Annotated in this window: 46 protein-coding genes and 2 riboswitches (2 of these 48 running past the window's edge); of the genes, 33 read left to right on the top strand and 13 right to left on the bottom strand. The window is 42.2% G+C overall.

From position 1 onward, the window contains the following. The 3 genes from L2740_RS04010 to L2740_RS04000 all read right to left on the bottom strand — a co-directional run. Positions 1-61, bottom strand: partial view of a FecCD family ABC transporter permease gene (locus L2740_RS04010; protein ID WP_248948838.1) — the beginning only. It extends 992 nt beyond the left edge of the window; the window shows 61 of its 1,053 coding nt (coding positions 1-61); the start codon lies at positions 59-61; its stop codon lies off the left edge, out of view. Next, positions 45-953, bottom strand: coding sequence for an ABC transporter ATP-binding protein (locus tag L2740_RS04005; protein ID WP_248949078.1), 909 nt, complete (start codon positions 951-953; stop codon positions 45-47). Before L2740_RS04005 ends, L2740_RS04010 begins: the two co-directional genes overlap by 17 nt. A gap of 171 nt (positions 954-1,124) precedes the next feature. Then, positions 1,125-1,278: riboswitch (cobalamin riboswitch) on the bottom strand. 110 nt (positions 1,279-1,388) lie between these two features. Next, positions 1,389-2,012 carry a histidine phosphatase family protein gene (locus L2740_RS04000; protein ID WP_248948837.1) on the bottom strand — a complete coding sequence of 208 codons (624 nt, stop codon included), beginning with the start codon at positions 2,010-2,012 and terminating at the stop codon, positions 1,389-1,391. Positions 2,013-2,256: 244 nt separating this feature from the next. On the opposite strand from L2740_RS04000, the gene metH reads away from it, so the two are divergent. Continuing rightward, complete coding sequence (gene metH / locus L2740_RS03995) at positions 2,257-6,012, top strand: methionine synthase (protein ID WP_248948836.1); 3,756 nt, start codon at positions 2,257-2,259, stop codon at positions 6,010-6,012. Positions 6,013-6,170: 158 nt separating this feature from the next. On the opposite strand, the gene L2740_RS03990 is transcribed toward metH, so the two are convergent. From L2740_RS03990 to L2740_RS03980, 3 genes are all read right to left on the bottom strand, one after another. Then, complete coding sequence (locus L2740_RS03990) at positions 6,171-6,911, bottom strand: hypothetical protein (RefSeq protein ID WP_248948835.1); 741 nt, start codon at positions 6,909-6,911, stop codon at positions 6,171-6,173. A 239-nt stretch (positions 6,912-7,150) separates the two neighbouring features. Continuing rightward, positions 7,151-7,750 (bottom strand): S-(hydroxymethyl)glutathione synthase, encoded by a 600-nt coding sequence (gene gfa / locus L2740_RS03985; protein ID WP_248948834.1) that lies wholly within the window; start codon positions 7,748-7,750, stop codon positions 7,151-7,153. A gap of 351 nt (positions 7,751-8,101) precedes the next feature. Next, entirely contained in the window at positions 8,102-9,151 is a 1,050-nt protein-coding gene (locus tag L2740_RS03980; RefSeq protein ID WP_248948833.1) for a flavin-containing monooxygenase, read from the bottom strand. Between the two features lie 461 nt (positions 9,152-9,612). On the opposite strand from L2740_RS03980, the gene L2740_RS03975 reads away from it, so the two are divergent. The 5 genes from L2740_RS03975 to L2740_RS03955 all read left to right on the top strand — a co-directional run bounded on the left by L2740_RS03975 (position 9,613) and on the right by L2740_RS03955 (position 13,863). Continuing rightward, the gene (locus L2740_RS03975) at positions 9,613-9,867 is read left to right on the top strand and encodes an HP1242/YdcH family protein (protein WP_248469723.1); all 255 of its coding nucleotides are present in this window, start codon (positions 9,613-9,615) and stop codon (positions 9,865-9,867) included. Positions 9,868-10,125: 258 nt separating this feature from the next. After that, positions 10,126-10,225: riboswitch (purine riboswitch) on the top strand. Between the two features lie 95 nt (positions 10,226-10,320). Then, entirely contained in the window at positions 10,321-11,316 is a 996-nt protein-coding gene (gene add, locus L2740_RS03970) for an adenosine deaminase (RefSeq protein ID WP_248948832.1), read from the top strand. Between the two features lie 403 nt (positions 11,317-11,719). After that, the gene (locus L2740_RS03965; protein WP_248948831.1) at positions 11,720-12,457 is read left to right on the top strand and encodes a basic amino acid ABC transporter substrate-binding protein; all 738 of its coding nucleotides are present in this window, start codon (positions 11,720-11,722) and stop codon (positions 12,455-12,457) included. Between the two features lie 7 nt (positions 12,458-12,464). Next, positions 12,465-13,145: an amino acid ABC transporter permease gene (locus L2740_RS03960; RefSeq protein WP_248948830.1), complete on the top strand. Its 681-nt coding sequence runs from the start codon at positions 12,465-12,467 to the stop codon at positions 13,143-13,145. Further along, entirely contained in the window at positions 13,138-13,863 is a 726-nt protein-coding gene (locus tag L2740_RS03955) for an amino acid ABC transporter ATP-binding protein (RefSeq protein ID WP_248948829.1), read from the top strand. The genes L2740_RS03960 and L2740_RS03955 overlap by 8 nt, the downstream gene beginning before the upstream one ends. A gap of 163 nt (positions 13,864-14,026) precedes the next feature. Here the strand turns inward: L2740_RS03955 and L2740_RS03950 are convergent, their stop codons facing one another. Next, positions 14,027-15,049 (bottom strand): SEL1-like repeat protein, encoded by a 1,023-nt coding sequence (locus L2740_RS03950; RefSeq protein ID WP_248948828.1) that lies wholly within the window; start codon positions 15,047-15,049, stop codon positions 14,027-14,029. 306 nt (positions 15,050-15,355) lie between these two features. Here L2740_RS03950 and L2740_RS03945 point away from each other — a divergent pair, with 306 nt between their 5' ends. Further along, entirely contained in the window at positions 15,356-15,697 is a 342-nt protein-coding gene (locus L2740_RS03945) for a TM2 domain-containing protein (RefSeq protein WP_248948827.1), read from the top strand. Between the two features lie 124 nt (positions 15,698-15,821). Here the strand turns inward: L2740_RS03945 and L2740_RS03940 are convergent, their stop codons facing one another. Both L2740_RS03940 and L2740_RS03935 read right to left on the bottom strand, forming a co-directional pair. Beyond that, positions 15,822-17,138, bottom strand: a complete 1,317-nt coding sequence (locus L2740_RS03940) for a hypothetical protein (RefSeq protein ID WP_248948826.1) — start codon at positions 17,136-17,138, stop codon at positions 15,822-15,824. Positions 17,139-17,502: 364 nt separating this feature from the next. Beyond that, positions 17,503-18,396, bottom strand: coding sequence for a LysR family transcriptional regulator (locus L2740_RS03935; protein ID WP_248948825.1), 894 nt, complete (start codon positions 18,394-18,396; stop codon positions 17,503-17,505). Positions 18,397-18,546: 150 nt separating this feature from the next. On the opposite strand from L2740_RS03935, the gene L2740_RS03930 reads away from it, so the two are divergent. From L2740_RS03930 to L2740_RS03890, 9 genes are all read left to right on the top strand, one after another. Beyond that, positions 18,547-19,779 (top strand): adenosylhomocysteinase, encoded by a 1,233-nt coding sequence (locus L2740_RS03930; protein WP_248948824.1) that lies wholly within the window; start codon positions 18,547-18,549, stop codon positions 19,777-19,779. 317 nt (positions 19,780-20,096) lie between these two features. After that, positions 20,097-22,283: an alpha/beta fold hydrolase gene (locus tag L2740_RS03925; protein WP_248948823.1), complete on the top strand. Its 2,187-nt coding sequence runs from the start codon at positions 20,097-20,099 to the stop codon at positions 22,281-22,283. A gap of 6 nt (positions 22,284-22,289) precedes the next feature. Then, positions 22,290-23,333 (top strand): hypothetical protein, encoded by a 1,044-nt coding sequence (locus L2740_RS03920; RefSeq protein WP_248948822.1) that lies wholly within the window; start codon positions 22,290-22,292, stop codon positions 23,331-23,333. Between the two features lie 419 nt (positions 23,334-23,752). After that, on the top strand, positions 23,753-26,356 hold the full coding sequence (locus L2740_RS03915; RefSeq protein ID WP_248948821.1) for an acylase: 2,604 nt from the start codon (positions 23,753-23,755) through the stop codon (positions 26,354-26,356). A gap of 326 nt (positions 26,357-26,682) precedes the next feature. After that, positions 26,683-27,186 carry a hypothetical protein gene (locus L2740_RS03910; protein WP_248948820.1) on the top strand — a complete coding sequence of 168 codons (504 nt, stop codon included), beginning with the start codon at positions 26,683-26,685 and terminating at the stop codon, positions 27,184-27,186. 399 nt (positions 27,187-27,585) lie between these two features. Continuing rightward, positions 27,586-28,155 carry an NAD(P)H-dependent oxidoreductase gene (locus L2740_RS03905; protein WP_248948819.1) on the top strand — a complete coding sequence of 190 codons (570 nt, stop codon included), beginning with the start codon at positions 27,586-27,588 and terminating at the stop codon, positions 28,153-28,155. Between the two features lie 11 nt (positions 28,156-28,166). After that, positions 28,167-29,414, top strand: a complete 1,248-nt coding sequence (locus L2740_RS03900; RefSeq protein ID WP_248948818.1) for a NupC/NupG family nucleoside CNT transporter — start codon at positions 28,167-28,169, stop codon at positions 29,412-29,414. A 292-nt stretch (positions 29,415-29,706) separates the two neighbouring features. Further along, positions 29,707-30,369 (top strand): DUF2076 domain-containing protein, encoded by a 663-nt coding sequence (locus L2740_RS03895; RefSeq protein ID WP_248948817.1) that lies wholly within the window; start codon positions 29,707-29,709, stop codon positions 30,367-30,369. A gap of 283 nt (positions 30,370-30,652) precedes the next feature. Continuing rightward, positions 30,653-32,695, top strand: a complete 2,043-nt coding sequence (locus tag L2740_RS03890; RefSeq protein WP_248948816.1) for a S9 family peptidase — start codon at positions 30,653-30,655, stop codon at positions 32,693-32,695. 85 nt (positions 32,696-32,780) lie between these two features. Here the strand turns inward: L2740_RS03890 and L2740_RS03885 are convergent, their stop codons facing one another. Then, complete coding sequence (locus L2740_RS03885) at positions 32,781-34,616, bottom strand: carboxypeptidase-like regulatory domain-containing protein (protein WP_248948815.1); 1,836 nt, start codon at positions 34,614-34,616, stop codon at positions 32,781-32,783. 289 nt (positions 34,617-34,905) lie between these two features. Between L2740_RS03885 and L2740_RS03880 the strand changes: the two genes are divergently transcribed. The 4 genes from L2740_RS03880 (at position 34,906) to L2740_RS03865 (ending at position 40,587) form a co-directional block, all read left to right on the top strand. Next, on the top strand, positions 34,906-35,142 hold the full coding sequence (locus tag L2740_RS03880; protein WP_248948814.1) for a hypothetical protein: 237 nt from the start codon (positions 34,906-34,908) through the stop codon (positions 35,140-35,142). Between the two features lie 225 nt (positions 35,143-35,367). After that, positions 35,368-36,273 (top strand): C-GCAxxG-C-C family (seleno)protein, encoded by a 906-nt coding sequence (locus L2740_RS03875; RefSeq protein ID WP_248948813.1) that lies wholly within the window; start codon positions 35,368-35,370, stop codon positions 36,271-36,273. Between the two features lie 9 nt (positions 36,274-36,282). Then, complete coding sequence (locus L2740_RS03870) at positions 36,283-36,762, top strand: hypothetical protein (protein ID WP_248948812.1); 480 nt, start codon at positions 36,283-36,285, stop codon at positions 36,760-36,762. 261 nt (positions 36,763-37,023) lie between these two features. Next, entirely contained in the window at positions 37,024-40,587 is a 3,564-nt protein-coding gene (locus L2740_RS03865) for a hypothetical protein (RefSeq protein ID WP_248948811.1), read from the top strand. A 102-nt stretch (positions 40,588-40,689) separates the two neighbouring features. Here L2740_RS03865 and L2740_RS03860 read toward each other — a convergent pair whose 3' ends face one another. Next, positions 40,690-41,991 carry an NAD(P)/FAD-dependent oxidoreductase gene (locus L2740_RS03860; protein ID WP_248948810.1) on the bottom strand — a complete coding sequence of 434 codons (1,302 nt, stop codon included), beginning with the start codon at positions 41,989-41,991 and terminating at the stop codon, positions 40,690-40,692. A 976-nt stretch (positions 41,992-42,967) separates the two neighbouring features. On the opposite strand from L2740_RS03860, the gene L2740_RS03855 reads away from it, so the two are divergent. The 12 genes from L2740_RS03855 (at position 42,968) to L2740_RS03800 (ending at position 55,886) form a co-directional block, all read left to right on the top strand. Next, the gene (locus L2740_RS03855) at positions 42,968-43,876 is read left to right on the top strand and encodes a hypothetical protein (RefSeq protein WP_248948809.1); all 909 of its coding nucleotides are present in this window, start codon (positions 42,968-42,970) and stop codon (positions 43,874-43,876) included. Positions 43,877-43,887: 11 nt separating this feature from the next. Continuing rightward, the gene (locus L2740_RS03850) at positions 43,888-44,604 is read left to right on the top strand and encodes a hypothetical protein (protein ID WP_248948808.1); all 717 of its coding nucleotides are present in this window, start codon (positions 43,888-43,890) and stop codon (positions 44,602-44,604) included. Then, complete coding sequence (locus L2740_RS03845) at positions 44,604-45,782, top strand: hypothetical protein (RefSeq protein WP_248948807.1); 1,179 nt, start codon at positions 44,604-44,606, stop codon at positions 45,780-45,782. Before L2740_RS03850 ends, L2740_RS03845 begins: the two co-directional genes overlap by 1 nt. Continuing rightward, complete coding sequence (locus L2740_RS03840) at positions 45,764-47,155, top strand: hypothetical protein (protein ID WP_248948806.1); 1,392 nt, start codon at positions 45,764-45,766, stop codon at positions 47,153-47,155. The genes L2740_RS03845 and L2740_RS03840 overlap by 19 nt, the downstream gene beginning before the upstream one ends. A gap of 23 nt (positions 47,156-47,178) precedes the next feature. Further along, positions 47,179-48,471 (top strand): hypothetical protein, encoded by a 1,293-nt coding sequence (locus tag L2740_RS03835; RefSeq protein ID WP_248948805.1) that lies wholly within the window; start codon positions 47,179-47,181, stop codon positions 48,469-48,471. Further along, complete coding sequence (locus tag L2740_RS03830; protein ID WP_248948804.1) at positions 48,461-49,222, top strand: hypothetical protein; 762 nt, start codon at positions 48,461-48,463, stop codon at positions 49,220-49,222. The genes L2740_RS03835 and L2740_RS03830 overlap by 11 nt, the downstream gene beginning before the upstream one ends. Before the next feature lie 23 nt (positions 49,223-49,245). Next, entirely contained in the window at positions 49,246-50,556 is a 1,311-nt protein-coding gene (locus L2740_RS03825) for a transglycosylase SLT domain-containing protein (protein ID WP_248948803.1), read from the top strand. A 14-nt stretch (positions 50,557-50,570) separates the two neighbouring features. After that, a complete protein-coding gene (locus L2740_RS03820) occupies positions 50,571-51,146 on the top strand; it encodes a hypothetical protein (RefSeq protein WP_248948802.1) in 576 nt (191 codons plus the stop codon). Between the two features lie 240 nt (positions 51,147-51,386). Continuing rightward, positions 51,387-51,773, top strand: a complete 387-nt coding sequence (locus L2740_RS03815) for a DUF2541 family protein (RefSeq protein ID WP_420833503.1) — start codon at positions 51,387-51,389, stop codon at positions 51,771-51,773. A gap of 192 nt (positions 51,774-51,965) precedes the next feature. Beyond that, positions 51,966-52,508, top strand: a complete 543-nt coding sequence (locus L2740_RS03810; RefSeq protein ID WP_248948799.1) for a hypothetical protein — start codon at positions 51,966-51,968, stop codon at positions 52,506-52,508. 419 nt (positions 52,509-52,927) lie between these two features. Further along, a complete protein-coding gene (locus L2740_RS03805) occupies positions 52,928-55,153 on the top strand; it encodes a TonB-dependent siderophore receptor (protein WP_248948797.1) in 2,226 nt (741 codons plus the stop codon). A gap of 61 nt (positions 55,154-55,214) precedes the next feature. Next, complete coding sequence (locus L2740_RS03800) at positions 55,215-55,886, top strand: Fe2+-dependent dioxygenase (RefSeq protein ID WP_248948795.1); 672 nt, start codon at positions 55,215-55,217, stop codon at positions 55,884-55,886. A 34-nt stretch (positions 55,887-55,920) separates the two neighbouring features. On the opposite strand, the gene L2740_RS03795 is transcribed toward L2740_RS03800, so the two are convergent. Beyond that, on the bottom strand, positions 55,921-56,439 hold the full coding sequence (locus L2740_RS03795) for a hypothetical protein (RefSeq protein WP_248948794.1): 519 nt from the start codon (positions 56,437-56,439) through the stop codon (positions 55,921-55,923). Positions 56,440-56,609: 170 nt separating this feature from the next. On the opposite strand from L2740_RS03795, the gene L2740_RS03790 reads away from it, so the two are divergent. After that, complete coding sequence (locus L2740_RS03790; protein WP_248948792.1) at positions 56,610-56,897, top strand: DUF6482 family protein; 288 nt, start codon at positions 56,610-56,612, stop codon at positions 56,895-56,897. Between the two features lie 37 nt (positions 56,898-56,934). On the opposite strand, the gene L2740_RS03785 is transcribed toward L2740_RS03790, so the two are convergent. Continuing rightward, positions 56,935-57,671, bottom strand: partial view of an AraC family transcriptional regulator gene (locus tag L2740_RS03785; protein ID WP_248948791.1) — the 3' portion only. The gene runs 49 nt beyond the window's last position; 737 of the gene's 786 nt are visible here — the last part of the coding sequence; its start codon lies beyond the right edge, outside the window; it ends in the stop codon at positions 56,935-56,937.

Raw genomic sequence — 57,671 nt, 5'->3', positions numbered from 1 at the left:
AATACTCTAGCGGCCGCCGGGCACTGCCAACGCCTTTTGAAAGGCTAATCGCCTGAGTCATCAAGGCCTCCTAGCGTTTGTGCTTTAGCTGCTTGATGCTCGCCACTCTCTTGGACATCATGACTTTGGTAGCCTTGATTTTGATAACCATTATTTTGGTAGTCATGATTTTGGTAGCCATAGAAATAACAGATAAGTGGATTACCGTGTTGAGGGTGCGGTTTTATTTCACAGCAAACATCAAACACCTTGGCAATGATTTGCTCAGTAAGTACAGCTTTAGGCTCACCTTTGGCCACGCATTGGCCATTATTAAGTAGCAGTAATTCATCACATAAAGCGCTAGCAAGGTTCAGGTCGTGAATCGATGTAATCACGGTAATATTAAGAGTACGCAACAGCTCCAAAGTTTGGATCTGATAACGAATATCTAGGTGATTAGTAGGTTCATCAAGAATAAGCAATTTTGTCCGCTGCACTATCGCGCGGGCTATTAGGGCTCGCTGTTTTTCACCGCCTGATAGACTTTCATAAGCTTGGTTAGCTTTATCAGTTAAACCGACCTTATCGAGAGCTTTAGCCACCTCTTCACGGTCTTGTTTATTGGTAAAATCAAACGCGCCTTTGTGGGGAGTTAAACCCAGTGCAATAAGCTGCGAGGTGGTCATTTCAAAATGGTGTGGTGTATCTTGTAAAACTACCGCAACCTGCTTGGCAAAGGCCTTGGCCGATAAGGCACTAATCTGCTGACCAAACAGCTCAATATTGCCAGAAGTTGGCGTAATAAAACGGTATAAACAGCGCAGTAAACTCGACTTACCTGCACCATTAGGGCCAATAATGCCCAGCATTTTGCCTTCAGCTAAGCTAAAGTCGATTGCCGATAAAATGGCTTTACCCGCGAGTTGCCAACTTAGATTGGTAACCGACAGCACAGTCTTTTCCTGCGACATCAGTTGTGAGTTTAACGCAGTGTTTAGCTGCGGGGTTGCCTCTGATTCAGCCATGTTTGGCAATCACCCAAGCAATACAGATCATGTCATTATCTCCCTCGAGTCGCCCGCTCGAGTTAATGTGCAGCTAACGATGTGCACTTTGGTTTATCAATACCGATTTAGATAAACCATATTCGATGAAGTTAGGCAGGTATCTGACTTAAAAGCCGCACATGTGTGCAGCTTTCTTACAGTTGCGGGTACAGTCCGGGCTAGGTCTTAGCAATAACTACGACTTCCGGTTCCCTTTATGCTGTTAAGCACCTAACTTGATTTATTACTTACGCTAAGCTTTCTTAGCGAGTAAAACTAATGTCGCAGTTTAGCATCATCCACCTATAGCTAACATCACCTTTGCTAATCGAGCAGATGCAAGCCACCTATTCGCTTTATTTACGCCCAATGCAGACTCAGGTGTTGCTCCTTGCCGTGGTGCAATACATCTATTTGTACTTTGGCGGCATAAGGCAACTTAAGTGCAGTATAAAAGCCGGCACAATTTGCCACGCCAAAGGCTTTACTCATTAAATAGCGCATCACGCCACCATGAGTCACCAACACTATCTGTTTGCCTTGATACTGCTCAAGCATGCTTTGCCAAGCTTGTTCAATACGCGCTTCGAAGTCTTGCATCGACTCACCATTTGGCGGTGCTGCAAGCCAAGGGTTAGCCCAGTAACTATCGAGTGCTTTGGCATCGGTTTGATATAGCGCATCAAATGTCTGCCCATCCCAATCACCAAAGTTGAGCTCTTTGAATCTGTCATCAATCCATACCGGTAATTGATGCGATGCGGCGAATGTTTTGGCAGGCTCAGCACAGCGCAACAGCGGTGAGCTAATCACGACGATAGGCGCAGCTTTAGGTGCTGACTCAGCGGCTAAAAAAAGCGCTGAAAATGCGTTTTGCATCTGCAACTTACCTTGCTCACTCAAGTTAACATCCACCTGACCGCGCAAAATATTGCCACCTTCACATTGGCCGTGGCGTAATAAGATAACTCTAGTGGTTTGCATGGTATCTAAGCATCCTCATTATTAATCATGCACTTACAAATTTTAACTAGCTTTTAATGCTGAAAAAGTATCATGCTTTAGCACTTGCACTTTTGAGTAAGCCTCACGTATTATGGACGTCTATACGTATAAATGTCCAAACAAATAAAAGTGCCGGTTAAATCAACGAGCGATTTAATCAAAAATAATGGGCATGATGCATAAATTACAAGAATAATCATTTGCGAACTGGTAGGAATTATCTATGGCAACCTGTACCCCAACAAATGCCTTGAGCGCTGTAGCACACACTCAAGACACTGCCGACAAGGTTTTAGCAGTACTTACCCAAAAGCTTCAAGACGGGATCCTTATTCTCGATGGTGCAATGGGCACCATGATCCAAGACCGCAAATTTGAAGAAGCCGATTTCCGTGGTGAGCAATTTAAAGATTGGCACTGCGATGTAAAGGGCAACAACGATATGTTGGTGCTGACTCAGCCAGAAGCGATTAAACAGATCCATAAAGACTATCTGCTAGCGGGCTCAGACATTATTGAGACCAATACCTTTAACGCTACACGTATTGCCATGGCCGATTACGACATGCAGGCACACTCTGCTGAGATTAACTTAGCAGGTGCTCGCCTTGCCCGTGAAGCGGCCAATGAAGTTGCAGCCGAAACCGGTCGTCACTGCTATGTTGCCGGCGTGCTGGGCCCAACCAACCGTACCTGTTCAATTAGTCCAGATGTTAATGATCCTGGCTATCGTAACGTTAGCTTTGATGAGCTGGTTGAAGCTTATATTGAATCGATTAACGCGCTGATAACTGGCGGCGCAGATTTGATCATGGTTGAAACCATTTTCGATACCCTTAATGCCAAAGCGGCGCTATTTGCCATTGAAACCGTATTTGATAAGCAAGGTTTCCGCCTACCTATTATGATCTCAGGCACGATTACCGATGCCTCTGGCCGCACCCTTACTGGCCAAACGACCGAAGCATTTTATAACTCATTGCGCCATGTTAAGCCATTATCTATCGGCCTTAACTGTGCATTAGGGCCAACTGAGCTGCGCCCTTATGTGGAAGAGCTATCTAAAATTGCTGAATGCTATGTATCAGCGCACCCTAACGCTGGTCTACCTAATGAGTTTGGTGGTTACGATGAAACACCAGAGCAGATGGCAGAGGTGATTGAAGAGTGGGCAGAGGAAGGCTTTTTAAACATTATTGGTGGTTGTTGTGGCACCACGCCTGATCATATCCGTGTTATTCGTGAAGCGGTAATTAAGCATTCTGCCCGTGGGCTGCCAGACATTCCGGTAGCATGTCGTCTATCGGGGCTTGAGCCGCTAACCATTGATGCCAACTCGCTATTTTTAAACGTAGGTGAACGCACCAACGTCACTGGTTCGGCTAAGTTTTTACGCCTGATTAAAACCGGCGAATATGAAGAAGCACTATCAGTAGCCCGTGAGCAAGTTGAGAGCGGCGCGCAGATCATCGATATCAACATGGATGAAGGCATGCTCGATGGCGTTGAAACCATGCATAAGTTTCTTAACCTCATCGCCTCTGAGCCAGATATCTCTCGTGTACCCATTATGATCGACTCCTCTAAATGGGAAGTGATTGAAGCTGGCCTTAAGTGCATTCAAGGTAAAGGCATCGTTAACTCTATCTCCCTAAAGGAAGGAGAAGAGAAGTTTATCGAGCAGGCTAAGCTAGTTAAGCGCTATGGCGCTGCAGCCATTGTGATGGCATTTGATGAAGTCGGCCAAGCTGATACTAAAGAGCGAAAAGTCGAGATCTGTACTCGTGCTTATAATGTATTAGTCGATAAAGTTGGCTTTCCACCCGAAGACATCATCTTCGACCCAAACATCTTTGCCATTGCCACAGGTATTGAAGAGCACGACAACTACGCCGTTGACTTTATTGAGGCAACTCGTGAAATCAAACGCACCTTGCCACATGCAATGATCTCTGGCGGCGTATCAAACGTGTCGTTCTCGTTCCGCGGTAACAACCCGGTACGTGAAGCCATTCACGCCGTGTTCCTGTATCACGCGATTCAAGCGGGTATGGACATGGGTATTGTTAACGCCGGTCAACTCGCTATTTACGATGATATTGACCCAGAGCTAAAAGAGCGCGTTGAAGCTATTGTACAGAACTTACCTTGCACCGTTAGCGATACCAATAACACCGAGCTGTTACTGGAAGTTGCAGAAAAATTCCGTGGTGACGGTAGTCAAAGCGTTAAAAAAGAAGATTTAGAGTGGCGCACCAAGCCAGTAAATGAGCGCTTAGCCCATGCGCTCGTAAAAGGTATTACCGACTTTATTGATGAAGATACTGAAGAAGCTCGCCAACAAGCCAGCCGCCCGCTAGATGTAATTGAAGGGCCATTAATGGACGGTATGAACATAGTCGGCGATCTATTTGGCTCTGGTAAAATGTTCCTGCCGCAGGTGGTCAAGTCAGCCCGAGTCATGAAAAAAGCCGTGGCCTACTTAAATCCATTTATCGAACTTGAGAAAGTAGAAGGCCAGTCAAACGGTAAGATCTTAATGGTTACCGTAAAAGGTGACGTGCATGATATTGGTAAAAACATTGTTGGTGTAGTACTCGCTTGTAACGGCTATGAAGTGATTGACCTTGGCGTAATGGTACCAGTAGAGAAAATCATCGAAGTGGCAATTGCTGAAAACGTCGACATTATCGGCATGTCAGGGCTAATCACCCCAAGCCTTGATGAAATGGTGCATAACGTTAAGAGCTTCCATAAAGCAGGCTTAACCATTCCATCGATTATTGGCGGCGCAACGTGCTCGAAAATCCATACAGCAGTTAAGATCGCGCCGCACTCACCAGAAGGCGCTATCTATATTGCCGACGCTTCTCGCGCAGTACCTATGGTATCTAAGCTGATTAATGACGACACTCGCCAAGCGACCATCGATGAGGCTTACGCCGAGTACGATATGATGCGTGAAAAACGTTTATCACAAACCAAGCGTAAAGAGATCACCAGCATCGAAGCTGCGCGTGAAAATCGCTGCCAACACGACTGGCAAAATTACACGCCATTTGTGCCAAATCAACTTGGCCGCCAAGTGTTTGATGACTATCCGCTGGAAGATTTAGTTGATCGTATCGACTGGACGCCATTCTTCAGAAGCTGGGAGCTGCATGGACATTTCCCAAGAATTTTAGAAGATGAAGTCGTAGGTGAAGAAGCACGTAAACTGTTTAGCGACGGTAAAGCCATGCTAGATAAAATCATCAGTGAAAAATGGCTTACTGCGAAAGCGGTTATTGGCTTGTTCCCAGCTAATACCGTTAACCACGACGATATTGAGCTATATACCGATGAGAGCCGCAGCGAGCTTGAGCTGACAACCCACCACCTGCGGATGCAGATTGAACGTGTTGGTAACGACAACTTCTGTTTAGCCGACTTTGTGGCGCCGAAAGACAGTGGTGTTGCTGATTATATGGGTGGCTTTGCTGTGACTGCCGGCCATGGCATTGACGAGCATGTAGCCCGCTTTGAAGCTGATCACGATGACTACAGCGCGATTATGCTTAAATGCTTAGCCGACCGTTTAGCAGAGGCCTTTGCTGAGCGTATGCATGAGCGCGTACGTAAAGAGTTCTGGGGTTATGCAGCCGATGAAGATCTCGATAATGAAGCGTTAATACGTGAAAAGTATAAAGGGATCCGCCCAGCACCGGGTTACCCAGCCTGCCCTGATCACACAGAAAAAGGCCTGCTGTGGGACTTATTAAAGCCTGATGAAACTATCGGCCTTAATATCACCGAGAGCTACGCTATGTTCCCAACCGCTGCGGTTTCTGGTTGGTACTTTGCCCACCCTAAGTCGCGCTACTTTGGGGTAACTAACATTGGCCGCGACCAAGTCGAAGATTATGCCGCCCGTAAAGGTATGAGCATAGAGGAAACTGAACGTTGGTTGATGCCGGTGTTGGACTATGACCCAGAGTAAGCAGCTCTTGAGTAAATAAAGCAAAAATTAAGCCCCTGAATAAGGGGCTAAATACAGAGAATGGCTTAGTTTGCAGGACAGCTTATCAGCTCCGTAAACTCAGCCTAATCTCAATAGCTAATCTAAAAAGCTTAAGCCCAAAAGCTAAACGCATAAACCTAACCAAGATTACTCATACAGGGCTTAATCAGTCCCGAGGCGTTATCATTATTAACGAGTAACGCCTTATACTGGTTAATATTCCTTTCAAGTTGCTGCATTAACCCCTCCGCCCCTTTGGCTGTTGTGCTCTCATATACCAAAGGCACCATAGTTAAGTTATGCGGCTGCGCCTGAGCATCAACATATTGCAACTGCGACCAAAATAAATTAGAGATAAGATGAAACAAACAGCTGCTGATCCCCAAATGCCGCATCTCTGGCACTACATAAGCGTAAAGTAAGTAACAACACACACCCACATGTCTATCATCACAGGTATTGCCATCTGCATACCAAGAGTCGAGTAAGCCCACATTAAAAGTGACAAAGGCGATTGGGGTTTGTTGCTGTTCTTCTAAAAAAGCCACCAGCTGATAATGCCTTTGATGGCCGCTGGGCGATAAATGACTAACTGGAATTAGGCTCTTAAATATTTGATGACTGATAAATTCATCATCTTGGCTTTTACTGCAAAAGTGCCGTTGAAGATCTGCAGCAGTAGTATGGGCTGGAGCATCATAAATACTCACACAGGGGATATGTGATAATTCATCTATCTTAACGGACGCAGGCGCCTGCAGACGTAGGTCTTTTTCAGCTAAGGTTTTGATAAACCCGCCTTGCAGTTGAAACTGGTTAAAATCATCCAATAAATGAAGTGAAGGAAATAACTGCGCCTTACTTTGATAAAAAGTCATAGACAACCCCAAATATAGCTGCGATTACCTGTAAAAATAGAACCGTTTTATAAATTACTTATTAAGTCAAAAAGGCATGCAAGCAACAAACTTAGTAAACTCAATACTCATTAACTATAGGTTCTATATATTTAACTGTAAAACCACTTGTCAGATAAAAAACAACTTATACGCAAGATTGTAGATAAAACACCATACCTACAACCCAAATTGTCATAGATATGGCGATGATTGGAGAGTTAGTCCTTTTTAGCTACATGGGTTGCGATAGCATCCATAAGCTCAGGTGATAAGCAATCGTAGGGCTCTAAGCCAAGCGCCGTTAGACGCTCACGAATAGCTGGCATGCTTTCAGACTTGGTTCCCGATTCAATAATAGATGATACAAACGCAGCAAATTTTGGCTCAGCCCAACCAGCCTGCTTGCTTAGTTCGGTATGAACAAAATCAAGACCAAAGAAAGGGTGCTCTTGATTATGAATACGGCCATACATGTGCACGCCACAATCTTTACAGGCATAGCGATTAATAGCCGCCTCAGGATCAACAACTGCAAGCTTGGTTTCATTCGCAATAACCTCTAGATTATCACGCGAAATTACAGCTACTTGTGAAAACAACGCCTCTTTTGGCTTCCAGCATTTAGAGCAACCACATACATGGTTATGTGCTGTCTGGGATGCCAACTTTACTTTTACCGGCTTACTCTTACAGTGACAGGTTAATGTGCCTCCTGTAAAAACGGGTAATTCGGTAAAAATACCATTATCAACAGCTGGGTGAATAAGAACTTTAGCTGGCTTATTACTTTTAAATAAACTCAATAATTTAGAAATCATAATCAACATAAATGGATATTTGGGTAACTTGAATCGTTGAACTATCGATTTCTAAATGATTATTTAGACGCTCAATCAAAATGCGATATAAACATATACCTTGCGAGCTCGACTCTTGAACAACGGGCTTGAGTGCGAGCAAGTATATGCAGATATAAAAACTTGATAAGTCCACTTAGAGGTAAAAGATTATTACCAAATTAACGGCAATCTTTGTGTTTTGCAGAAATTGAAGGCAAATTAACGCGGTATGTACCCTAGCGTGCCAATATAAAAAGCATAACCCTAAATACTATTCAGCCATTAACAGGTTATGCTTTATGAGGCTTTATGAAGTTGGTTTATACCAATTCACGCAGCTTGCTTTTCTAGAATATGCGTCATCAAGTAATTAGCATCTTTCCAGACACCACCCAGCGTTGCAGAGCCTCGGGTGTACAACCAAGGCAGCCCAATAAAGAATAAGCCATCGATATCTTTACTGACGCCGCGATAATTACTTGGGTAGTTCATTTCATCAAACGAGATGTCTTCAATCCAAAAGAAGTTAGGCTTAAAACCTGTCGCCCATATAATATTCTTAATGCTGCTTACACTGCCTTTTTGAAACTTGATACTGCAGTCATCAGCTGACAGGGTTCGGCCCATATGAATCACATTATCTTTTGCCAGCAATGACTTCACATCCGTGCCAATAACCGGCTGCACGCCCTTACTTAGCCACTGACCGATTTTGCTATAACGGTTAACCGACAAAAAGCCTATCTTAGTAAACCACCACCAAAGGGTTTTACCTAAAAAGGTCTGCGGAATAGCAGGGATTTTATCCGTACCAGAAAAATGCACTTTGCGTCCGGTATCAGCAATTTCCGATAAAATTTGCACACCGGAGTCGCCCGCGCCAACCACCAAGCAATCCCCCTTTTGCAGTTGTGCCGGACTTTTATAGTTCTCACTGTGAATTTGCTTCACATCTTTAGCGATGTCCGCATGGCAAGCTGGTGTATAGGGGGTATGAAACGGGCCGGTAGCAATAATCAGTTGCTTGGCTTGGTAACTTGCTGTGGCGCTAGTGATCTCAAAGATGCCATTTACTTTCTTAACTGAGGTAACTTTTTGATTAAATTCAATCGGTATCGAAAACTTATCGGCATAACTTTTTAAGTAATCCGCCACTTCATATTTATTAGGGTAATAGCCTTTTGGGAAAGGAAACGGCATGCCCGGTAAGTGGTTATATTCGGTTGGGGTAAACAGCTTTAAAGAATCCCAACGCTTTAACCAAGGTGCACCAATCTGTTCATTGGCATCTAAAATAAGGTAATCTTTATTATGTTGAGACAGGTTATAGGCCATAGCCAAACCAGACTGACCAGCGCCGATAATGATAAATTCTTTCATAATTTCCAACTGCATATGTCTTATTTTTATTATGCAGAGCATGATAACAGAACATCACCATATAACCTGATTTAGCCAAAAAATAGTCAAGCGGCAGAGTGTAAACATTTTATTTATTGCTAGGCCATTGTTATTGTTAAGCACAAAGGCTCACCTTGCTAACTGAGAATAAAAATATGCGCTACAAAATAGGGTTACAAGTTTTAGCCGCCTTGTTTATCGCGGTGCTAATTTTTTTCAATGTCCCCTATATGATTGATGTGTATCTATTAGCCATCGCCGCAACAGCCATAGGTGTTTATTACTTTTTCATCAAAAAATGAAAGCAGCCCCCCTTAGCTAAAAAGCTGCCAAGATCTCACTTTGCTATAAATTGCGGTGTTATAGTCAAAACCGTTGTAAATATTTCGTTCGTTATTTAGTCCCAGTAAGAAGTAAGTTCAGCACCTCAAGGAGCAACTATGTTAAATGAGAACCACGCGCTTATTTTCGACTTTCCAGAATTTAAACAAGACATTGTTTACTTGAACTATACCGACCAAGAGTTTGACAAGCTTTCCAAACAATACCATCTGCTTGATTATGACATTCGTCAGTTAGAAATCGCCGGCAGCCCTACCGATGACGAACATATGCACCAACTCAAAGTGCAACGCGCTAACTTAAAAGATGTTTTATTCCATAAGCTGCAAGCTCACCATAACGAATCGAAGTAACTCTAGCGAGAAAAGCACTGAGCACTGTCAATTCAACTAAAAATAAGCCAAGGCGATAACGTTATCCTTTTGGCTTTAATCTCTTTTTCTAATCATCTCTTATTGCGACTAAACTCAGCCTAGTCGCCTTTAAGGGAAAAAAACTGCGCACTATATAGCTAGAAAGTGCGTGCTTAAAGCAGATTTTGTGTTAGGCAAACAATGCCCCCTCAGGCCTTATTTGTTATTAGACTCTTTCGCAACTAGCTTAATGAGTGCTAATATTGACCGTTAACACTTCGTATAATCTCAATGATATGGTTTGAGAGTTTCTACCAAGAGCCCTAAACTCTTGATTATGAAGACTTTACTTTATGTAATGCTAACTAAGTAATATTGTTTCTATTTTGTGCAGCAAAATATGAATCGTTATTTGCCTATAGTTGGTATAACCACTTAATAAAGGAGAGCTTCATGAATTTTCTACAGCTACCTAAAATTGATCTTCATTGCCACCTAGACGGTAGCGTACGTCCGCAAACAGTTATCGACCTTGCTAAAATCCAAGGCACAGCTATTCCTAGCGATAACGTTGACGAGATGAAAGCGCTAATGGTGGCGCCTGAATCTTGCCCAAATCTCGATGAATATCTAACTCGCTTTGCACTGCCGGTATCGGTTATGCAAACAGAAGCGGCATTAGAGCGTATTTCGTTTGAGCTATTTGAAGACGCTGCAAAAGAAAACGTGAAGTACCTAGAAGTCCGTTTTGGCCCACAATTACATCGTAAGCAAGGCCTTAACTTTGAGCAGATCATTGGCAGTGTTGTCAAAGGTATGCGCAGAGCTGAAGCCCAATACGATATTAAGGGTAACTACATCCTGTCGATTATTAAGGTGCTACCAAAAGATGACATCAATGATGTGATCGACGCTGGTGCTAAGTTCCTTGATAACGGTGTCGTCGCATTCGACTTAGCAGCAAGTGAAGAGCCTGGCTTTTGCCATGAATACATTCCTTACGCTAAGTACGCGTTAGAAAAAGGCTACCGCATTACAATTCATGCCGGTGAGCAAGGTGTAGGTCAAAACGTGTATGACGCCATTGCGTTACTAGGCGCTGAACGTATTGGACACGGTATTCATATTAACAGCCACCAACAAGCGTACGACTTAGTGCGCTCTGAAGCGGTTGCACTAGAAACCTGCCCAAGCAGCAACGTGCAAACCAAAGCTGTTGAAAATTTAGCAAGCCATCCATTTGGTGACTTTTATCGTGACGGCCTATTGGTAACCATTAATACCGATAACCGCACAGTGTCTGATACTACGATGACTAAAGAGCTGCAGCTTGCGGTTGAGAAGTTTAATTTAACTGAGCAAGACTACATTAATATCTACAAAATTAGTGCTGAAAACTCATTTGCATCAGATGCAGTAAAGCAGCATTTATTGCAATTTGTTGATTAAGTTTTATTAGTCGTTCTTTAGCGAGTGTGAAGACGCACTCGCTAACTCCCACCGTCATTCAATTCCCCTAATCCGCTAATAACTGCCAAATATAGCGAGATTTAGATCGCAACCTGCTTAATTACTCATCGCTAAAACTCAATAACACATCATTGAACCCGCTGCTCGTATCAATAACTAAACATTCACTTTTACTTATATTTACCTTGTCACTCACCAACTGTAAATAAAACCAACAAACATTGTTAAATCTAAGTTAACCGCCACATTAAAACGTTCAAACCTTAACCATAAAAATCATTTAAATTGAATTTTTAGTCATTTATTTCGCATAACTATTGATTTATTTCAGTGTGAGTTTATAGTCGATGCCAGTTGAGTATTTTGATTAAGAGAATTTGAAATGAAGCAGTCAATAGCAGGTTTAGTAAGTGTAGGGTTAGCCAGTGTTTTGTTACTCGCAGGCTGCGGCAAAAGTGATGATGTACTTGTAGTAGGGACCAATGCCACTTTTCCACCATTTGAATATGTGGGCGGTGTAAGCGGTGATGAGATCCAAGGTTTTGACATCGACCTCGCTAAACAAATTGCAAAAGATGCAGGTAAAACCCTAAAAGTAGAAAATATGAACTTTGACTCGCTTATTGTTGCGCTAAATGCAGGCAAAATCGATTTCATTGCTTCAGGCATGACTATCACACCAGAGCGTCAAGCAAGCGTTGACTTCTCAGCACCATATTACGAAGCGACTCAAGTTGTATTGGTGAATAAAGACAACACCAGTATCAATAGTATCGACGATTTAAAAGGTAAACATATTGCCGTACAGCTTGGTTCAACTGGCGACATTATGGCAAAGACTTATAGTCAAAAAGTGACCGCGTTTAATACCGGCTTTGAAGCAGTAATGGAGCTTAAAAACAATAAGGTTGATCTCGTGCTTTTCGACAGTGAGCCCGCTATTAGCTTTTTGAATAAAAATCCACAATTGAAGATGGTTGAACTTGAATTTGACGCCGAGTTTTATGGCTTAGCAGTACCAAAAGGTCAAACCGAGCTGCTAACCACAATCAACAACAGCCTAAAAACCATGAAAAGCAATGGTGAGTACGACGCCCTTGTTACTAAGTACATGAAGTGAGCTACTGATGATTGATGCGATAACCACCTCTTTATTTACCCCCATTGGCGAAGATGGCCTAATCGGTATTTACCTTATCTTAAACGGCTTAAAAGTGACCTTAATTGTGACCTTTTTTGCCATGATTATGGGGTCGATTCTTGGGGTTGCCACCACTTTGATGAAAATGTCCTCAAAGTGGTACCTAAGCTGGCCAGCTAACCTTTATGTAAGCGTGATCCGTGGTACGCCAGTTGTTGTGCAGTTAGTGATCCTTTACTTCATTGTGCTAGCTTCATTGGACGTTGATAAGATCACCGCAGCAATTATCGCCTTTGGCCTTAACAGTGGTGCGTATATTTCAGAGATCATCAGGGCAGGTATTCAAGCTGTTGATAAAGGCCAAATGGAGGCGGCGAGATCACTCGGTTTGTCGCACTGGTCAACCATGAAGGAAGTGATTTTACCGCAAGCGATTAAGAACATTCTGCCATCGCTAGGTAACGAGTTTATTGTGTTGCTGAAAGAGACTGCGGTTATTGGCTTTATTGGCGGCGTTGACCTTATGCGGGCTGGAGAGATTATCCGTAGCCGTACCTTTGAAGACAGCGTACCGTTATTTACTTGTGCAATCATTTACTTACTACTGACGTATATCTTTACCTTTATGCTATCTAAATTTGAAACGAGGCTGAAACAAAGTGATTAAAATAAATAACTTACATAAAAGCTTTGGCGACAACCAAGTTTTAAAAGGTATTAGCGAGCAAATTAACAAAGGTGAAGTCGTTAGCGTAATTGGCCCATCAGGAAGCGGTAAGAGTACATTTTTACGTTGCATCAACTTGCTAGAGCAACCAACTCAAGGCGACATTCTAATTGATGGCCAATCAATTACAGCCAAAGGCGCATGCGTTGATAAGCTCAGACAAAAAGTCGGCATGGTGTTTCAAAACTTTAACCTGTTTCCTCATAAAACGGTTAAGCAAAATATCACGCTTGCGCCAGTCAAGTTAGGCGTGATGAACCAGCAACAAGCGGACGCAGAAGCCGATAAATTGCTGACCCAAGTGGGCCTAAAAGACAAAGCAGATGCTTATCCATCAAGCTTGTCAGGCGGACAAAAGCAACGGGTTGCTATTGCAAGAGCATTAGCAATGAAGCCTGAACTCATGCTCTTTGATGAACCAACATCGGCGCTCGATCCTGAAATGGTTGGTGATGTACTCGATGTAATGAAGTCATTGGCACAAGATGGCATGACCATGGTGATTGTCACCCATGAAATGGGCTTTGCTCGGGATGTGTCTGATAGAGTGATCTTTATGGATGGCGGTTATATCGTCGAGCAAAGCGAACCAGAAGCCTTATTTAGCAACCCTAAAGAGGCCAGAACTCAAGAGTTTTTAAGTAAAGTATTGCGATAAGCTTAACCGCTATGTTGCTGGCATTTGGGTAAAATAGTGACGCCTAATTGCCGCTTCTTTAAGAAGCGGCATTATCTTTTAAAAGCAAGGTGAAAACTCCAGGCCCAAGCAATACACCTTATTCAACTTAAATGACTTAGCTTGAAAAACTGAGCTTGCTAAATCAGTGTACTAATCGCGGTTTGCTAGCGCTTGGGGTTAATGCTTCTAAGGCTTTTTGATGTCCCTGCGCCGCAGCCTCTAAATACCACTTTTCAGCGTTCTGTAAGTTTTGCGGGTCGCTTTTATCCGCTTCATATATCGTGGCTAATACATACTGCGACTCTGCATCGCCTTGTTTAGCAGCAGCTGTATACCAAGTTATCGCTTCAGGTATGTTTTGAGCCACACCATCACCCAGCTCAAATATCACCCCAAGACTATACTGCGCATCAACGACACCTTGTTCAGCAGCTCGCAAATACCACTTAATAGCTTGTACTTTATCTATCTTGGTACCTTGTCCTTGCTCATACATTGAGGCCAAGTACAACTGGGCTTTAGCATACCCCTCATTAGCAGCCTTTTGATACCACATAAAGGCATTTTGCTTATTGACTGCGACACCTTGGCCGAAATCATAGGCTGAACCGATATAAAATAATGACGCAACATGGCCTTGCTCCGCTGCTTTCATATACCAGGCAAACGCTTGCTGCCTGTCTTCTTCAATTCCCACACCGAAAGTTAGCATTCTAGCCATATCGTACTGAGCTTCATCAAGGCCTTTATCTGCGGCTCTTCTGATCCAATAGATTGCTTCTGGATAATTTTGCTTGGTTGAGTGAAATATCATTCCGATGGCATAAAGCGCATCGATATGCTCTTGCTCTGCCGCTTGATAATACCAATTTAATGCTTTTTGCCTATTTTCAGGCACGCCAAGCCCATAATCATAAAAGGTTCCGAGCGTATACTGCGCGTCAGCATGACCTTGTGCCGCCGCGCTTTGATACCACTCAATCGCTTTCTGTTTATCCTTCAATGTACCTATTCCAAAATCATAAAAGCGTGCCAGCTTATATTGCGCATCGACATCGCCTTGCTCTGCCGCTTTGCGATAACTCTCGATGACATAGTCAGAACCAGTATCAGAGCTTGCACATCCAACCAACAACAAAACGATAGATAAAATTAAAAACTTCATAATAACTCTTTGACTATGCCCCTATTGCAGAGCCTTAACCGGCCGATCATGCAACTTTTCAGTTATGTGTTCAATTGAATTTAACATCACTCAAGAGGTAAAGAAATTCTCAGCCACTTTCTCACCTCATTGAACATGGCGTAACTATCGCACTGATATCAACCTAGCGCGTCCTCGCTTAATCAAGCGTGATCCATGTGTTGTTTCAAACTGCTTTATTTTCATTTTGTGAGCTGTGCACCTATGTTTCGGCGCACACTTGTACACATAATGAGAAATCAGCCATTTTGATAATTGGAGTCCGTAATGCAAACCCTAGATTGCCCTCAGTGCAACCATAAGATTGACCTTAATGTAGTTACTTGCCCTCAATGTCATGCCGCGCAAGGCTTTGATTCGCTATCAGGTGTTGATCCTGATATCCGTATTAAAAATCAAAAATTGGCTATCTGGTTTAGTTTGTTATTAGGCGGATTAGGGCTACACAAGTTTTATTTAGGTCAGCACCTAAAAGGCAGTTTATATCTAGCATTCAGCTGGACACTTGTGCCTATGGTCGTAGGTTGGGTTGACGCTTTCCGCACTTTAAGAATGACACCATTTCATTTTGAGCAGCGCTACTGCAAGCGTGTATCGCAAGGGTTTTAAGCGCTCGCGTATATTAGACTCAGCTCTAAAAGAGCCAGCTCAAAAGACAAAAAAGACAGCTCATGCTGTCTTTTTACTTTTTATCACTGATGGATAATATCTAGATCAACTAATCTATATAAGACTACTGTTCAAGATCAAAACTCAGTCGCATATAATTAGTTTCATAATCAAGCACACTAATCTCGTTACCTGCCATAGCGCTTCTTTCTACTAATAGCTTACGCCATTCACTTAGTGGCTTTTCCGAACCGTAACCTCTTACGCCAATCTGCAATCTAGCGGAATAAAGAGAATCAAACTTTGCGTCTAAAGCTGTTGGTAATTTAAGATCTGGCATACTGCCTGATGCGCCGCCCCAAATAGTCCATTCAGCGTCACCATTATCGATATCGCCCGATAGCGTCATATGAGTCATCGCCACATTACTAATACCAGTAAAATCATATTGATATGGTGCTTTACCTGTAGAGATTTCATTAAATAAAGCATATACAGCATCAGAATAACCGTTAGCGGGATCCCAAAGCATAATAGGAGAGGTTTCCCCCTCTGCTGTAACTAGATGTCTTGCAGAGCTATAACTGTCTGCTGTCGCATTTCCTATATACTCTTGACCGTATCGCGCAGGCCAAACATAACTCTTATTAGTCAATGTCGGGTAAACAAAAACTAAATCATCCTGGCTGTAATTACGCCAACCGTCAAACGACAGCGCATATAAGATCCGCGCGTCATATGGATTAACATAATCAACAGCTACCCCTTCGTGAGTGAAATCGTTCAAACTCAATGGATATTCGGTTTTATTGGTTAAATCAATACTGCCGCCGAGACTACTTTGGCCATCAGCCGCAATCAATTGCACATCCATTGTCCCCGCACCATCACACCACTCAACGGTAGGTGAACTGCTAAATGCTGTTAACTCATAGCTGCTTCCTCCCAGATAAAGCCTGCTGTCAGGCGCATCAGCAATAAGTGACTGCACAGGAAAGTCAACGTACTTACAATCACAACCAGCTTGATCATTATCATCCCAAAAATACGTAATACCTTGATCGCCCGCTTCAACGTCAACATGAGAGATCACTGTAAGAGTAGGCAGATCATTATAATAAGATTGATTATTTGCCGTTAATGTGAGGTGTTTAGCGTTACTTGGCCAATCTGCAGTGAGCCCGCCGCTACTATCTGTAACATACTCAGCAATGATGTCACCTGTACTATTATGCACAAACACATCAACACCAGCTTTTGGCTTTTCAATTCCACACCAATTACTAGTTACAGTATTTAAGGTGATTTGCGGGGCACTTCCGTCTGATGATCCACCTGAAGAACCATTATTACCTCCAGAGTCAGATGAACTATCCCCCCCGCCACAGGCAGTTAAAACCAATGCAGATAATGCAGTTAACGTCCATTTTTTTGCTGTCATATTTTCTTCCTGAATATGTATAAACTAAGTCATCATTTACCTAGTTTTGAATCTAAAACCAGCCACTAAATCATAAAAGAGTGAAACTCAACATCACTAGCAACACACAATGATGTTAAATAATTGTTTCAAAAGCGGGTGCTAAAATAACTTTTTACTGACCAGCTGTCTAATATTGAGGATGATATTTTTTCAACAACTTTACTTAAGCAGATGGTAATTTAACGACTTGTACTTACGATTAAATTCATCAGCACTCAAGACTTACTCAGCCCCCATTAAGGCGCATAAACTAGGCTTAAAAAGTTACATTGAGTCAGGATAACTGGCATAAAGAGGTAAAGGTCAATCTCGCAAAAATGGCTTAGTTAGTACTCTCTGCCAATATTACGTCAATTAAAGTACGCGTCTTGAGCGGTACAACTGCTGCGTAAGGGAAAACTAAAAACAGCTCAGTTTTCCAAGTGAAGGGTTTCAAAATACTCATCAGTTGTTTGTTGGCAATGGCATTAGCAACAACAAAATCCAAGCTGGTCGTTACGCCATAACCTTTAATCGCGTATTGCGCCAACATAGATTCGCTCATCGACGATAAAGCCGGAGTTATCGGCACCTTAAATTGCTTACCTTCTTGTTTAAATGACCAGTTAACCCCTGTAAGACAGTGACTATAGTGCAGACATTTATGCTGGCTTAGCTCATTCGGATGAGTGGGTATACCGGCTATTTTTAGGTACTCAGGAGAGGCCACGACAAAAGTGTCGATATCGCGAATTTTACGGCAAAGGTAGCTGCTGTCTTCGAGCTTGCCAATACGAAATGCGATATCAACGCCCTCTTTCACTAAATCGCCTAGGTTGTCGTCAAACACGATATCGAGCATTAAATCCGGGTGATTAACGTGCATAAACTCAAGGCTTTTAGCTATGCCATCGTCATGCTTTAAAATGCTTGGCATTTTTACCACTAAACGCCCACTGACTACACGCTGTTTCTCATCAATATAGTCTTTAACTTGAGCGACTTCGTTAAAGATTGATAGACATTTTGCGTAAAGGAACTCGCCCTCTTCGGTTAAGTCTAGTACGCGAGTGGTGCGGATGATTAGCTGGCTATGTAAACTCGATTCAAGCTGTTTTATATGTTTACTAATCACCGAATGAGTTAAGCACAATTCATCAGCGGCAGCGGCAAAAGAACCATGGCGAGCCACAGCATAAAAGCTACTTAGCAAATTAAGATTAAAGCTAGGTTTCATCAAGTGTTGTCGCGCTTAGAGTACATGCCGACATTCTAACTCAGTAAACCGCTATTCATGCTTTCTTGGAAAGAATATTGTTCAATATGTGAAATTGTTTAAACAGCGCCTCTGATAAATGATGAGCCTACAATAACTAGGATATTCATCATGACTATAACCTCCCCAACACCGCAAACCTCAGCCAAGATCGATTGTGAAATTGCTGATATTACTCTTGCACCACAGGGCAGAAAACGTATTGATTGGGCCCGAGCCCATATGCCAATTATGCGCAATATCATTGAGCGTTTTGAAAAACAGCAGCCATTTAAAGGCTTAACCATTGGTATTTGTTTACACGTAGAAGCAAAAACGGGTGTTTGGCTTGAAGCTTTAACTAAAGGTGGCGCAAAGGTCGCAATTACCGGCTCGCCAGGCACTACCCAAGATGAAACTGTGGCAGCCATTGTTGAAGACTACGGTGTGCATGTTTATAGCCAGCGCAGCGAAAGCTTTGCAGACCACTTACGCTATTGTCAAAAAGTACTCGACCACCAGCCTGATATCATTTCTGACAATGGTGCCGACCTGCATGAACTGCTATTTACCCTGCCACAAAATCAACATTTGATTACCCGTTTGCTTGGCGCAACCGAAGAAACTACCACAGGCGCAAACCGCCTACGTGAAGACTTTAATTCCGATAAATTCGCTACTTTGATTATCAACGATACCCAAGCAAAACGGATTATTGAAAACCGTTATGGCGTGGGTTCATCGGTTGTCGATGGCATAATGCGCGCCACCAATGTGATGCTACACGGTAAAAAAGTGGTGGTTATTGGCTATGGGTATTGCGGTAGCGGCACAGCACAAAGACTCAGAGGCATGGGCGCCCATGTGACTGTGGTTGAACATAATCCATTAACCAGATTAGAAGCGCACATGGAAGGCTTTTATACCGCATCATTAGAAGATGCATTGCCAGATGCAGATATGGTGATCACCATCACCGGCCGTGACAATGTACTCGATAAGCAACACTTTGAGTTAATGGCCGACAATATGATTATTGCCAATGCGGGGCATTTTCAACGTGAAATCAATCTACCTGCATTAGCTCAACTTGCAGATTCTATAGATCCAATTCGCCCGCAAGTCACTGGCTATCACTTCAACGGTAAAACCCTGTTTGTGTTATCTGACGCAAACCTAGTCAACTTAGCCGCTGGCGATGGCAACCCGATTGAAATTATGGATCTGGGGCTTGCTCTGCAATCATTAAGCCTTGAGCGCATTGCACTTAATGCAAAATCGTTAACACCAACACCGCAGCCAGTACCATATGATATTGAGCTCGATGTCGCCGCACTTGCCTGCCAATACTGGATTAATCATTAAACTACTAAATAAATCGGTGCCACTCTCGTGAGTAGGCATCGAATAATATAGAAGTAATAAAAACCCCTTAATCAAATTAAAATATCGCCTATAAAAAGAATAAATATATTTATATCTAGAAAAACAAAATCAACATAAATATTGTTCTAACTTACTAAAATCCTTAGGTTCGATATCCACCAAACCTAGATAACAACTTTAGAACAAAAATCTAACAACAGATAAAACTCCGTGGTAACATCCGACTCCGAAAATCATAAACACTGAATAATTAATAATTTTTTGGTCGATAATTATATACTTTATGGAGTCAACGGATGACAACATTACGATTGGTTGGAATTTATTCCCTTTTCTTACTTTCAGCCTGCGGTGGAGGAGACTCATCGGAACCAGCTTCTCCCCCTCCCCCCCCTCGAGAAACAGTCTATTCAGACTATAACATCACTGCAATTGATGGCTATTTAGAAAATGCCACCGTATGGCTAGATGTTCAAGATAGCGGTAATTACTTAAATTCAAACCCTACCGCCACCACAGGTGATAAGGGCAAAGCAACTCTAAGTATTCCCGATACCATAATAGCAAAAGACCATGCTGTACTTGTTGAAGCAAAAAAGGCCCTCACGTTTGATGAAGGCTTAGGCAAAATAATAACGAATAGCTTTACCCTAGCTGCACCAGCTGGGGAGAGGATCATCACACCATTTTCAACTCTCGTATATTTGAAAATGAAATCTGGTACAACTAAAAATACTGCGGCCTCAGAGTTATCAGCACAACTGCAAATTCCAGCAGGACAGCTATTAACTGACTTTATTGAATTGAAACATAATAGGATGACACTAATTGCAGCAGATTTAGTTCGTCTAGATGTCTTCCCAGAGTCACCACAGCAACTAGCAAATGTAGCGCGTGATCCAAGAACCTTCAATACCGATATTAATAAATATGCTGAAATTCAGAGTGATGTTAATGCCTTTAGGGGAGTTGCACGCAATTCACTTAATGTGCTTGAACTTGATACTGACATTGATGGTATTGCGGATTCTGATGACAGTGATATTGATGGCGATGGCATCCCAAATACTCAAGATAATCATCCTTATAATTTTGACCGCCATACAGCCCAATCCCCTAGTGAGTTAACTTTATCTCGAGTCCAAGATGAATCACTTCTTGAAGAACAGTGGCATTATTATAAATTAGAAACGCCTGAAGATATTTTACTTAACGTCAACATTTCACAACTATCTGGTGACATAGACCTATATGTGAAACAAGGTGCTATTCCGACAAAGTTTGATTACGACTGCCGCTCTAATAACAGCTACCACACTGGTGAAACCTGCCTTCAGAGGCTTAAAACAGGTACAACTCACTTCATTGCTGTTTATGCACAACAAGATGCAAGTTACCGCTTAAAAGCAAAATTAGATGAAATCGTTATTAATAAAACCAGCTTACTATTGCATGGACTCGCATCGGAAGCCGACACTTGGAGTAACTTAGTTGCTGACGATAGCTTTTATTCCGGAGCATGCACCACAATCAATATAGGTAGCGAGATAGAAACACTTCCTCAAGTTAATAGCAAAGGGGAATCCTGCTTCAGACTCGACTTTGGCGGTTTTGATCGCGATACAAACTTAAGCTCTAAAGGGCTAGAAGGGAAAACTTGTATTTCAGCCCTAAGTTGTAATGGCGATTATTCAAATTTCAACTTGTTAGGTGAGGAAGTTGAAATCGCAATTGAACAAATCATCAACAAGCTTGGCATCGATACTGAAATAGTTCTATTGGGGCATAGTAGAGGGGGGCTTGCAGCAAGAGCTTATCTACAAAACACTAGCTCACAATATATTGATCATGTAAAAGCTCTTATCACAACGGGAACGCCTCACCAAGGCTCACCACTTGGGCGCTTTTATCGCTATATGGAACTGAACTGCTTACCACAGCAAAGCCATGAAAATGACAATGGCATATGTGAAGATAGCTGGGAAGTTATTAAATTGATGGCGGGAGAGAGGTGGTATTCTTCAACCTATCATATGGATTTAAGAGTTCCTAGTATCGATTTCCTATCGCCAGAATCAACGGAAATTACAAACCTAAATACTAACGTAGTAATGCTTGAAAATATAATTACATCTCAGCTTAATTATCGCGGTACCAAGTTTGGAGTTTTAGCTAAAGATGCCACACTATGGGGGAATTACGACTTATATGATTACGGCCAGCTTGCAGGCGGAGACCACCCTCACCCTAGTACCCTGCGTTATATAGAGCAAGGTGTATCGAGAGAGAGCCTTATTGGTGATGGTATAGTGCCATCATATAGCCAACAACTTAGCAATTTACTTATACCTTATGGACGCAATGTAGATCTGTCCTCCACCAACAGTGAGGAAAACGTAATCCATACCGAACAGCCCTCACAAGTAACAGACTTACATACAATGTTTGAATCAGTGCGCAACGCTATCGGTTGGAGTGAGTAAGTCAACATGAACAAGCAACTAATAATTGTTTTAGTTGGCACAACAGCACTCGTTGCAATTTATTTTGCTACGAGTGCTGGCGACCAACTTCAAAGCACTAGCCAATCCAACGTTAATAATCCGCAAACAGCAAAGGAAATCAATGATACAAGTGCGAAGTCGATAAAAGTAAGCAGCGTTAAGAATGAGTCGAAGCGAATAAAAAACTCGAATGATAAAGACATAAAGACAGAATCGCTATCGCATGAAGAAGTTTACGAACATTGGACTAAAATGAAAGAGCTACTAGAAAATGGAGAAATAAATGTAGCGCTTGAAAAACAGTTAATTGACTTTTTAAAACAGAACAATGATCTACAAATCTATACTGAATTAATGCAGCTATTACAAATACCAGATAGTAACCTTGAGTCTAGAAATCAAGAATATCTATTGAGCTTGCTTGCCAGCATTAATACCAAAGAGTCCGTTAGCTTACTACTCGGTGTTCTTGAAGAAGGCTTAGTTACTGACTCCAATGCAATTTACGTAGCAAAAAAATCTTTAAAAAAGATTACTCAATCAGCTACTCATATCAATTTGTTAGAAAATAGCTTTTCTAACATGACTAGTGACAATATTTTCTTAACTGATGTTACTAGAGGTATAGCGAGAAATGCATCAGAGCAAAATTTTGATTTTTTAGTTACACAAGTTAATGCAGCAAATGAAAAATCACCTGTAGCTCTAACCAGTATCGGCCTTATTAATAGCGAAAAACTTGTCCCTAAATTACAACAAACAATCAGCAGCAATAGCCCTGAAGCGAAACTATCTATTGCATCCTTAAATGCTCTGGCTAACATGGGAAAGTACGAAGCGTCAGTCGCGTTAATTCAATGGAGTTCAAAACAACCCTCAAGCAACAAGGTTCTTGTTAAACACCTCTTTACCAAAGCAACACAAAAAAGCCCGTCCACATATAGAGCTATAGAGAAACAACTTAACAAACATAACTTTGCTAGCACCGATATAAAAACTGTAATTGAGAATGCATACGCTAAAAAATAATCTCCCTATGAACAGGCTCCTAAATAAAAGAGCTTGTTCAGTTCCACTTTTACGCTCACCCACCGAGTTAAACAATTAAAGTAAGCTTTTCTGTAACCTATCAACTTTAAAGCAAGCAATTTATCTTACTTAAAACACATCAAACTCTAGCTATTTATCCCACTAACTTGCTGTTTGCCAGTCGAGTCATTGCTTACTAACAATTAAGTATTAGCAAATGTTACTCGAATGTAGACAAACGTTTAAATGACTGATTAACTAACACCAATGCCCTTGCTGTATTTGATAAAAACATTTTGGGTACTTATTGGCACCCAAGCCCAATAAGTATATGTTTTCACATCAAAATTAGGACATCCTACATAATAAAAGTATCCATCAACATTGATTGGTGGAACAACAAATAAAAGGATCTTTTAATGCGCCTAAATAAGTTAGTGCTCGCTTTAGGGATAGCTTCAACTGTTACGTTAGTGGGTTGTGGCTATGATGAAACAGACAAAAGTGACTCACTGTTCGTGCCAGAACCCGCACCAGAAGTCATTCCACCACTACAAGCTTTTGCACCTGATGGAAAGCTGAATGCACAAATTCGTCGTACCGCCTATGGTGTGCCACACATCAAGGCTGATAGCCTTGAAAGCTTAGGTTTTGGTAGTGGTTACGCTCAGGCTCAAGACAATCTATGTATCCTCGCCGATGGCTTTATTAAAGCTAACTCTGAACGCTCAATGTACTTTGGTCCTCACGCCTCTCTCGACTTCACCACAGGCTTGCCGACCGCTGAAGATAACGGCAACTTAATCTCAGATTTTGCCTATAAAGCCCTTAAAATTCGTGAGAAAGCTGAAGCACAATACCCAAGCTTTAGTTATAACTCTCGTGCATTAATGGAAGGCTTTAGTGCCGGTTATAACCAATATTTAGCCGATGTTGAAGCCGGCACACAAAACGGCGATCCATTTTGTGCAAGCCAACCTTGGGTAAAGCCTATCGAGGGCGTCGATGTTGCCAACTATCTATTCTCAATTGCCCTGCTGCCTGGCGCAGCTAATTTCCTTGACCTGATTTTTTACGCCAACCCTGGTGATGGCCAAGAGTATCTACCACGCATTATTGGTCCTGCGCCAACTCAGGCTGTAACTGAGGCTCAAACCGCCTTTATCCAAGATGTGAATAGCAAGTTTGTCGCGTTCCAAAATGCCATTACCACACCTGAAACCAATCCACGTGATCTGGGTTCAAACGGCTGGGGTCTGGGTAAAGACAAAACCGAAAATGGCAAAGGTATGGTGCTGGGTAATCCGCATTTCCCACACACAGGTAACCTACGCTTTTGGCAGTCTCACTTGACCATTCCGGGGCATATTGATGTGATGGGCGGCTCATTAGTCGGCATGCCGGGCGCGATTAATATTGGTTTCAACAAAGATGTCGCTTGGACCCATACTTTCTCAACCGCTGAACATTTTGTGCTTTACAATCTTGAACTCGTTAGTGGCGATCGCATGCAGTACCTATTTGATGGTGAAACCATGCCGATCACTAAAGAAACGGTACAGATCTTAGTCAATGGCGGTCCTGCTGGCATGCTGGTAGCAGAAAAAGATATCTACACCACAGCAAAAGGTCCTATCGCTGAGGCGCCTGCGACTCAGGCACCATTTGGTTGGGATGATGGTCAAGCCTTTATGCTGCAAGATGCCAATATGGCTAACAAGGATCCTATCGATCATTGGCTAGCCATGAATCGTGCAACTAATAAAGACGAGTTCCAGCAAGCCTTTAAAGACTTTGACGGGGTGATTTTCAATAACACCATGTATGCCGATAAAGAAGGTAATGCCTTCTATATTGATGACTCGACAGTGCCGGGTTTATCAGGCATTGCCATTAGCTTACTGAAAACCAACCCAGATATTATTGCTGCCCGCCAGCAAGCAGGCTTTACTATTTTGCCAGGTAACACCTCTATGTTTGCTTACGATGCACCACTCGCTTATGAGTACGCACCTAAGCTGGAACGTACTGACTTTGTGCAAAACTCTAATAACTCATTCTGGTCAACTAACCTTGAAGCGCCGCTTGAGGGTTACTCGGCTATGTATGGGCCTGAGCGTGGACAACAATCACTACGTACTCGTATGGCATTAAAGTTAATGGCTGAGGCTGGCGGTGAAGATGGCAAGTTTAATCTTGATGAGTTAGAAGCCGCCGCACTGGGTAACGATATTTATCTTGATAGTCTAATCTTTGATGATTTGATCGCACAGTGTGAGGCTCAAGGTGATACTCCTGTAATGGTAAGCGCTAACCAATCTAAAGATATCAGCGCTGCCTGCGCCGCACTAAAACAGTGGAATGGTAAGCAAGATAACGACAGCATTGGCGGCGCATTAATCCGTGAGTTTGCACATCAATTTGATCAAAATAGCATGCTAACTGTGCCATTTGATTTTGAGCAAGCTGCAGCCACGCCTAACACCTTAGCCACAGACGGCAGTGCACTCGTTGCCTTAGCCAAAGCGGCATTAAACGTTGAAGCAGCCGGTTTTGCCGTAGATGCAGCCATGGGGACAGTGCAGTTTGTTGAAAAGTCACTGCCAGACGGCATGCCATCAGGTAACAAGCAACCATGGCCGGGGACTCATAACGCTGAAGGCGGTTTTAACGTGTTCTCTACTAGCTTAAGTGGTGATGATACGTTAGTGCCGCAGCATAGCTACGCCGCAGTTATGGACGCTGTGACCGGCAAGCCATTAGCATCTGGTTTATCCGATCAGGGTTACGCGATTCGCTATGGTTCAAGTTGGATGATGGCAGTGAGCTTTACTGACAACGGCCCTGTTGCTAAAGGCATTTTAACCTACTCACAATCAACCAATCGATTAAGCCCATATTTTAACGACCAAACTGAGCGTTACTCTACAAGCAAGCAATTCCGTCCTTTCTTGTTTAATGAAAGTGATATTGCCGCAGCTGTTGAGTCAACAATCGAGCTAACGGCGCAAAAAGGTGAGTAACTAGCTACTTGCTATTCACTTTGGATAGCTGCGGCGCAATAAAATCGCGCCCAGCTTATATCCCTTTATACCCAATCAGCAAAGCAGCCTATATGGCTGCTTTTTTGTGGCTAGCCGATAAATCCATTTTTAAGGATCTAGGGGAAAATTCAACTTACGCAGCTTATTTTAAGCTGTTACTTTAAAAACACCTTGTTTACAAAACGCTTTATTTTCAAAACCTTAATTACTAGCTAACACTTGATCTAATTTTGTTTCAAGTACATGATTTAATCAAAGTGCCTACAGAGCACTAAGCAGACACAAAGAGCAACAAGGAAGGCTGCATGCGTATTCAACTTTGTTTTTTAGCTGTATTGGTTGCACTTGGCTTATTGCTATCTATCCATCCCCAAGCCAAGGTACAAAACCCATCTCAAGTTGCAACACAGGCAAGCGGCGACTCTAATATTATTGAGCTAAATAAGTACCTTGGTGGAACCGAGGGCAAACTCAATAATAAGCCAGCACTTAATTTTAAATTCACTAATACCAATGGCAGTGCCACAAACACCTGCAGTATTATCACCACAGATAATTACCTAAGGCATTCCAAAAATCGTTTAGAGAATATTAATCTCAGCGAATCCAACTTCTATTTTGACTGCCAATGGAACGGTACTTACTACTTTCTATCAAATCGCTACCGCACCTATGCCGAAGTCATTATTAAACAGCCAGATAGTCAGTTTCCAATGTCGATGCATATCGAAGCAAAACTCGTTAGCTTAACAGGTGAAAGAGTAGAGATTATTAGTGGCGATATTTCACTGAGACGTAAATCAAGGTAGTCAAATATCGGCAAATAAGCCTTACCTAAAGTAGGTTAAAAATTAAGCCCACTTCAACCAGACCAAATAGCGTTAAATAAACCAAGCTTAAGTTTAACTTACCCTAATTAAGCGCTATAGAAATAGTGACTTAGCTACTTACACCCACCACCTTAGTCTAAATTAGCAACAACTTGCTTACTATTCACTCAACAGCATTTAGTTAAGTGTGACTCGCCCGCCAATATCCCATCAAGTCAATCCACTTTAGCAAGCACCTGTGCAATATTAGCGCGCCGCAGATCTAGGCCTTATAAAAGGTCGTCTTTATAAAACTAATATTACCCTCAAAAATGATGATTTGAGGACGGACTGCGCGCACTTATATATGACTTTTGACTAATTTTAAGTGTACAAAAAATGACTAAAACCAACAGCAATGTGCTACTGATCTCGGGCCACCCAGATCTTAGCCGCTCAATTGCTAATAGCGAAGTTCTTAAACAGCTAGCCACCACTAGCCAGATTAAGATCCATAAACTCGATGAGGCCTGCCAAGGCTATCAAATCGATGTTGCCGCTGAACAAGCCTTACTGACTCAAGCCGATATTATTGTGCTGCAGTTTCCACTTTACTGGTCAACTTATCCGGCACTGATGAAGCTTTGGTTTGATGAAGTGTTTACCTACAACTTCGCCTTTGGTCCTAACGGCGACAAGCTCAAAGGCAAAAAGGTGATCTTATCGATTACCTGTGGTGCTACAGCAAGCTCATATCAACCAGGTGAGTTTAACTTCTTACCCGTTGAGCAATATTTACAGGCAGCTATGCACCCTGTGAACGCTGCACAAATGGACATCATAGATAGCGTGATTACTTTTGAGATGAACTCAACACCTGATGAAGGTGGTAATCAAAACAGCGTTATCGAACTAGCTCAACAACATGTTGCGCGTTTAATCCAGTCAATCAACCACATTCAACAATAGGTCTTGCCATTATGTTGCAATCTTTACTCGGTATCGTAGCTCTGCTTATCGTGGGCTATCTTTTCTGTAATGCTAAAAAACAAGTGAACTGGCGTACTGTCGGTGGCGCACTAATCATTCAGCTACTTATTGCAGGCTTTGTGCTAGCAACTAGTTTTGGTGAAAGCGTACTGCTGGCTTTATCAAACGGGGTGGCGAATGTACTAGGTTTTGCTGCCAAAGGTATTAGTTTTGTGTTTGGTAACTTGGTGACTTTCCAAGTTGAAAACCTAGGCTTTATCTTCGCCTTCCAAGTACTACCTGCGATTATCTTTACTGCATCACTTGTTAGCTTACTGCACTACATGGGCATTATGGGCTTTGTCGTTAAAGTACTAGGTGGTGGCTTACAAAAGCTAATTGGTTCGTCAAAAGCAGAATCAATGAACGCCATTGCTAACACAGTATGCGGCCAAACAGAGGCGCCACTATTTGTTAAGCCTTGGCACCCACACCTTACTAAATCAGAAATCTTTGCCATCATGGTGGGTGGTCTAGCATCGATTGCCGGTTCAGTGCTTGCGGGTCTTGCTGGTATGGGCGTTGAAGTTCGTTACCTAGTTATGGCGTGTTTTATGAGTGCGCCAGCAGGTCTACTATTTGCTAAGTTGATGATCCCAGAAACAGAGCAACCAGTTAACGACGTTCCAGCTCTTGCTGGTGACGAAAAGCCATCAAACTTTATTGATGCTATTGCAAAAGGCGCTATCGCCGGTATGCAAATTGCGGCGGTAGTGGGTGCAATTCTTATCGCCTGTATCGGCTTAATGGCAATGCTAAACAGCTTAATTGGCTGGGCTGGTGGACTATTTGGCTTTGAGGGTGTGACTCTTGAGCTACTAATGGGCTACGCATTCTCACCTATCGCTTGGTTAATTGGTGTGCCTTGGGCAGAAGCTAACGTTGCAGGTAACTTTATTGCGCAAAAGCTAGTACTTAACGAGTTTGTTGCTTACGCAGGTTTTGCACCTTATATTTCTGGTGAAACTGTTGTAGCAGCGACTGGCGAAGCCATGTCACCAAAGTCAGTGGCTATCATCACTGTGGCACTATGTGGTTTTGCTAACATAGGCTCAGTATCTATGGTCGTTGCAGCGCTAAGCACCATGATCCCAACTAAGTCGAGCTACATTGCATCTGTTGGTATGAAAGTACTGTTAGCGGCAACCTTAGCTAACTTACTATCTGCAACTGTTGTTGGTCTATTTATGTCTTTCTAAGCTAACGCGCTTATAGATAAACCAAGCTAACTAATGCTTAGTTCTGGCCTTGCTGGAACTAAGCATTTTTTATTCCCTCACCGCTATCCCCGCCTTTTTAGCGATAATTTAGATAAAAATCTCTTAATCTTTGTAAGTTTTTAAAGCTGCTTGTTTGTTAATTGTTGTTAACTGATAGTTATTTAAGCTGTTGATAAGGTATGAGTTTATTAGTTGTACATTAGCAGTGAACCTTGAGCTAGGATGCGCATCAAATACGTAAAGACGTATCCTTACATTTAGGAATTTAACAATGACTCCGCAAGAACAAGAACTAATTCAAAACGTAGCTAACAAACTAAAAGCTAGCCCAAACAAGCCAAAAGATGCTGAAGCTGAAAACTTAATCGGCCAAGAAATCGCATCTCAAGAAGATATCGTTTACAAGCTGACTCAAGCGGTTATCGTGCAAGAGATGGCACTGAAAGATATGAAGTCTAAAAATGACTTCCTAGAGTCTCAAGTTGAACATTTTAGAAAAGAATCTGAGCGTGGCGCACTAAGCCGTATGATGGGTGGTACTAACCCAGCGCCTGTTCAGCCACAACCAGTACGTCAGCCAAGTGCCTTTGGTAGCTTTATGCAAACAGCAGCAGGTGTTGCTGCGGGTATGGTTGCCGGTAATCTTATCAGCAACGCACTATTTGGTGACGAAGCGCCAGCAACTGCAGAAGCGGCGCCTGAAATGGCTCCAGAAGCACCTGCAGAAGCCGAAGCGCCAACTGAAACTGCAGCGGCTGATACCGCGGCACCAGAAGATACAGGCTCAAGTTTCTTAGATGACAACTCAGGTTTTGCTTCTGAGTACGCCAGTGAAGACACTTTTGCTAACACTGGTTTTGGCGGTGATGAGAGCTTTGGTGGCTTTGATGATGGCGGCTTCGGTGACTTTGGTGGCGACGACGAAGAGTTTTAATCTCGCTTAATCGCAGCGAGCAGCATAGCTAAAACCACACAAACTAATGGCGGCTGAACTCTAGGTTCAACCGCCATTTTTATTTCAATCTAACCCTCTTCTTCATTCTTCTTTTATTCTCAGCAATTAATCTTTGTTTAAAGCAGATGTGTAACCATCTGCAACAGCCTTTTGATATTGATATCCTTTTTGTAATATTCGCGGCTATACTAGCTTCGCCAGTAACAAGCTGGCTAAAACACTAATAAAAAACTCAACAAATTGCTCCTAAGGAGAACCACTCGTGAAGAAAGCAGGGATCCTGTTACTGTCTATGCTAATGCCTATGGCAAGCGCATATGCAGAATCAACTAAACCCCTTTCGGTTGATGTGCTGTGGCAACTAAACCGTATAGGCAGTCCAATCATTTCACCGGACGGCGACAAAGTCGTTGCGCCAGTAACCCAATATGATGTGCCAGAAGACAAAGGCTCAACCCAACTTTGGTTATTTGATAAAGACGGTGATAGCCAGCAAGCGCTAACAGCTAAAGGCATGCGTGCTAGCGAAGCAACCTTCTCACCTGATGGTAAAACACTAGCGTTTATCAGTAAGCGTGATGACGATAAAGCCGGCCAAGTATACCTATTGCCAATGAACGGCCCGGGCGAAGCGCAAAAGCTTACTGATGTGCCAGGCGGCGTATATGGCATGAAGTGGGTGGGTAAACACATCTACTTTATTAGCCGCATTTTCCCAGGTAAAAACTGGGATGAAATGACAGAACAATTAAAAGCAGACAAAGACACTAAAGTCTCTGCTCATCAATGGACAGAGCTGCCTTACTCAAGTTTTGATCACTGGATTGATGAAGATCGTCAAGCGCACGTATTCCGTATCCCTGCGACTGGCGGTGAAATTGAAGCTATCACCCAACCGTTAAAACATCAGCTACCTCGCTCATCACAAAGTGCATCAAGCTATGATATCGCGCCAAACGAGCAGTGGATTGCCTTTACCGCAAACGGCTGGAGTAAAGATCTAAAAAACCGCGAAGTTGACCCTAAGATTGATATTTTCTTAGCTAAAATTGGTAGTGGCAAAGCTGAAAACTTAACCCCTGATAACGAAGCGCCAAATAGCAATCCGCAGTTTAGCCCTAACGGCAAAACCTTAGCCTTTACGCAACAGCTTATCCACGGTTTCTACGCTGATACTACCCGCCTAGTATTGATGGACATGAAAAAGCGTCAACCAAAAGTGCTGAACGACTCTTGGGATCGCTCGGTATCGCGCTTTGGCTGGACTAAAGACAGCAAAGGTTTCTACGCCGCTATCGATGATGCCGCCACTAGCCGCATCTATCATATCAATGCCAAAAACGGCAAAGTAAAAGCCATTACCAAAGACACCAACTTTGGTAAGCCAGCAATGGCAGAGGATGGCACTATCGTTGCTACTAACGACAGCTTCCTCTATCCAGCGCGTCTGGTAACCATTAATCCACGTAACGGCAAAACCACGCGTTTAGATAGCTTTAACGACGACATTCTTGCTGACGTTGATATGGGTACTTATGAGTCAGTAACCTACAAAGGCTATAACGATCAAGATATTCAAATGTGGGTTCACTACCCTCCAGGGTTTGATCGCAGCAAGAAGTATCCACTTATGATGCTTATTCACGGTGGTCCACACAATGCGATCTCTGATGGTTTCCACTACCGCTGGAACGCGCAGACATTTGCCTCTTGGGGTTATGTAACTGCATGGCCTAACTTCCACGGTTCAAGTGGCTTTGGTCAAGAGTTTGCTGACAGCATCAACCCAGACTGGAAAAACAAATCACTAGAAGATGTACTAAAAGCGGCGGACTGGTTTGAGCAAAAAGACTGGATCGACAGTGAGCGTATGGTTGCTGGCGGCGCAAGTTACGGCGGTTATTTAACCTCAATTATTCTTGGTCAAGAACATCCGTTTAATGCGCTACTTATCCATGCTGCGGTATACAACATGTATTCGCAAATGGCGGCAGACTTCTCGGTACACAGCACCCGTTTTGGTAACTACTGGGAAAAACCTGAGATCTACAAGTCAATTTCTCCGCACTACTTTGCAGAGAACTTTAACACCCCGACGTTAGTGATCCATGGTCAGCTTGATTACCGCGTGCCAGTAGGCCAAGGTTTTGAGCTATTCCGCACGCTGCAAACCCGTGGCGTTGAATCAAAGATGATCTACTTTCCAGATGAGAATCACTGGATCATGAAGCCAAACAACTCTATCTATTGGTACAACCAAGTAGAAGATTGGATGACACGTTTTGCTGAGCCAGGCGGACGTTAATCATACCCAATAAAAGCAGCTATTAGTCTGCTCTATAAAAGCAAAAGGCTACCAATTGGCAGCCTTTTCTATTATCTAAATCGACTTATTTAGTCACACTAACATCATACCACTTAAGATCATCATAGTTATCCCAAGTGATAATACCGTCGCTATTACGCACTAACACTCTGAAGTTGAACTGGTCAACGGCATCTTCATCTTTAAAGGTATAATCCATCTCACATGCCCCCCAGTCACTAACTAGGCTATCTACCGTGCTATGGTTACCGGCTTTTTCAAAGCGGCACTCAACCACATCATTTTGTGGATCGCTATACAGTGCCTTTAGCTGATAAGTATCCCCCACTCTTGCCATCACATCGGTAGCAACCACACCATTAATCAATAAGTTATCAACCATTGCAGGTTTACGCTCTGTGTCTAATGGGAGCTTAATCACCACCTCTTCACGCTCATCTAAATAATCAACGTAAGTGATATATTGAATCTCATAAACATATTGAGGGTGCGCAATACTTGCATCGAACAAATAACTATCGCCCTTTGGAACATCTACAATGAGATCCTTTCTACCAACCACATAAAACTCTGCAATTCGCTCATCCGGGCCAGTGACTTCAATATCAATTTGTACTTGGCCATCGATAGCAATCGGTTGTTGCACTTCAACCAGCATATAAGTTGAGTCCGGTGGATTATTGAAAACTTCCTCCCCCACGGTCACCGTTCCCACTTCTAGCTCTTCTCTTTCAACATAATCAGCCATCATAAACTGAGCACCAAGTTGAACGTCCGTCTGGCCGTTTAAGCCGAAAAAGCCATCGTCATTACTCAGTTCAGCCATGATATTTACCATATACTCTTGAGCATCTTTTTCGGTGATTTGATGTTGATACTTAAATACACCTTCAGCTTCAATGACTTCCTCAGTACCAAGTTCTAAGTCTGCACTAAATTTAGCGATAATAGGACGTTGATTAGGATCTTCAACAGTCACTTCAACCGAAACGGTATCACCGACAGAATACTCAGTGTCAATATGACTTGAATACCAAGTGAAGTCTTGCCACAAGCCAGTTAATGTCTGCTCATTATTGACATTAACTTGGGTAATAATCGGATCTTGGTGCATTCTGAACGCACCAATCGAGTCATCAAACTCTTCAATTTCAACAATGGTGCGAGTCCAAATATTTGAACCATCAAGAGCAACATCATCAGCTTTTAGGGTATAAGTGCCAGTTGGAATGCGATCAAATGAGAATTGACCATTATCATCGGTTACGGTTTCAAACTGACCATATTTGCCTTGCAGCAGTACTTTGACCCCAGCAAGTGACACACCATCGCTATCGGTATAAGAAAAATCTGGCTCGCCGTCCCCGTCGATATCAATTAAACGATCAGCCACCATATCGCCATCAACATCGATATTTAAATCACTAACACCATCAAAATCTCTATCAATATTTATATCTGCTTTAGCGTCACAGCTCACATCAACATTCAGATAAATACCTTCTCTGGCAGTGACGATATTCAACTCGCCTAGCTTGTCGCCATTAAGGTCGATATTGTAATAAAGATTACCTTTATCATCGGTTAAGTTGGTGTCAGCATCACCATCTTGATCGTAATCCTGGTTATATAAACTTGGCTCAATTAAGCTGTTATAAGCCGCGCCGCATACATGCCATGTTGCTAAGTCAGACTCGCCCTGCTCGCCATTTTCAGCGCTATAGCTTGTGCCACGTCGAGAGTTAACTCGAGCCAGCGCCTTATCATCAAACAAATAGGCGTCTGCAACTACAGAGCCTAAAACTTGCTTGCCAGATGGCTCTGACTCACTGCTTCCACCACCGCCACACGCCGCTAGCACAGATAGCGCTAGCGGAACTAAAAGGAATTTTTTAATCATGATTGCTCACAAAAAGTATATAAATAAGCCGCTTGCTTTAAATGAATAGAATAGGCAATTAGCGAAGAATTAATTAGGGCGCGGGATTATATACAGTAAATGAGCGGTATAGCAGGTAGTAGTTAATAAATTTCTAAGGTCGGTCTCATTTTCAGCACTTTTTGTTGGTGTTTTATCAAAATCAGCAAAAACTAATAAACCTCTACCCCCAATTAAAATAAAATTTCAGCCTGATATAATTAGCTATACTTATGCATTTCACATTAACCCAATATGCTAAGTTTAGTGCATGCTAATTACTGAAAAATCCATTGCCGCTTCTATCAAAACCGAATCTAAACCTGCTAATCATTCTCATAAAAATACACCAACTTTAACACTCCCATCTCATAACAACATAAAGATAAATAAAATAAGGAAACATGAAATAAAACCGATTTTTAAAATAAGCGTTCAACCAGCCGTTAATTTAACAAAACCTATTCTAAACCCTGTCGCCACCGTAAAAGAATCACAAACAAAATAAAAATTCCGCTCAAAACCAGCTTTACGTTTAACACTAGTTAAAATTACAAAAGATAGAAAACAGAAATAAGCTATACCGCTAAAAAAATTAAAAAAAACTGGCTTTAAACATATAAAAAATATTCCTATTTAAATTTATCGCACCAGATCACAAATCACTATTAAATTTAATTCTAAATATATGATGCGAAATATAAGTCGCAGAAAATATAATAGGGAAATAAAAATGATGAATAGACGTGATGCTTTAAAGAAATTCGCTACATTCTCCGTTGTTAGCACTGGTAGTGTTTTTGTTCCAACTGTATTAGCTAATACTCAATGCAGCAATAATGAGGCTATCGATTTTGGAAGTAATGGTAATGATGCAAAATTACTTACCTACATAAAGCTCGACCCTATGTCCGTTGCGAAACAAGCTTACGCCGGTTATGACCGTGGCGGATGTATGTACGGTGTATTTGATGCCATCATAAAGTCTCTTGCTGATGCTGGTCACGAAGATGCTTGTCGTTTTGCTGCGATTCCAACCAATATGGCAACTTTTGGTAAAGGTGGTGTCTTTGGCATAGGCTCTATTTGCGGCTGTGTTAACGCGGCAGCTATGGCGATCAATTTACTTGCAGGAATCAATCAATCAGCGGTAAGCCGAGCGTTATTTCGCTTCTATGAAAAATCAGAGATGCCAAGAGGAGATAGTGCATTCTTAACCGCTATTGGGGCTCCTACACGCAAAACTGACGATGGAACATTACTAGAAGCCAATTTAATCGGTAAATCAATCGCAGGTTCAACACTTTGCCATACCTCTGTCACCCTATGGTCTAAAGCAAGTCAATTTGGATCTAGTCATCAAGCTAAATTCGAACGTTGTGCTCAGGTAACAGCTGAAGTCGCTTATATGCTAGTAACCTACCTAAATCAATCTTTAGAAGGAACTTTAGAAGCCGAGTTAGTAGCACCAGCAAACCAAGACTGCGCCGGTTGTCATAGCTCTACAGCTCGCGAACCAGACGCTTATTTAGGAACAGATGTAAATTCAACACTTGAATGTCAATCATGCCATAGCTCACACGATATGGCTGGCGGTGTGCCTGTACATGAAGAGTTAACTTGTTCTGATTGTCACTAGGAGGTTCTCATGAAAAAACTGTTTCCAGTGCTGGCGCTAACACTTGCATTAACAGCTTGTGATAGTGATGACGATGACTCGCCATCAACACCATCTATTGATATTGACGCTGCCACAGCATTAACTGTAACTCAGGTTGAATTTGATAAAACAAACGATAGTTTTACTTTCAATCTAAATGACAGTGCAGGCCTACCGATCACTGGTGCCGAAACTGCTAAATATAAGATCATGTATCTAGGCTATACACCTCCAAAAGTAACTGCATTCTCAGTACCTTGGCATTATGCCTTGCTTTGCAGTGCTGGTTTTGAAGTAGAAGCAAACTGCGTTGGGGAGTTAAAAGAAACAAGCTTAGGTAAATACAGCTTTATTCCAGATACCTTGCCAACTGAAACTTGGCAAAATACACGTTTAGCAATAACAATTGTAGGAGCCTTAAGCCAAAATAAAGCAGAGATAATCACAATAAATAACACTGATAGTTAACTGTTAATCCATTTTATAATCCCCCTTAATTCTAAAATCAAAGGCTGCTCAGTGAGTAGCCTTTTATACATTATTAAAAATTGTATTCGTACTGAAAACTATTTCCCCCAGTCTAATAAACTTGCTTGATAAACAAACAAGTCAGCAACAAGTTTTACACAATGGTAACTGTGATTAAAAAAGCAATAAGTTATCCTCGGAGGCATCTCAATATTGAATCCATAACCAATGGATTTCATTCAGTTTTAACAGGACGTTAGTATGGGCACATTTAGCCAGCTACAAGTTATCGAGTTTAACCACCACAGCACGGCCAGCATCGAGCAAGCCTTACAAACCTATCAAGCTAAGCTAGAAGCACATCAAGCCTTTGATAGAAGCGGTCGATTCAACTTGATGTTTATGGATAACAGCAGCGGCACAACTGAACACTTGCAACTAGAGATGCTACAAGACACGCAGCCAACAATGGATGCACTTGGGTTAAACCCAGATGGTGGTCACTTGAGTAGCTATGTTGTCAGTGATGAACGTCAACTGCATCTGTCTGAGACCTTATTATTTGCCCTAGCCCTTGAGCATGACTCACTCACCCCACAGCTACGTAAGACTGCACAAGCCATGGTTAACCATGCCCGCTTTGAAAACGACACCAGTGACATGTGGCTTGATGATACGCGAGTGTTTGGCGCAGAACCGCTTTATATGATGGCAGCAAAAGACGCTAATGACGCCATTTATTTAGCGCAGTTTTTTATCCCATACTGGGATGATGAACATGCAGTTGGCTATGGCGATATGCTGTTAAGCCTACTCAGAAAACATGGTTGGTGTGAGGCGATGATCAACGCCTTTATCTGGTGTGATAATCACAGCTTTAGATTCGCTTTTTACGGCAGTGATTGGGAGCAACCGGCACCAAGATACCAACCTCTTGGTGATTACTTAAAAGCTAACCCGGATAAATACCCACGCTTTATTGAGCTGATTAAACAACGCTTTCATGCCCAGCCCGCACTGGTTTATAGCGAGCATGACTCACTGGAAGAACAAAAGCCAATCCTCAACTTATATATCACCTTAATCGCCGAGTGTTGTGGTCAAGACCGAGAAGAAATGAACTGTGAGCTAGCCGAACATTTCATTCATGATAGTCTTGAAAATGAAGCCATTAACTTACAAAACCAACTAAAGCAGGAGCTTAACGGCAAGCTCTGTTGTTATGCAGGCAGCATTGCCTACCAACGAAAGCAACGAATTGAGCGCGCAGAACGTAAAGAAGCACGCGACAAGTACCTAGGCGGACTGAAGATGGCCAGCGAGTTTATGCTGAGCCTTGAAAATAGCCACGCGCTACTGGCTTACATATCTACTGGCGAAAATCCGCAGATCCTTGATGATATTGAATACTTTAACATCGTCCCACATAGTGAAAAGCACGCATTAACCTTTTTTGAAGCAATCCAAGAGTCTTGCTGGGATATGGACGACTTTGACCATGTGCGCGATAACTTCCATGAAGTGATGGAGCTCCTAGCAAAAGATTTGCTGCAAGATAATGATGAGGATATGGACGAAGCTGAAATCAATGGCTTTATCAGCCGAGTCAATCCAAAGCCCGAAAATATAACATTGGCATCGGCTAACAGTCAGCCAGAAAGCCAAGTACGCAGTGCGCAAACCCTATTACGATTTGTCGACATTTTCTACCGCTTCTTTGGCCTACAAGCCTTTAATGACGAAATGTGCGACCTGCTAACCGGTGAGACAGAGTATCAAGCCATTATCAGTGTTGATGATTACTACGCACGCTTCATGCCAGCTGGTGCCGAACAAAAATCAACTAATGGAGTTAGTAGAGCAGAACAAAAATCATTAGAAAGCTTACTCGATGAATTTTGTGACATTGGCTATAGCCAGATCTCTGCAGAAATGCTCGAACAAGCTGACGAGCTATTTGCTAATCGCGCCTGCTTAAACTGCCAAGACTGGCCTGAAGATGAGTTAGGTATCGACACACTATGTGCTTACCTATTACTTAAAGATAAACAGCAAAATTGCGATGATGAATACACTCAAGCCTTGCAGCACAAACTCAATGGCACGTTTGAGCGTGCTGTAAACTTGATGCTCGAAAATGCCGATATCTTAGGAGATGGTCCTTTCACCGAAAAAGGCCTCAATGATACAGAGCTACAACAGCTAAAAGCTTATTTTACCGATCCTCATCCTGAGCTTGATCAACAACAAATAATAGCGCTATTAAACCAACACCTTTATAGCGAAAATATCTGTCGTCAGACATATTTATACTTCCCTAAAATTAGCCCGCAGCAAAAAAGCTATAGCTTCTTAGATGACCGTGATGATGACTACCAACGGGTGATCCTAAGTTGCTTATGGCTAAAACAACTCGACATCCCTGAAGCCATTAATGCTGAGCGGATTTGGCAACTGCTGATCACCATGGCACCTATCAGAGTTGTGCATGTTATTGCTAAAGCCTTCAGCGAACATAGCCGCAAGTTGAGATTTGAGTCAGCTGTCGATGAACGCAACTTTTTCGATATGTTAAACAGCCATGGCATAGATAAAGCCTTTACCTTGGCCTATCAAGTTGAGCAATTTAGCGCTAGCTCATCTCGCACTGAAGATTACGTAAACTTAGTCGAGTTAATAGGTGCTTTAACCACTGAAAAGCCAATAGATCCAATAGCGCAGGAAAAGGCTAAGGCGTTATTACGCGGATTAGATTATAGCTATCAACCAATAAAACTCGATTTTCATAAGCATGTTGCAATGACTTTCCCAAGTATGCCTTTTGCTCTCGATAACGAACTAAAGCAATGTCTAGCCGACTTTATTAAGCTTAATCAAAACTCATGGGAAGAGGTGGTTGCCAGCAAGTTTAGCGACAATGTGATCTTTTCTGACTTTGTCACCGACGAGGCTGAGCTGCCTAAAAAGTTACGCTTTCAGGTCAAATTGCATCCTAACGCCGATATTAGCCAAAGCCGTAAGAACGATAGAATGGATTGGATCTACACAGAGGTCTTACAGCTGGTTGGCGATGAACTACTGGTTTTAGTGGCAGACAAAGACGCGTTTAAAGACGGTAATTTCTACGTTGGCGGTCAAATTGTGATCCTCGATGATAAGGTAGATGCCCAAACCGTGATTAACGCAGTCAAAAAACTACCTACTCCAGAAGAACGGCAAAACCAAGTTAACCAAAACCTATGGGCCTATCTGCACGGCGAGCTAGATTATGCAGAGTTTGCACCGCAATTTAACCAATATGTGAGCTATGAAACCACAGTCAACCTAAAAGAGTATCGTAGCCATGCACTGAGCCAATATGTATGGCTACTGGACGATGAGCGTTGCGGTCGCTTAGTTAAGTTGCTAGCAAATCACAGTTATCGCGCTTACAAAGTGATTACAGACGGGCTAGTCACAGGTTACGTAGACATGCTTGCCCTACAAGGCAAGATGGACTTAGCGACTCGCTTAGAGTGCGATGAAGATGATTATGAACAAGCCGCTTATCAAGCGCTGCTTGATTGGCTGTTTAGCCATAAGGTAAAGCCTGAACTCCTGTTGCTATATATGATCAAACACTATCAACCATGCATGGGGCAGTACATTATCGCCATGGCACAACGCGATGAAATTAAGCCTTTACTGCCATTTTTGCGTATTGATTCTAAAGCTGCGTTGGTGGATATCTTAGCCAAGCAAACAGGTGGAAGTGAGTTTATGACGTTGTTCGCTAAAGAGAAGTCACGCAAGATCCGTGATCGAGTAGAGGCTGTATTAAGTTAGCAAGAGCTTACGCTTGTATTCACTAATTTGCTTGCTATAACGTAAAAGAGAAGCTAATGCTTCTCTTTTTAGTTTTATAATTTCTGCATTAAAGATGTGATATTAATGCAGTTTCATACGTGGGCGTACCACTCGCATCACTTTTTCTGCGCACCATAGAGCAACCGTTTTAAAGGTGCCGTGGATCGCCTGCTGATGCATACGATAGAGTGAGATATACACTAAACGCGCGATCTTGCCCTCAACAAACATACTGCTTTTAGTCAGGTTGCCCATCAAGCTACCGACTGTACTGTAACGTGACAAGTTAACTAATGAACCATGGTCGACATAAACATAATCAACTAGCGACTCACCTTTAAGCTCATTGAGAATATTCTTTTCCACACACTCTGCCATTTGATGTGCAGACTGCGCTCGCGGCGGCACAAAGCTGCCATCTGCTTGCTGGCAGGCACAGCAATCACCGATAACATAAATATCATCGCTCACTGTACTGAGCAGATTCGGTTTGACCATAATTTGATTGGCACGGTTTAGCTCAAACAAGCCAATATCTTTAATAAAGTCAGCCGCCTTAACTCCGGCTGCCCAAAGCATAATATTGGCTTCAATCAGCTTACCTTCTGAAGTCACAAAGCCTGCAGCAGTCGCCTCGCTTATACGGGTATTCTCCATCACATTAACCCCAAGCTTGCTCAGTTCAACTCTAGCTGAAGTGGCTATTCGCTCAGGCAGTGCAGGTAAAATTCGCTCACCCGCCTCAATTAAGTGAATATTAAGTTTATCGGCTGTCATCTTGCTTAAACCGTACACTTTAAGCATGTCAGTTACATGGTAAAGTTCAGCTGACAGCTCTACACCCGTTGCACCACCACCAACAATAGCAATATTAAGCACATTGATACTTTCTGACTGATGCACTCGAGTAAAGCTATCTAACAAGGCGTTATGGAAACGGTTAGCTTGTTGGTGTGAATCTAAGAAGAAGCAATTTTCTTTAACGCCTGGTGTGTTGAAGTCATTGCTCACGCTACCTATAGCGATTACTAACTTGTCATACTGGATCTGACGCTCAGGTAACATTACCTTACCCGCCTCATCAACAATCGGCGCCACTGAAATTGACCGAGTGGTTTTATCTAGGCCACAAAAGGTACCAAGTTGAAATTGATAACCATGTTTAGCAGCATGTGCCGAATACACCACGCCATCAAGAGCTGAATCGAGTGAACCGGTAGCTACCTCATGCAATAACGGCTTCCAAATATGAGTTCGATTTCTATCGACTAAGATAATTTGAGCTAGGTTTTTCTTACCTAATTTATGCCCTAATTGAGTCGCTAGTTCCAAACCACCAGCGCCACCACCCACGATAACAATTTTAGGGTTTGCCGATTTCATTCTTTGATTCCTCACATGAAGCAACTATATTGGCCCACTTATGGCTGTAATAGAGCTAGATACTAATTTAACGTTCACTTCTTTAATTAGCATATGTTGACGCAAAACATGACCCAAGTCACGTTGAATAAATCCAATTCATTGACAAATATCAGTTGATTTAACCACCAAAACCCCAAATAACAACATAAAAACCAAACAAAAGATACCAACCAAGCTATATTACACACATTAAATAACACTCCATGTTCTAGAGTATCGAAGCGACACTAGCTGTTAATGAATAATAGCACTCAAGTTAGCCGTAACACTTCTAAACATATCCTATTACCATCACTTCAGATTTACCCCATCCTTGAACGATTCTCCTCCATTAATGAACATAGTAGCCTTCAACGAAGCTGAGTTCACTTAGTCAGCCCCACAGTACTAATGAAGCCCTCATAAATTAATTTTCAAAAGAGTAATCAATTAACCGACTTATTTAATTAGCAGATATTTATAACCCGACCAAATATATCTAAAAACAGATATCCAACAAAATAAAAATCCCACCTATCCAATTAAAAGATATTTAAATTCTAAACGTAACATAATCAAAAAACAGATAACCAACAAAATATAAATCCAAAATTATTAAAAAGTTACATTACATTTAATCTATATGCTCACCATCACATTTTCAGCAAAAATCATTACAGGAAGCTATGACTAATTATTCATGAAAACGAATAAACCCGCCAATTATAAGCATGAAAACAAAAAACGTTTAATTAGACAACTATCCCAGAAAAAATCATGACTTCACTATATTAAAATCCAATAAAACTAAAGCAACACCCCCCATTCCCCGACAACACGAATCGATTAATTTGACTAGAAGTGCAAGAAAATCAACTTTCAATCAAAATAAATACAATTGAAATATAGATAGCATTTTCGTATTTTATAAAAAATAACAAAAGCTAACTAAATTATGAAGTCGCTAATTAAGACTTTGCTTGCTCTACAAATAATACTAATACTTAGCATTACAAAGAGCGCCCATGCTAGTGATACATACCTAACAATTAAAGGATATGGTAACGACCAAAGTGCTGCAGAACGAGACGCAAAGCAGCAATTAGCATTACAGCTATATAGCAAGGTAGAGGTTTCTGAAAAAAACCAACAAGAAAAAACAGATAACCTTGTTACTTCTAGCTATTCGCTTAATTCAAGCATTAATTCTCTGCCTGTGGAAATCAGTAACATGGAGTTAGTTAGCCAAAGTTGTGAGCAACAGCCTTGTGAATATGAGTTTAGAATCAATAAAACTGTATGGGTTAATAAACTACTAAATGATATCAACCACAGTCATTTACTTGCTACAGATTTATTAGCTAATAATGGTAGCTCATGGCGAGATCTAAACCGTTTAAATGAGGTGTCAAGATTACTTTCTAAAGCACAGAATGCTATCACACTTGTACCTAGTTTAATTGAAACAAGCCTTGCCCCTTTAAATAAAATTCACCTCAGTTTAGAGCGCTCACTAAACAAGCAGATCCAGAGTATTAGTGTAACAATTATTTCTTCGCCAGATTTATTTGCATCAACTATCAAGGCGAAATTAGCACAATCATTAATAGTTTCTGCAGATGCACACATTACGCTTTATATCAAAGCCAAAACTCAACATGGTAGACAAGGACAGCAGTTTATCGCTAAGCAGACTCTATTTTTACAGTTATTTGAAGCGAATAAACCCAGCGTAACGGTTAGTCAAAAGATACTGACCGAAATAGGCCTGTCGCCAAATAGCGCAGAGTCAGCTAAGAATGCCGCACAGCAAAAAATAATTAATACCATAAACAATAAATCAATATTTACATTGCTACATTAAAGGACATAACAATGTTTAAAAAAACCATTCTTGCAGGTCTAATGCTTTCTGTTATCTCTGGCTGTGCTTCTATCACTGGTACAGAATCATCTACAGCTGATCGCGCTCAAATGAAAGTAGAACTAACCGAGAGCTGCGCCACTCTTGGTGATAAGTATACACCTGTTTCTTATGCCGTCGATAAAGCATCAAAGGTTATGGTGTCAATTCAAGAGCGCCAATGTGCAGTATTTAATAGCTACTCGACTCTAGCTGCAAAGCATGCTGATGTAGCAGGTTTCTTAGCCGTTAACGCAGACAAGTCTGACGAAGAACTGCTTATTGCGATGAACGACTTTGATGCGGCAAAACCTGAAAATAAGAAAATCCGCCCTCAAGTAGAAGCGTACCAACAAGCCTCAGATGACATCTTTGATGAAAACCTAGAACTTGCTGCCGATATTACCCTGCAAGTTGCTGAAATCGCCTACATTGCTTCACAAAATGCTACGGCGATCGCTCACGATGCGGCAGGAGGCGCCCTTGATAGCATGCTTAAGTTTGGTTCAAACGAATCAAAAGAAGAAGGTGAAGCTGAAGAGATTGTACCTATCGTTGAAGCATACAATGAGCTAAAAGCTCGTTCAGAGCTTGCCCTTGATGCCAATACATTGATTTCAATGGATCAAAACACAATCGAGCAATTAAAAAATCTAGATAAAGTATTAGCAGAGAAAGTGAAAGCATAATGAAGCTGACTAAAATTGCTTGTTTAGTCGCTATAGGTATCGCCATCACGGGCTGCCAGAGCACTAAGGTCTCCCAGACACATTCAGTTGAAAGTAATGCAGGAAACTCATCACTGATTATCGGCAAATCTGCACATGATTTTGAAAACAGTGACATCGAAGTGCCTGCATACTTCAACACCCAAGGCTTGCAATTTTGCTCTTATGAAACTGAAGAGAAAGATAGTCGCTGTCCATTAGCCAAGAAGACCATTCGTCTCTATTTCGGTGATGTGCAAACTGATGTCAGCGAGAACTTGCAAGGCACGTCTGCAGATGTATTTAATGCGATGCATTCAAGTATTGGCAAGTTTCAAAGCAAAGCACTAGAAAACACACTTGAAAACCAATTTGCAGGCGTTAACCGCTTCCGCATTTTGACTCGAGATACGGATTCTGTGAATGCCGCGATGGGAGAGATTCTTGCTGATGAGGGCGCAGTTAATGTTGCTAAAAAGGCCAGCAGCAAGAGCAAACTATCTACTGATTACATCATAAAAGTCGATGTGCTCAAAACAGGCGACATGCTGTTTGGCTCAACTCAATCCTTATTCCAAACCTCAATGGAAATATCGACCGGTGTAATCGATCCTTATACCCGGGAAAAATTGAGCTACCCAAATATTGGCAAAATCCGCGTCTCTAACTTCGATGTGCGAGAAAAAAGCAGTTATACCACTGTCATTGCTAACGGCGAATACTACCGTGGTTTTAACTACACCAGCAGCAAGGATGTTGAATCGGTATTAAACGAAATGTCATCGCGTAGCTTCGACATCATGCTTACCCGACTACTCAAAGAGATGCCAGCCACTGCACAAGTGATGGGGATTAAAGGAGACCGTATTTCATTAGACCGCGGTCAAAATGCGGGGGTGTTACCCAACGAAACAATGGTGGTGTTTGAATATAGCGCAGGATTTGTTGAACCAATTGGTGTCGCAACCGTTAACCCAAGCATGCAAAGTGCTCAAGGCAAAATTATCCGTTGGAAAGACAGTAATCTTGCAGAGCAGGTACGCGATGAAGCGGAAACAGGCATCTATCGTCCAGACCGTCAACGCCGCATCTTTGCCGTCAGTGTAGGGGTACCAATTGAGTTTATGAAGGAACGTAGTACATGGGTGCAAAAAGGTTAACTCAAGGCTTCGCCCTCAGTACCTTATTTGTATGCCTGTCAGCTTCAGCATTGGAGCTAGATAAGAGCCAGTCTTCGCTGGCTCTTGTTGAACAAGGCTGTGCATATGGACGTGGGGCTTTAGCAATAGAGGCAGCAAAGGCGCAAGCTTTAAATAGTCTGCGCTTATTTCTGTTAGGCGAAACTTCATTCTCATTCTCTACTGACGACGCTCAGCTGTTTGACGAACAATATAATCAACAGAGCCGAGAGTTGTTAGTATCGGGGATTGCCCAAGGCACCATTCGAGCTAACTATGATCAGCCTGAAATTCAGGGGGATGATACATGCATAACAGTGCGCCTGACTCCCCCCGCTGATCAAGATCAAGAAAGCGAGCAAGATGTTGTCTGGGGTTCGGAGCCAACAATGTCAGTCGTTGTTGTTGGAGAAGGAAAAAGCAAAGCGGGTCTAACTGCTCGCCAAGCCGCAGAGCAAGATGCATTTCAACGTGCTGTAAGTCAGGTTCTTGGAGTGATGGTTAAGTCTGGCTTTATGCAGCAATCGAGCTCAAATATGTCGGCATCTGCGAACTCTGATGACTTTAATATGCAAGAGGTGGCAACACAGTCTCTCTCTTTGCAATCTCAAGGGCTAATAAGCCACTGGAATGAAGTCAGCTCAGTGCAATTACCAGACGGTACATTGACAGTCACCCTCGATATTACTGTTGAGAAAAAACGTATCGAAGAAAAAGTGGCTGAGCTAATAACAAGTCTTGGACAACCCACCGTTTATATTGATGCTAAGCTTCCCATTGTAAAGCAAATCTTTACCGATGCGCTTGCCTCCATGGGATTCAATCTATCTGAGTCACCAGCTGCGGCGAGTATCATTCTGCAGGTTTTAGAAAACGAAAAGATAACCCCTTCTGGGCTACAACTTGAACTTAGAGCAAGTGTAGTCGACCGTGCTGGTAACCAATACGGTGCCTGGCAGAACGACCCAACCTTTTTAACTTTGCCAAACCAGCCCGACATGCTCAATGAGTTGGCCTCAGTCCATCTGGCTTTAGAAGACAATCAGCAAGCACTCAAACAGCAGCTACATGATTCTGTTCATAAGATGGCGATGCGAGGTGGTCCAGTCCGTGAATTGATTTTATCGGAGAGAGCAGCAGGTAAGCATGGTCAGCTTTATACCTTACTCAGCGCAATCAATGGTGTTTCAGATATAAAAATTAATGCAGAATCCGGCAGAGTCATAGTGCAGCTTAGATCGTTAAATAATGCAAACGACTTAGCCCAATACATAGAGCCATCATTACGCATTCACCAGCCACAATACCAAACAAAACTCAGCGTACTTAATGAATACCAAATTCAGGTACTGTAAGCCCATAAAGGATATATTTTTTCATGTTTAAAAAAACGCTCGTGTCATTAGTATTAGCAAGTGTCCTAGGCTCTGCCCATGCCAGTGTTGATTTTGACCTCAACGATCTCGTGCCTGCAACAAATGAAGATCAAGCGCAAACCGTTGATACTTCAGATGTCAAAGAAGTTGATGGTTTAGTGGTTGCAACTGACGCAAAGGCTGCCGTGTTAGTTGCCCATAAAAGCCTCATTGAAGATGACGGCGACGGCGTGAAAATGATTGCTGTTAGCTCTGGAGTCGGGATCCTTTCTACAGGTTCTGCAAGCTACGAAACCTACGAAAACCGTAATGCGTCACTATTATCAAAACGTGCTGCTTATACCAAAGCCTTCCAAATTGCTAAGAAGCAGTTAGTGGAGAATATGGAAGGCATGAGCAATGCATGCGCCACTGTCGTTACCGAGGTGACGGACATGATTGATACGGGCACAGAAAGTGCCGCCAACACCCACAGTTTCACCAGTGATAATTGTGCCGAGTCGGTTAAAGGCGCTTTAGTTGGTTATGTCACCTTCGATGTTTTTGACGATCCAACAGAAAAAATGGTGCGCGTAAGTTTAATCTCTACGCCAAAAACCCGTGAGCAAACCAAACGTCAAGTGGGTGCCTTAACCCAAACAACTGAACCTAATATCATCTTTAAGCAAATTATCAATGATCTACAAGCTGGTGTGATGCCTCCTGTTGGCGCGAAAGTGATTACTAACGCAGATACAGGTGAGTCATTTGTACTTGGTTTTGGTTCCTCAATTATTCGTGAAAATAGAAGCAAGAATGTTCAACGTAAATTATTGAGCGCTTCCAAATCACAAGCACAGGCTAAGGCACGTAACAGCTTGATCTCAGTGATGCAAGGTGAAGAAGTATACTGGCAAGGTGGCTTTGCTGAAAACCAAGTTGAGAAGAATGAACAGTTCGAATACGAACCTGACAATATCAACCCTGCCGATGCTACGGTACTTGCAGAAGATAAGCATACTTTCCTCAATAATATGAAAACATCAGACGCATACAAGTCATTTGCAGCAGGTAAAGTTCCAGCGGGTGTGTCTGTTAAAACATTTACGAGTTCCGATGGTAACTGGTCTCTTGCCGTAGCCGTTTATGCTCCTTCATTAGAGGCAGCAGCCAAAAAAGCATCGGCTGAAAATAAACAGAGATTAAGAGAAGGTAATGTTGGTAGTACTCATAAGGTCAACACAACTGGTGGCCTAACCGAAGCTGAAAGTTCGCAAGGCCCTTCAGGTCAGGTAAGCCGTATCAATGAGCTATAAATCTTCTGGGTTGTTGCTGGCAAGCTTAATAAGCTTGCCAGCAATGGCAAATCAAGCCAACAGCTGGGAGTTTTCAGGTACCCGTTATCAGGTTAGTGGGGAATCCCCCTTTTACTCAGCCTCTATTGAGCGTGAAAGAGCCCTAAAACCCGCTCAAATGAAAAGTCTCTGCCGTAAAGGACTCGCATTACCCTTACGTGCAAAATATGAGAATAAGTTGATAGCTGCCCAGCTAATTAAGGCCCCCTTCTCTGACTGGCCTATGATCAATCTGCAATTCGAACTTGATAACATTCAATACCATAATGTGACAAACCTAACAGCCTCTTGTTCAGCAGCCATTATTGACAGTGGCAAATCAACTAACTTAGCAAGAACCGGATTAAGTTATGCCGTTGCTTATTACACTACTCAGCAATATGCAGCCATTAAACCCCTATTGCCGTATTTGATGAAGGAGCCAGTGGTATCCATGGATGGGGCCAGCATGATAACTCTCTTACTCCAACAACAAGATCCTGTTAAAGCAGAGGCTTATTTTGACAAGTATGTTGATATCACCAAAGTCGAAAGCGACGACATCAAGTTATGGCTAGCCCAATGGAAGATGCAACAAGAACAACTCACAACGAGCCTAGCTATCGTTGAGTTATGTAAAAGCTCGAATTGCCAACAACTGGCCAATGATATCCATGATGCCATAGATAAGCTTGAGCAAGCTTCCGCCGATGACTTGTCGTCCTATTTTTAATTCTTGCCACGGAAAACTAAACCTTGATAACACTTCGAAATAGCATTTTATGTATCGCCATTAATCTATGTTTCGTTGGTAATGTTGCAGCCAATGACCCTTTTGCAGAACTGGATCATGAAGTCAGTCAACTGAGCGTCGATGATTCGAATGAGTTTAATCAGTGGTATGCAGCACATATTAATGAATTTACCCAGTGGCAAATCGCTTATTTAGAGGATTGGGATAAGCAACAGCAAGACTCTATTTCACGTTGGGGGGATGCAAAAACAAGCTCCCAAGACTTGATTGTAGTGGTCGATAATAAAAGCCATTCTCGCACCGTAATCGATTTAAAAAACAACCAGATAACCATAGATATCAAACCTAATGAATCTACTGTAAATAAACAGCAGCAACTTGATAGCATCAATAATGTTATTGTCTCAAACCAAGAGTTGCTAACCAGCATTGGCTTGACAACGCCCATTACCGCCAAGACTGATACAACAAAAGTCATTGATGTAAAGCTGGATAGTGACGTTATCAATCACGTACAAAATACGATAAAAGCGCAAACAGAGCGCCAAATGAGTCAGTTAGATATTTATAGCGAACAAAGCGAAGTGTTAACCGATGAAGCCATAAAAGAGCAGGTTCTCATTGAGCAAAAGCGCGTAATGAAAGCCCATGAGATCGAAAGAGTCGCGAAGCTCGAAGATAACTTTAAAAAGAATCAACAAACCTTAGCGCGCGCCCCTATAAAACTCGTGCAGTATCGGGTTGATATTCCAACTTCGGCAATATCTGAACGGGCTAAAAATTACATGCCCTATATTTACGTTGAAAGTGTCAAACAAAACCTACCTGCACCATTGATCCTGGCCATTATGCATACAGAGTCTCATTTTAACCCAAAAGCTAAATCTCACGTTCCCGCTTTTGGCTTGATGCAGATAGTGCCCAATACTGCGGGTCATGATGTCAATAAACTCTACCGCGGCAAAGATAAACCTATGAATGCAAATGAGCTTTACAACCCACAAGTCAACATAGAAACAGGTACAGCCTACTTAAAGATCCTCAAAAACAGATACTTAAAAGGGATTAAAGATCCCCAAAGCGCAACGTATGCAGTCATCGCAGCATATAACACCGGGTCAGGCAATATTGCCAAAGCATTTGGACTCAAGAGTGTAAATATGACGGTTAAAAAAATTAACACTATGAGTTCGCAGCAAGTTTACCAGCACTTAATGACAAACTTACCTTACAAAGAAACGCGTAATTATCTTGAAAAAGTTAATATCAAGCTAAAGACATACAGCGAAAAAAATAAGAGCTCAACAATCTAACAAAAGGTTACACGATGAATAAGACGATTTTATCAGCAGCATTAATGACACTATTAGTGACTGGTTGCGCAAGCCAAGATGCTAACGTTGAACAAGCACAATTAAACACAACAAACAATATTCCTGCATGGGTGATGAACCCTGCATCGGCAAATGGTTTTTCAGCATCTAACTGCGTCAAAAGTTCTGGAAACTTTGCCATTGACCGTAACCATGCAATATCACTTTCACGTACAACTTTAGCGCAAAATATGGAGCTAAAAGCCAGCGTGTTAGAGAAAACATTCCAAAAGTTAGATGACTCTGCGGGCTTAGTAACAGCAGGCTCTTCATTTGAGCAAATAGCCAAACAAGTAACCAGTGTTTCTCTACAAAAGAGTCAGGTAGAACAAGTCGCCGTAATAAAGATTAATAATATTGATCAAGTTTGCGCCTTAGTTACTGTTCCTAAAACCATCACATCGGCGTTATTTAATGAGTCTGTCGGTCAAAATTCCAATATTGCCCCCACTGACAAAGCAACACTCTATAAAGAGTTTATCAGTCAAAAAACAACTAAAGAATTAGAAAGTCAGCTCAAGACCCTTTAAACGATCAAACCTGTATTTTTAACATCATGGCTAACTCGTAAACATATCCGTTGCTCATCAACTTAACATGCTGCCGGTTAGCCAAACCTCAAGGTTTTCAGCCTAGCATTTAAACAATAAGACTCTTCAACCAGTCTCTCATTAATAATTGCTAGCAAGATCAAAATTCGCTCAAGATAAGCTAGCGCTAAAGCAAACAAAGCACTAATTTAGCCGCCCTTTTTAATCACTTATGAATATATGAATATGAAAACCTTTATCGCTGGTCTTATGATGGCTGCCAGCATGCTAGCTATCAGCAATACAGCTATGGCTGATGAGCAAATTACTTTAGGTCGCACTATCTTATTAGGCAGCGGCGATCACGGCGCAAAAATCCCATTGCTTATTTGCCGTAAAACAGATGCTATCCGCGTAAAAGCCGAGCGTGATCTAAATTTAGAAAAAATCAAAGTGACCTTTAACAATGGTCAAACTAAGACTATTCACTTCTACCGTGACCTAAAGAAAAACAAATACACCGACTGGCGTAAATTCGCTTACCCACGCTGTGTTAAAAAGCTTGAAGTATTTGGTAACTCTGACGGTTCAAAAGCTGGCGTAAAAGTACTAGGTCGCAAGAAGTAACTTCTTAATAATTATCTGTAAAAACAGATCGTAAAAAGTAGACTTTACTACTATTGACGGTCTGTTTATCAGTTGTTATTTTGTCCGGCAAACCTAAGTGGCTGTAGCTTTTTGAGAGCAATTATCTGTAGTTTGCTTTTGATATATACAGCTACTTAAAAGGATTAAAGCTTTGACTTAATGGATTAAACTATGAAAAAGATTGTTCTTTGTGCCCTAGCACTTAGCCTTTGCGCCTGTAAAAGTACTGACATTAGAAATATCACTAGCTCAGTTGCCGATATTGCCGCCATAGGTGCATCAACCACGACTTCTTCTAGCGATGGTTCATTCAGTACTAACTCGTCTACCCCTGAGTACAGCCATAAGCAACAGCAATACTCAACCGCGTCTGAAAATATCTATATTACAAATTCTGATAGAACAAAACGAAATTATGGTGCTATCCGCTCAATTGAGTCAGAAAAAAACCCTAAAGGCATGACCATGGTGCGCTTTCTTTCATACCAACAAGACAGTGGCGCCCCCATGAAAAGCAGCAGCTATTTGTATGCAATTGATAGCAATGGCTGGACATCACAAAAATCTGTTTCAGCTCATTATGCTAAAACAATAATGATTAATAGTGGTCAATATTATCTGAAAGCAAGATCCAGCCAAGGTGAATTCTATACTACTGGCACATTGACTTTGCTACCTGGAGTGACTAACGTCGTTACCATCGACCTTCAGTAGGTAAAAGCCGTAAAGTAAACTCTTATTAGCTTATTACATCAACGATTAGCTAAACAAAAAACCTCCAAATGGAGGTTTTTATGTATTCGCAATCCTTGTCTAGCTTTGTTACTTCCTTTTTATTAAAGAGACCGCCTGTAGCTTAAACCTACAAAGTTACTTCTTACCTACCGTCAATTACTATTTACTACTATTTCTTAGCTAAAGTAACAAGCTCTCTACGACAAAAGTCAAACGGACTACGACTTTCTCCTTATAAACAAAAGCATTAAATACAAATAATTAGCTATATAACCCACATATTATGTAAACAATGTGTAAAGCAAACTTATTTGATTGACGCAGTTATTGCTAATAATTATCATTCGCACCCCAACAAAAGGTTAACAAATATTTCATAATTAAAGAGTTTAAAAACCATGCCCCTACCCAAAGCCAACAAACAACATTTACTTCATAGTGCACTCGTTTCTTCATTGCTGATCTCCGCTCCCACTTTCGCCACTGAGCAAGCACCTGTTAGCGAAAAAGCTGCAGCTAATGACAATATCGAACGAATTAAGGTTCATGGTCAGCGTGCCAATAAAATGAATCGCCAAGATCAAACCGTTACTAAGATGGATGTTGATCTAAAAGATGTTGGTCGCTCGGTCACCATTCTCGATGCTAAAGATCTTGAGCTACGCGCTATTGAAGATGTAAAACAGGCATTCAACTATGTTGCCGGTTTTAGAGGTAATGGCCCAGCAGATCGTACCTATAATGCTCGCGGTGTCAGCACAAAAATCGATACGGTTATGGTCGATGGTATGCGCTCTTTACAAGGTGGTGAAGGCGGTACAGGTTCGCGCTTACCAACTACATTTAATGCCGAGAGTGTCACCTTCTTGCGCGGTCCAGAAGCCTTACTTTACGGCGCAGGCGTAGGTGGCGGTATCATTAATATCATTACCAAAAAGCCGCAAGAGTTTAATGAAACCACCATTGGCGTTAGAAATAAAAGCTATTTGTCTGACGACACGGGTTATTTTGAGCGTAACGACACTAGCTTTAACTTAGACACTACAGGTGCTATCGCCGACAACAGCGATTACTTGTATCGCTTACTCGCCAAATACACCCCATCAGGCGATCACTTCCAAGAGCGCCGCGAGCAAACTGAAACCTTAGCCGATCTCGCTTTTACTTGGGTTGCCAGCGACAATACTCGCATTACACCACGATTTGAATATGCCGACCGCCAACTAACTGGTGGCAGTGGCTACGCAGATGGTGTATTTACCAGTAACTATTTTAGCGGTGATCTGAGCGAATATGGTGAGCCGATGAACCGCGGCCAATACTATGGTAGTGAAAAAGATAACGGTGACAACAACTCACAGAGCTTTAGTTTAAAAGTTGATCATGCGTTTAGCTCAGAATGGGCGCTTGCTGGCCAATATCGTTATAACAAAACCAAATCTAACGCACTCGATTTGTACATTTCTGATAGTTCAGGACTAGACAATGAAATCGGTGATGAGTTTATCGATCGTAAGTGGGTTTATAGCGCAGGTAACGATAGCTACCATTTATTTGATATCAGCCTACAAGGTCGCTCACAGCTATTCGGTATGGAACACCACGTGCTGCTTGGTTACAACTACCGTGATATGAAAGTTAACTTTGCGCGTAACTTCCAAAAGAATGATGACGCGCTAGGTAAAAACATCATTTCAGTTGCTAACCCTGAGAACCAGTTAGTTGGTGAAATTCCATCAAGCCTATTTGACGTAAACGCCAGAGATAAAAATCAAACCGATACCAATATCTACTTTAAAGATCGTATCAAGCTTACCGATAGCACAACCTTTGTCGCAGGCCTTGGCTATATCGCTCAAGAACAAACTGAGGAGCGCGGTGGCGAAACCTATAACAAGAAATATGACGATATGATCTGGGATCTTGGTGTTGTCCAAGCCATCACTAAAGATATCAACCTATTCGCCACAATGAGCCGAGCGTACGAACCCGTTAGCGCTCGTTACATCAGCCAGTATGGTATAGATGGCACTGAGTATTTACCGGTTGAAGGCTTTAACTATGAAGTCGGTGCTAAAGCAGATTTACTCAACGGTGACTTTACCGCTGCACTAACCTTGTTCAGTCTAGAAAGAGAGAATAGTACCGAGTTCGTTAGAGTTGACGACCAATGGCAACTACTTCAAAACACGGGTAAAAGCTTCGAGTCACAAGGTGTTGAAATAGATTCAACCTACTTCCTTAACGACCATTACGACGTCACCTTAAGTTATGCTTACACTGATGCGCACAACACTATTGGTGAATTTAAAGACGTACAAGTTAACAACACACCAAAACACGCTGCTGCGTTATGGAATAACTTTAACGTTAACGACATGCTGTCATTTAGCTTAGGTATTCGCTACGAGTCAGACAAAACTGATGGTAATGACCGACAGTTCACTTTACCAAGCTATGTTGAGTTTGATGTAGGCGCTTACTACACACTCGATAAATGGCGCTTTGCCATGGTGCTTAATAACGCACTGGATAAAAACCGTGTAGAGGCTGGTGCAAACTGGGTGACTGTACAACCTAATACGCCACGCGCATTAAACCTTAGCGTCAATTACACCTTCTAACAGTAATTGAGTCCTCACAATCACAAGCCCATCATTTGATGGGCTTTATTGGGTAAACTTTATGATCCAAGTTATTAAAAATGTATTGAGTGCAGAGCAAGTCAGTCGCTTGAAACATACTATCGCTCAAGGAGAGTTTTATTGTGGTAAGCAAACTGCAGGTTGGCATGCTCAAGGGGTAAAACACAATCTGCAATGGCAAGCTGCTGCAGAAGTGAACGAGCAATTGCAGCTAAATTTATTGGAGCAACTCACCCAACACCCACAATTTAGTGCACTAACCTATGCCAAAAAAATGATGCCATTTATTGTCAGCTGCTCAACTGACAATGGAGGCTATGGCAATCATATTGATGACGCACTTATGCATGGCGAGCAGATGGTCAGAACTGATATATCTTGCACTATTTTTCTTAATGAACCTGAAGATTATGAGGGCGGAGAGCTAGTTATGAGTCTTGGAGGAGTAGAATTGCCCTACAAGCTTAGTGCTGGTGATGCGATAGTTTACCCGAGCACCACATTACACAGAGTAAACCCTGTATCACAAGGTCAACGCCTTGCTGCCCTGACTTGGATTGAAAGCTTTGTTTCAGGCTGCGAGCAAAGAGAAATGCTATATGATCTCGACTGCGCCAGAAAAGCCATTATGCAGCAGCACGGAAAAAATCAAGAGTTCGATTTGATCACTAAAACCCATGCAAACCTGCTGCGCCGCTGGTCAACAACCTAGTTCAACAGACGCATAAAGCTGCATGGGAATTTGCTTATTTTTGCTGGCACTCGCTCAGCAACTGTTGGAAATGCGCACCTAAATCTTGACTAGCAAACTCCTCGCTAGCCGTTGCCATTTGCTCAATGTGCGCCAAACCTTTTTCGATACCTTGGTCAGCAATAATTTGTTTCGCGTAAGCCGCTGCATCAGCGCCTTTTTGCAATAAGCTCGACATATTCTCTAAGCTAAAATCTTGCTCCATTAGCCCTTCAAGCTCACTCATTAACTCAGCTACTTTAGCCGATTCAACTAATGCACCTTCAACATTGACCAGCTCACCTAACGGATCCATTTCTAGTTTGCCAGCCACACAAGCAGCAACACTGCCAGCATCGGCGCCTTTGGCTACCGCTTCAATACCTTGACTGCGGATCTGCTCAATAACTTGCTGCAATTGTTCATCTTTAGCCAGCCAAGCTTGCTCTAATTGCTGCTTTTCATCGCCACCAAAATAACCACACCCACTTAGACTAAGCGCCACAACGGCAGGAACAACTGTCTTAAACTGCATATTTATACTCCAAAAATCAAAGGCTAATAAGCCATTACCGCCAGTATACCTAGATATTTTCCTAGCGACTTTTAAACTTAATTAATCTTCGTTGGCGAAAACAATTAGCGCATTTTTTGAACTATTTATTAGCGATGGGCGTAGTGCATCAAAACGACAAGGAGCAGAGTATGAATAGTCCTCAGATTACGAAGTCTTTAGTACCTTCAAACGCCCAGCCAAAAATCATTGGTGTAGCAGATGCTACCCATTATTTAGTTGGTAGTGTGGATGGCAATAACAATTTCATCGAACTCAACGAAGAGTCGAGTATTCAGTGTGTATCGTCACTCGCTCAAGCTAAACAATTACTACGAAGTCATCAGTACCAAACCGCTGAACTTGAGTATCAAACGGCCTATGATGAGATGTGTGGTTTACCCTACAGCGGTAGCTACAAAGAAACCATTAGGCTTTAATAAAACGATATAGACAGCCGTTAGCAGTCAAATTTAACTAGTCTTTCTGCTTCATGTACTGTTTGGGTGATTTACCCAAGGTCTTTTTGAAAAATGTAATAAAGGCGCTAACGGACTCATAACCAAGATCATCTGCAATTCGTTGAACTGACTCACCAATCGCCAGCCTTTGCAGGGCTAAAACAAGATGTAGTTGGCTGCGCCAACGTCCAAATGTCAGCCCAATCTCGTTCTTAACCAATCTAGATAGTGTACGTTCACTCATGGCAAACTCACCAGCCCACTGCCCTACAGTCCGCCTATCTTCTGGCGCTGACAACAAGCGATTGGCAATCGCTTTTAGTCTAGGCTCTGTTGGAAGCGGGAAATCAAAATGCTCCCTTGGCATTATTCGCAATTGGTCGATCAATACATCAACCAGCTTATCGGTAACACTATTTTTTGGGTAATCTTGCTCAAGCGTAGTGAGGTGAGCAATTAACTCTCTAAGTAGCGGTGAAATTGATAAAGTGCAGCTAGAATCAGGCATTTCATGAATAGCGGGATCGACAAATAACATGCACACATTGGCATCTTTGGAGACTAAATTACTATGAGGTACCTGACTTGGGATCCATACCGCGCAGTTTGGCGGAACAATCCAGATTGCATTCGCAATCTTACACTTTACGTAACCACTAAGCGCAAACACCAATTGACACTTGTGATGCTGATGAACGGGCGTTTCAGCATACTCCTCTTCAGCAACTAAACGAGCAGCAACCACTGCTTGTG

Origin of the sequence: Shewanella pneumatophori (genome assembly GCF_023283895.1) — a bacterium.
In the GTDB taxonomy this organism is placed as follows: Bacteria; Pseudomonadota; Gammaproteobacteria; order Enterobacterales; family Shewanellaceae; genus Shewanella; species Shewanella pneumatophori.
Note: the sequence above shows the minus strand (reverse complement) of the source record. Positions and strands in the feature narration are given on the sequence as shown.

Coding starts and splice junctions, on each gene's coding strand:
- L2740_RS04005 (WP_248949078.1), bottom strand. CDS start 953: ATGTCGCAGGAAAAGACTGTGCTGTCGGTTACCAATCTAAGTTGGCAA.
- L2740_RS04000 (WP_248948837.1), bottom strand. CDS start 2,012: ATGCAAACCACTAGAGTTATCTTATTACGCCACGGCCAATGTGAAGGT.
- metH (WP_248948836.1), top strand. CDS start 2,257: ATGGCAACCTGTACCCCAACAAATGCCTTGAGCGCTGTAGCACACACT.
- L2740_RS03990 (WP_248948835.1), bottom strand. CDS start 6,911: ATGACTTTTTATCAAAGTAAGGCGCAGTTATTTCCTTCACTTCATTTA.
- gfa (WP_248948834.1), bottom strand. CDS start 7,750: ATGATTTCTAAATTATTGAGTTTATTTAAAAGTAATAAGCCAGCTAAA.
- L2740_RS03980 (WP_248948833.1), bottom strand. CDS start 9,151: ATGAAAGAATTTATCATTATCGGCGCTGGTCAGTCTGGTTTGGCTATG.
- L2740_RS03975 (WP_248469723.1), top strand. CDS start 9,613: ATGTTAAATGAGAACCACGCGCTTATTTTCGACTTTCCAGAATTTAAA.
- add (WP_248948832.1), top strand. CDS start 10,321: ATGAATTTTCTACAGCTACCTAAAATTGATCTTCATTGCCACCTAGAC.
- L2740_RS03965 (WP_248948831.1), top strand. CDS start 11,720: ATGAAGCAGTCAATAGCAGGTTTAGTAAGTGTAGGGTTAGCCAGTGTT.
- L2740_RS03960 (WP_248948830.1), top strand. CDS start 12,465: ATGATTGATGCGATAACCACCTCTTTATTTACCCCCATTGGCGAAGAT.
- L2740_RS03950 (WP_248948828.1), bottom strand. CDS start 15,049: ATGAAGTTTTTAATTTTATCTATCGTTTTGTTGTTGGTTGGATGTGCA.
- L2740_RS03945 (WP_248948827.1), top strand. CDS start 15,356: ATGCAAACCCTAGATTGCCCTCAGTGCAACCATAAGATTGACCTTAAT.
- L2740_RS03940 (WP_248948826.1), bottom strand. CDS start 17,138: ATGACAGCAAAAAAATGGACGTTAACTGCATTATCTGCATTGGTTTTA.
- L2740_RS03935 (WP_248948825.1), bottom strand. CDS start 18,396: ATGAAACCTAGCTTTAATCTTAATTTGCTAAGTAGCTTTTATGCTGTG.
- L2740_RS03930 (WP_248948824.1), top strand. CDS start 18,547: ATGACTATAACCTCCCCAACACCGCAAACCTCAGCCAAGATCGATTGT.
- L2740_RS03925 (WP_248948823.1), top strand. CDS start 20,097: ATGACAACATTACGATTGGTTGGAATTTATTCCCTTTTCTTACTTTCA.
- L2740_RS03920 (WP_248948822.1), top strand. CDS start 22,290: ATGAACAAGCAACTAATAATTGTTTTAGTTGGCACAACAGCACTCGTT.
- L2740_RS03915 (WP_248948821.1), top strand. CDS start 23,753: ATGCGCCTAAATAAGTTAGTGCTCGCTTTAGGGATAGCTTCAACTGTT.
- L2740_RS03910 (WP_248948820.1), top strand. CDS start 26,683: ATGCGTATTCAACTTTGTTTTTTAGCTGTATTGGTTGCACTTGGCTTA.
- L2740_RS03905 (WP_248948819.1), top strand. CDS start 27,586: ATGACTAAAACCAACAGCAATGTGCTACTGATCTCGGGCCACCCAGAT.
- L2740_RS03900 (WP_248948818.1), top strand. CDS start 28,167: ATGTTGCAATCTTTACTCGGTATCGTAGCTCTGCTTATCGTGGGCTAT.
- L2740_RS03895 (WP_248948817.1), top strand. CDS start 29,707: ATGACTCCGCAAGAACAAGAACTAATTCAAAACGTAGCTAACAAACTA.
- L2740_RS03885 (WP_248948815.1), bottom strand. CDS start 34,616: ATGATTAAAAAATTCCTTTTAGTTCCGCTAGCGCTATCTGTGCTAGCG.
- L2740_RS03880 (WP_248948814.1), top strand. CDS start 34,906: ATGCTAATTACTGAAAAATCCATTGCCGCTTCTATCAAAACCGAATCT.
- L2740_RS03875 (WP_248948813.1), top strand. CDS start 35,368: ATGATGAATAGACGTGATGCTTTAAAGAAATTCGCTACATTCTCCGTT.
- L2740_RS03870 (WP_248948812.1), top strand. CDS start 36,283: ATGAAAAAACTGTTTCCAGTGCTGGCGCTAACACTTGCATTAACAGCT.
- L2740_RS03865 (WP_248948811.1), top strand. CDS start 37,024: ATGGGCACATTTAGCCAGCTACAAGTTATCGAGTTTAACCACCACAGC.
- L2740_RS03860 (WP_248948810.1), bottom strand. CDS start 41,991: ATGAAATCGGCAAACCCTAAAATTGTTATCGTGGGTGGTGGCGCTGGT.
- L2740_RS03855 (WP_248948809.1), top strand. CDS start 42,968: ATGAAGTCGCTAATTAAGACTTTGCTTGCTCTACAAATAATACTAATA.
- L2740_RS03850 (WP_248948808.1), top strand. CDS start 43,888: ATGTTTAAAAAAACCATTCTTGCAGGTCTAATGCTTTCTGTTATCTCT.
- L2740_RS03845 (WP_248948807.1), top strand. CDS start 44,604: ATGAAGCTGACTAAAATTGCTTGTTTAGTCGCTATAGGTATCGCCATC.
- L2740_RS03840 (WP_248948806.1), top strand. CDS start 45,764: ATGGGTGCAAAAAGGTTAACTCAAGGCTTCGCCCTCAGTACCTTATTT.
- L2740_RS03835 (WP_248948805.1), top strand. CDS start 47,179: ATGTTTAAAAAAACGCTCGTGTCATTAGTATTAGCAAGTGTCCTAGGC.
- L2740_RS03830 (WP_248948804.1), top strand. CDS start 48,461: ATGAGCTATAAATCTTCTGGGTTGTTGCTGGCAAGCTTAATAAGCTTG.
- L2740_RS03820 (WP_248948802.1), top strand. CDS start 50,571: ATGAATAAGACGATTTTATCAGCAGCATTAATGACACTATTAGTGACT.
- L2740_RS03815 (WP_420833503.1), top strand. CDS start 51,387: ATGAATATGAAAACCTTTATCGCTGGTCTTATGATGGCTGCCAGCATG.
- L2740_RS03810 (WP_248948799.1), top strand. CDS start 51,966: ATGAAAAAGATTGTTCTTTGTGCCCTAGCACTTAGCCTTTGCGCCTGT.
- L2740_RS03805 (WP_248948797.1), top strand. CDS start 52,928: ATGCCCCTACCCAAAGCCAACAAACAACATTTACTTCATAGTGCACTC.
- L2740_RS03800 (WP_248948795.1), top strand. CDS start 55,215: ATGATCCAAGTTATTAAAAATGTATTGAGTGCAGAGCAAGTCAGTCGC.
- L2740_RS03795 (WP_248948794.1), bottom strand. CDS start 56,439: ATGCAGTTTAAGACAGTTGTTCCTGCCGTTGTGGCGCTTAGTCTAAGT.
- L2740_RS03790 (WP_248948792.1), top strand. CDS start 56,610: ATGAATAGTCCTCAGATTACGAAGTCTTTAGTACCTTCAAACGCCCAG.